At 60.6% G+C, this 57,671-nt stretch carries 51 protein-coding genes, 5 tRNA genes and 2 pseudogenes (2 of these 58 running past the window's edge); 29 read left to right on the top strand and 29 right to left on the bottom strand.

Annotation, left to right across the window (positions count from 1 at the left end; all coding sequences use genetic code 11):
* A protein-coding gene (locus HU218_RS07885; protein ID WP_174874395.1) for a gamma-glutamyl-gamma-aminobutyrate hydrolase family protein crosses the window boundary here: on the top strand, positions 1-63 show its final stretch. Its footprint begins 642 nt before the window's first position; 63 of the gene's 705 nt are visible here — the last part of the coding sequence; its start codon lies off the left edge, out of view; it ends in the stop codon at positions 61-63.
* Between the two features lie 223 nt (positions 64-286).
* The gene (eat, locus tag HU218_RS07890) at positions 287-1,717 is read left to right on the top strand and encodes an ethanolamine permease (RefSeq protein WP_174874396.1); all 1,431 of its coding nucleotides are present in this window, start codon (positions 287-289) and stop codon (positions 1,715-1,717) included.
* A gap of 78 nt (positions 1,718-1,795) precedes the next feature.
* On the opposite strand, the gene hslO is transcribed toward eat, so the two are convergent.
* Positions 1,796-2,674, bottom strand: a complete 879-nt coding sequence (gene hslO / locus HU218_RS07895; RefSeq protein WP_174874397.1) for an Hsp33 family molecular chaperone HslO — start codon at positions 2,672-2,674, stop codon at positions 1,796-1,798.
* The gene (locus HU218_RS07900) at positions 2,671-3,255 is read right to left on the bottom strand and encodes an Ntn hydrolase family protein (RefSeq protein ID WP_174874398.1); all 585 of its coding nucleotides are present in this window, start codon (positions 3,253-3,255) and stop codon (positions 2,671-2,673) included. Before HU218_RS07900 ends, hslO begins: the two co-directional genes overlap by 4 nt.
* Before the next feature lie 163 nt (positions 3,256-3,418).
* Here HU218_RS07900 and HU218_RS07905 point away from each other — a divergent pair, with 163 nt between their 5' ends.
* The 3 genes from HU218_RS07905 to HU218_RS07915 all read left to right on the top strand — a co-directional run bounded on the left by HU218_RS07905 (position 3,419) and on the right by HU218_RS07915 (position 6,772).
* On the top strand, positions 3,419-4,279 hold the full coding sequence (locus HU218_RS07905) for a class II glutamine amidotransferase (RefSeq protein WP_174874399.1): 861 nt from the start codon (positions 3,419-3,421) through the stop codon (positions 4,277-4,279).
* Between the two features lie 79 nt (positions 4,280-4,358).
* A complete protein-coding gene (locus tag HU218_RS07910; protein WP_174874400.1) occupies positions 4,359-6,167 on the top strand; it encodes a putative nucleotidyltransferase substrate binding domain-containing protein in 1,809 nt (602 codons plus the stop codon).
* 8 nt (positions 6,168-6,175) lie between these two features.
* Positions 6,176-6,772 (top strand): 3'-5' exonuclease, encoded by a 597-nt coding sequence (locus HU218_RS07915; RefSeq protein ID WP_246210836.1) that lies wholly within the window; start codon positions 6,176-6,178, stop codon positions 6,770-6,772.
* Positions 6,773-6,904: 132 nt separating this feature from the next.
* On the opposite strand, the gene HU218_RS07920 is transcribed toward HU218_RS07915, so the two are convergent.
* The 4 genes from HU218_RS07920 to radC all read right to left on the bottom strand — a co-directional run bounded on the left by HU218_RS07920 (position 6,905) and on the right by radC (position 9,429).
* A complete protein-coding gene (locus HU218_RS07920; protein ID WP_174874402.1) occupies positions 6,905-7,279 on the bottom strand; it encodes a Gfo/Idh/MocA family oxidoreductase in 375 nt (124 codons plus the stop codon).
* 83 nt (positions 7,280-7,362) lie between these two features.
* A complete protein-coding gene (gene rbsK, locus HU218_RS07925) occupies positions 7,363-8,253 on the bottom strand; it encodes a ribokinase (RefSeq protein ID WP_174874403.1) in 891 nt (296 codons plus the stop codon).
* 135 nt (positions 8,254-8,388) lie between these two features.
* Positions 8,389-8,640 carry a hypothetical protein gene (locus tag HU218_RS07930; RefSeq protein WP_174874404.1) on the bottom strand — a complete coding sequence of 84 codons (252 nt, stop codon included), beginning with the start codon at positions 8,638-8,640 and terminating at the stop codon, positions 8,389-8,391.
* 114 nt (positions 8,641-8,754) lie between these two features.
* Positions 8,755-9,429, bottom strand: a complete 675-nt coding sequence (gene radC, locus HU218_RS07935) for a RadC family protein (protein ID WP_174874405.1) — start codon at positions 9,427-9,429, stop codon at positions 8,755-8,757.
* Positions 9,430-9,577: 148 nt separating this feature from the next.
* Here radC and coaBC point away from each other — a divergent pair, with 148 nt between their 5' ends.
* The 3 genes from coaBC to HU218_RS07950 are packed head-to-tail and all read left to right on the top strand — an operon-like array spanning position 9,578 to position 12,239.
* Positions 9,578-10,765, top strand: a complete 1,188-nt coding sequence (gene coaBC, locus HU218_RS07940; protein WP_174874406.1) for a bifunctional phosphopantothenoylcysteine decarboxylase/phosphopantothenate--cysteine ligase CoaBC — start codon at positions 9,578-9,580, stop codon at positions 10,763-10,765.
* A gap of 10 nt (positions 10,766-10,775) precedes the next feature.
* Entirely contained in the window at positions 10,776-11,228 is a 453-nt protein-coding gene (gene dut, locus HU218_RS07945) for a dUTP diphosphatase (RefSeq protein ID WP_174874407.1), read from the top strand.
* Positions 11,229-11,255: 27 nt separating this feature from the next.
* The gene (locus HU218_RS07950) at positions 11,256-12,239 is read left to right on the top strand and encodes a GGDEF domain-containing protein (RefSeq protein WP_174874408.1); all 984 of its coding nucleotides are present in this window, start codon (positions 11,256-11,258) and stop codon (positions 12,237-12,239) included.
* Between the two features lie 64 nt (positions 12,240-12,303).
* Here HU218_RS07950 and HU218_RS07955 read toward each other — a convergent pair whose 3' ends face one another.
* The 6 genes from HU218_RS07955 to HU218_RS07980 all read right to left on the bottom strand — a co-directional run bounded on the left by HU218_RS07955 (position 12,304) and on the right by HU218_RS07980 (position 18,617).
* Positions 12,304-13,131 carry an ABC transporter permease gene (locus HU218_RS07955; protein WP_174874409.1) on the bottom strand — a complete coding sequence of 276 codons (828 nt, stop codon included), beginning with the start codon at positions 13,129-13,131 and terminating at the stop codon, positions 12,304-12,306.
* A gap of 3 nt (positions 13,132-13,134) precedes the next feature.
* On the bottom strand, positions 13,135-14,397 hold the full coding sequence (locus HU218_RS07960; RefSeq protein ID WP_174874410.1) for an ABC transporter permease: 1,263 nt from the start codon (positions 14,395-14,397) through the stop codon (positions 13,135-13,137).
* A 164-nt stretch (positions 14,398-14,561) separates the two neighbouring features.
* Positions 14,562-15,599, bottom strand: a complete 1,038-nt coding sequence (locus HU218_RS07965) for an ABC transporter substrate-binding protein (protein WP_174874411.1) — start codon at positions 15,597-15,599, stop codon at positions 14,562-14,564.
* A 163-nt stretch (positions 15,600-15,762) separates the two neighbouring features.
* Positions 15,763-16,878, bottom strand: a complete 1,116-nt coding sequence (locus HU218_RS07970; RefSeq protein ID WP_174874412.1) for an ABC transporter ATP-binding protein — start codon at positions 16,876-16,878, stop codon at positions 15,763-15,765.
* Positions 16,879-17,555: 677 nt separating this feature from the next.
* On the bottom strand, positions 17,556-17,768 hold the full coding sequence (locus HU218_RS07975; RefSeq protein ID WP_174874413.1) for a hypothetical protein: 213 nt from the start codon (positions 17,766-17,768) through the stop codon (positions 17,556-17,558).
* 93 nt (positions 17,769-17,861) lie between these two features.
* Positions 17,862-18,617: a C40 family peptidase gene (locus tag HU218_RS07980; RefSeq protein WP_174874414.1), complete on the bottom strand. Its 756-nt coding sequence runs from the start codon at positions 18,615-18,617 to the stop codon at positions 17,862-17,864.
* 271 nt (positions 18,618-18,888) lie between these two features.
* Here HU218_RS07980 and HU218_RS07985 point away from each other — a divergent pair, with 271 nt between their 5' ends.
* The 3 genes from HU218_RS07985 to HU218_RS07995 all read left to right on the top strand — a co-directional run bounded on the left by HU218_RS07985 (position 18,889) and on the right by HU218_RS07995 (position 22,241).
* On the top strand, positions 18,889-20,547 hold the full coding sequence (locus HU218_RS07985; RefSeq protein ID WP_246210844.1) for an ABC1 kinase family protein: 1,659 nt from the start codon (positions 18,889-18,891) through the stop codon (positions 20,545-20,547).
* A gap of 125 nt (positions 20,548-20,672) precedes the next feature.
* Positions 20,673-21,695, top strand: a complete 1,023-nt coding sequence (locus tag HU218_RS07990) for a hypothetical protein (RefSeq protein ID WP_174874416.1) — start codon at positions 20,673-20,675, stop codon at positions 21,693-21,695.
* A 198-nt stretch (positions 21,696-21,893) separates the two neighbouring features.
* Complete coding sequence (locus HU218_RS07995) at positions 21,894-22,241, top strand: DUF2325 domain-containing protein (protein WP_174874417.1); 348 nt, start codon at positions 21,894-21,896, stop codon at positions 22,239-22,241.
* Between the two features lie 69 nt (positions 22,242-22,310).
* Here the strand turns inward: HU218_RS07995 and HU218_RS08000 are convergent, their stop codons facing one another.
* Genes HU218_RS08000 through hpnC form a run of 8 tightly spaced genes read right to left on the bottom strand, consistent with a single transcriptional unit; the run spans position 22,311 to position 28,745 of the window.
* Positions 22,311-22,484 carry a zf-HC2 domain-containing protein gene (locus HU218_RS08000; RefSeq protein WP_217450752.1) on the bottom strand — a complete coding sequence of 58 codons (174 nt, stop codon included), beginning with the start codon at positions 22,482-22,484 and terminating at the stop codon, positions 22,311-22,313.
* Positions 22,481-23,038 (bottom strand): sigma-70 family RNA polymerase sigma factor, encoded by a 558-nt coding sequence (locus HU218_RS08005; protein WP_174874418.1) that lies wholly within the window; start codon positions 23,036-23,038, stop codon positions 22,481-22,483. The genes HU218_RS08000 and HU218_RS08005 overlap by 4 nt, the downstream gene beginning before the upstream one ends.
* Before the next feature lie 8 nt (positions 23,039-23,046).
* Positions 23,047-24,411 carry a DNA repair protein RadA gene (gene radA, locus HU218_RS08010; protein ID WP_174874419.1) on the bottom strand — a complete coding sequence of 455 codons (1,365 nt, stop codon included), beginning with the start codon at positions 24,409-24,411 and terminating at the stop codon, positions 23,047-23,049.
* A 5-nt stretch (positions 24,412-24,416) separates the two neighbouring features.
* Positions 24,417-25,019, bottom strand: coding sequence for a hypothetical protein (locus HU218_RS08015; RefSeq protein WP_174874420.1), 603 nt, complete (start codon positions 25,017-25,019; stop codon positions 24,417-24,419).
* Between the two features lie 27 nt (positions 25,020-25,046).
* On the bottom strand, positions 25,047-25,799 hold the full coding sequence (locus HU218_RS08020; protein WP_174874421.1) for an SDR family oxidoreductase: 753 nt from the start codon (positions 25,797-25,799) through the stop codon (positions 25,047-25,049).
* Complete coding sequence (gene hpnE / locus HU218_RS08025) at positions 25,796-27,070, bottom strand: hydroxysqualene dehydroxylase HpnE (RefSeq protein WP_174874422.1); 1,275 nt, start codon at positions 27,068-27,070, stop codon at positions 25,796-25,798. Before hpnE ends, HU218_RS08020 begins: the two co-directional genes overlap by 4 nt.
* Entirely contained in the window at positions 27,067-27,912 is an 846-nt protein-coding gene (hpnD, locus tag HU218_RS08030) for a presqualene diphosphate synthase HpnD (RefSeq protein WP_174874423.1), read from the bottom strand. Before hpnD ends, hpnE begins: the two co-directional genes overlap by 4 nt.
* Positions 27,909-28,745, bottom strand: a complete 837-nt coding sequence (hpnC, locus tag HU218_RS08035) for a squalene synthase HpnC (protein ID WP_174874424.1) — start codon at positions 28,743-28,745, stop codon at positions 27,909-27,911. Before hpnC ends, hpnD begins: the two co-directional genes overlap by 4 nt.
* 142 nt (positions 28,746-28,887) lie before the next feature.
* On the opposite strand from hpnC, the gene HU218_RS08040 reads away from it, so the two are divergent.
* Both HU218_RS08040 and HU218_RS08045 read left to right on the top strand, forming a co-directional pair.
* Positions 28,888-28,963: transfer RNA gene (locus HU218_RS08040), tRNA-Ala, on the top strand.
* A 37-nt stretch (positions 28,964-29,000) separates the two neighbouring features.
* Positions 29,001-29,076 (top strand) — tRNA-Glu (locus HU218_RS08045).
* A gap of 522 nt (positions 29,077-29,598) precedes the next feature.
* Here the strand turns inward: HU218_RS08045 and HU218_RS17175 are convergent.
* From HU218_RS17175 to HU218_RS08065, 3 genes and pseudogenes are all read right to left on the bottom strand, one after another.
* A pseudogene (locus HU218_RS17175) lies at positions 29,599-30,657 on the bottom strand (recombinase family protein); the annotation flags it as partial.
* A 102-nt stretch (positions 30,658-30,759) separates the two neighbouring features.
* Complete coding sequence (locus HU218_RS08060) at positions 30,760-30,912, bottom strand: hypothetical protein (RefSeq protein ID WP_174874425.1); 153 nt, start codon at positions 30,910-30,912, stop codon at positions 30,760-30,762.
* Positions 30,909-32,018 carry a phage/plasmid replication domain-containing protein gene (locus HU218_RS08065; protein WP_174874426.1) on the bottom strand — a complete coding sequence of 370 codons (1,110 nt, stop codon included), beginning with the start codon at positions 32,016-32,018 and terminating at the stop codon, positions 30,909-30,911. The genes HU218_RS08060 and HU218_RS08065 overlap by 4 nt, the downstream gene beginning before the upstream one ends.
* Before the next feature lie 493 nt (positions 32,019-32,511).
* On the opposite strand from HU218_RS08065, the gene HU218_RS08070 reads away from it, so the two are divergent.
* The 14 genes and pseudogenes from HU218_RS08070 to HU218_RS08135 all read left to right on the top strand — a co-directional run bounded on the left by HU218_RS08070 (position 32,512) and on the right by HU218_RS08135 (position 49,625).
* Positions 32,512-34,032: an AAA family ATPase gene (locus HU218_RS08070; RefSeq protein ID WP_174874427.1), complete on the top strand. Its 1,521-nt coding sequence runs from the start codon at positions 32,512-32,514 to the stop codon at positions 34,030-34,032.
* A complete protein-coding gene (locus HU218_RS08075) occupies positions 34,010-35,134 on the top strand; it encodes a hypothetical protein (RefSeq protein WP_174874428.1) in 1,125 nt (374 codons plus the stop codon). The genes HU218_RS08070 and HU218_RS08075 overlap by 23 nt, the downstream gene beginning before the upstream one ends.
* Before the next feature lie 726 nt (positions 35,135-35,860).
* Positions 35,861-38,983, top strand: coding sequence for a transglycosylase domain-containing protein (locus tag HU218_RS08080; RefSeq protein ID WP_174874429.1), 3,123 nt, complete (start codon positions 35,861-35,863; stop codon positions 38,981-38,983).
* A gap of 298 nt (positions 38,984-39,281) precedes the next feature.
* The gene (locus HU218_RS08085) at positions 39,282-40,766 is read left to right on the top strand and encodes an RNB domain-containing ribonuclease (RefSeq protein WP_174874430.1); all 1,485 of its coding nucleotides are present in this window, start codon (positions 39,282-39,284) and stop codon (positions 40,764-40,766) included.
* A 152-nt stretch (positions 40,767-40,918) separates the two neighbouring features.
* Positions 40,919-41,311 (top strand): annotated as a pseudogene (locus HU218_RS17180) (PAS domain-containing protein); the annotation flags it as partial.
* A 142-nt stretch (positions 41,312-41,453) separates the two neighbouring features.
* On the top strand, positions 41,454-41,873 hold the full coding sequence (locus HU218_RS08095) for a GGDEF domain-containing protein (RefSeq protein WP_246210852.1): 420 nt from the start codon (positions 41,454-41,456) through the stop codon (positions 41,871-41,873).
* A 45-nt stretch (positions 41,874-41,918) separates the two neighbouring features.
* Positions 41,919-42,278, top strand: coding sequence for a DUF1840 domain-containing protein (locus HU218_RS08100; protein WP_174874432.1), 360 nt, complete (start codon positions 41,919-41,921; stop codon positions 42,276-42,278).
* Positions 42,279-42,484: 206 nt separating this feature from the next.
* Positions 42,485-43,825, top strand: a complete 1,341-nt coding sequence (locus tag HU218_RS08105; protein WP_174874433.1) for a purine-cytosine permease family protein — start codon at positions 42,485-42,487, stop codon at positions 43,823-43,825.
* A gap of 209 nt (positions 43,826-44,034) precedes the next feature.
* Positions 44,035-45,819: a caprolactamase subunit beta gene (gene capB / locus HU218_RS08110; protein ID WP_174874434.1), complete on the top strand. Its 1,785-nt coding sequence runs from the start codon at positions 44,035-44,037 to the stop codon at positions 45,817-45,819.
* Positions 45,816-47,900 (top strand): caprolactamase subunit alpha, encoded by a 2,085-nt coding sequence (gene capA, locus HU218_RS08115; protein WP_174874435.1) that lies wholly within the window; start codon positions 45,816-45,818, stop codon positions 47,898-47,900. Before capB ends, capA begins: the two co-directional genes overlap by 4 nt.
* A 384-nt stretch (positions 47,901-48,284) precedes the next feature.
* On the top strand, positions 48,285-49,241 hold the full coding sequence (locus HU218_RS08120; protein ID WP_174874436.1) for an AraC-like ligand-binding domain-containing protein: 957 nt from the start codon (positions 48,285-48,287) through the stop codon (positions 49,239-49,241).
* A gap of 150 nt (positions 49,242-49,391) precedes the next feature.
* Positions 49,392-49,467, top strand: a tRNA-Ala gene (locus tag HU218_RS08125).
* Positions 49,468-49,469: 2 nt separating this feature from the next.
* Positions 49,470-49,545, top strand: a tRNA-Glu gene (locus HU218_RS08130).
* A gap of 4 nt (positions 49,546-49,549) precedes the next feature.
* Positions 49,550-49,625, top strand: a tRNA-Ala gene (locus HU218_RS08135).
* A gap of 81 nt (positions 49,626-49,706) precedes the next feature.
* Here the strand turns inward: HU218_RS08135 and HU218_RS08140 are convergent.
* The 6 genes from HU218_RS08140 to HU218_RS08165 all read right to left on the bottom strand — a co-directional run bounded on the left by HU218_RS08140 (position 49,707) and on the right by HU218_RS08165 (position 55,726).
* On the bottom strand, positions 49,707-50,228 hold the full coding sequence (locus tag HU218_RS08140; protein ID WP_174874437.1) for a hypothetical protein: 522 nt from the start codon (positions 50,226-50,228) through the stop codon (positions 49,707-49,709).
* 33 nt (positions 50,229-50,261) lie between these two features.
* The gene (ribA, locus tag HU218_RS08145) at positions 50,262-50,867 is read right to left on the bottom strand and encodes a GTP cyclohydrolase II (protein WP_174874438.1); all 606 of its coding nucleotides are present in this window, start codon (positions 50,865-50,867) and stop codon (positions 50,262-50,264) included.
* An 83-nt stretch (positions 50,868-50,950) separates the two neighbouring features.
* The gene (locus tag HU218_RS08150) at positions 50,951-51,658 is read right to left on the bottom strand and encodes a GAF domain-containing protein (RefSeq protein WP_174874439.1); all 708 of its coding nucleotides are present in this window, start codon (positions 51,656-51,658) and stop codon (positions 50,951-50,953) included.
* A 206-nt stretch (positions 51,659-51,864) separates the two neighbouring features.
* Positions 51,865-53,067, bottom strand: a complete 1,203-nt coding sequence (locus HU218_RS08155; protein ID WP_174874440.1) for a GGDEF domain-containing protein — start codon at positions 53,065-53,067, stop codon at positions 51,865-51,867.
* Positions 53,068-53,218: 151 nt separating this feature from the next.
* Complete coding sequence (alr, locus tag HU218_RS08160) at positions 53,219-54,286, bottom strand: alanine racemase (RefSeq protein ID WP_174874441.1); 1,068 nt, start codon at positions 54,284-54,286, stop codon at positions 53,219-53,221.
* Between the two features lie 132 nt (positions 54,287-54,418).
* Positions 54,419-55,726, bottom strand: a complete 1,308-nt coding sequence (locus HU218_RS08165) for a D-amino acid dehydrogenase (RefSeq protein ID WP_174874442.1) — start codon at positions 55,724-55,726, stop codon at positions 54,419-54,421.
* Between the two features lie 169 nt (positions 55,727-55,895).
* Between HU218_RS08165 and HU218_RS08170 the strand changes: the two genes are divergently transcribed.
* Both HU218_RS08170 and HU218_RS08175 read left to right on the top strand, forming a co-directional pair.
* Entirely contained in the window at positions 55,896-56,393 is a 498-nt protein-coding gene (locus HU218_RS08170; RefSeq protein WP_217450754.1) for a winged helix-turn-helix transcriptional regulator, read from the top strand.
* A gap of 173 nt (positions 56,394-56,566) precedes the next feature.
* A protein-coding gene (locus HU218_RS08175; RefSeq protein ID WP_174874443.1) for an ammonium transporter crosses the window boundary here: on the top strand, positions 56,567-57,671 show its 5' portion. It continues 95 nt past the right edge of the window; 1,105 of the gene's 1,200 nt are visible here — the first part of the coding sequence; its start codon is at positions 56,567-56,569; its stop codon lies beyond the right edge, outside the window.

A 57,671-nucleotide genomic window follows, 5' to 3' on the forward strand; every position in this document is an offset into this window, starting at 1 on the left:
GACGATAGCCGCCAGCAGGCATTGTTCGACCACCTGGTGCGACTGGCCAGCAAGTCGGCCTGACCCCCTTCCCGCATCCCGGCTCCCCGCCTGAGCGTGCTCCCCGCACCGCAGGCGCGGCCCCCGGCTTGCCTGAAGGACAGCATCACCGCAGCAACGTTTTTTCGCGACGGCCGTGCGGGACAGTCACGACCGCCGTACCACGCCTGAGCGCAACCGGCACAGACCGGACGGGCAAAGCGGCGCAAGCCACCATGCAAGACGATTGGGATCAAAGGAGAAATTCATGGAGAAGCAAAAGGTCGTGCGAGAGCTGAAACCCAGCCTCAAGACCATTCATCTGTGGGGTATCGCTGTTGGTCTGGTGATCTCCGGGGAGTACTTTGGCTGGAGCTACGGCTGGGCCAGTGCCGGCACGCTGGGGTTTCTGGTGACCTCATTGCTGATCGCGGCGATGTACACCACTTTCATCTTCAGCTACACCGAGCTGACCACCTCGATTCCGCACGCCGGCGGCCCGTTCGCCTATGCGCGGCGTGCCTTCGGCCCCACCGGCGGCTTCATTGCCGGCGCCGCCACGCTGATCGAGTTCGTATTCGCGCCGCCGGCCATCGCGCTGGCCATCGGTGCCTACCTGGGGGTGCAGTTCCCGGGGCTGGATCCGAAAATCGCGGCGGTGGGCGCCTATCTGGTGTTCATGACGCTGAACATCCTCGGCGTGCAGCTGGCGGCCAACTTCGAGCTGTTCGTCACCGTGCTGGCCATCGGCGAGCTGCTGGTGTTCATGGGCGTGGTTACCCCCGGCTTCTCGCTGGCCAACTTCAGCGCCAACGGCTGGGCCGGCGGCAGCGAGCTGAACCACACCGCGGTGCTGGGCATTCTGGCCGCCATTCCGTTCGCCATCTGGTTCTTCCTGGCGATTGAAGGCGCCGCCATGGCGGCGGAGGAAGCGGAAGACCCGCGCCGCACCATCCCGAAAGCCTATATCGGCGGCATTCTCACCCTGGTGGTGCTGGCCATCGGCGTGATGCTGTTCGCCGGCGGCGTGGGCGACTGGCGCAAGCTGGCCAATATCAACGACCCGCTGCCGCAGGCGATGAAGGCGGTGGTAGGCAACAACAGCACCTGGATGCACATGCTGGTGTGGATCGGCCTGTTCGGCCTGATCGCCAGCTTCCACGGCATCATCATGGGCTACTCGCGGCAGATTTTCGCGCTGTCTCGTGCCGGCTACATGCCCAGCGTGTTCGCCCGCGTACACCCGCGTTTCAAGACCCCGCACCTGGCCATTCTGCTGGGCGGCGTCATCGGCATCATTGCCATCTTCAGCGATGAATGGATCAGCTTTGGCGGCCAGACGCTGACCGCCAACATCATCACCATGTCGGTGTTCGGCGCGCTGGTGATGTACATCATGTCGATGTTGAGCCTGTTCCGCCTGCGTCGTTGCGAAACCCGACTGGAGCGCCCGTTCCGCGCGCCGTTCTACCCGCTGTTCCCGGCCATTGCGCTGGGTATCGCCGTGCTGTCGCTGCTGACCATGGCCTGGCTCAACCAGCTGGTGTTTGCCGTATTTGTTGCCGCGATGGCCGCCGGTTACCTGTACTTCCTGGCGACCAAGCACCTGCGTGACGCGGCACCGGAAGACGACATGCTGGAGAGCCGCCCCGAAACCGGCGCCGCTCTGCGTGCATCGATGGCTCCGGGCCGGGACTGAGCCAACGTTTAGCCATACCAAACAACAAGGGCCGCGCAAGCGGCCCTTGTTGTTGGCGGCCATGCCGCCGCAGCCCGCTTAGTGACGCTGCTGTTCGCCGCGTACCGCCTCGATGACATCCATGCCGAACAGGGTATTCACCTCGTCCTCGTCAAACACGTAACGTTGGCCGCAGTATTCGCAGCCCACTTCGATGGAGCCCTGCTCCAGCACCACCTCGGCCACTTCCTGCCCCCCCAGCAGCTTGAGCATGTCGCCGACACGCTCTTCGCTGCAGTTGCAGGCGAAGCTCACGTCTTCCGGCTCGAACACGCGCACCTGCTCTTCGTGGTACAGGCGATGCAGGATGTCGTGGGCATCCAGGGTCAGCAGTTCTTCGTCGGTCAGCGTGGCCGCCAGCACGGTCAGGTGCTGCCAGGCTTCCGGATCACCGTGGCCATCCGGCAGGCGCTGCAGCAACAGGCCGGCAGCGGTGTCGTCGTTGCAGGCCAGCAGCAAGCGGCTGTCCAGCTGCTCGGAGCGCTGCAGATAGTTCTGGATCATGGCGGCAATACTGTCGCCTTCCAGCGCCACGATGCCCTGCCACGGCTCGCCGTCCTTCGGCTCCAGCGTCAGCACGCAGGTGCCACCCTCGCCCAGCAGCTCGGTCAGCGGCGCATCGTGGATGTGGGCATCGTAACGGGCCGTGGCGCGCACGGTACGCTCGTTGGTGCACTCGGCCACCGCCAGGCGCAGCGAACCCTTGCCGTGCAGCTGCATGATCAGCGTGCCGTCGAACTTGAGGTTGGCCGCCAACAGCGCGCTGGCCGCCAGCATCTGGCCCAGCACCTTGCGGATCGCCGGCGGGTAATCGTGACGGGCCAGCACCTGCTGCCAGGCGCCGTCCATGCGCACCAGCGCACCGCGTACCGGTGCGCCGTCGAACAGGAAGCGTTGCAGATTATCGTGTTGGCTCATGAATGCTTGTCCTTCTCGGTAGGTATGGAATAAAGCGTCAACGGCAGCGAGGAGCTGGCGTCGAACTCGCAGGCGGCCGTTACCGCCCGCTCGGCAATTTCCGCTGCCGTCAGCGGGCTGTCATACAGCACCTGCATCGCGCCCATGGCGAACTTGCGCCCGGAGCCGATCGCCCAGTAGCGGGCAAACTGGTACACCTCGCGCATCGGGAACACCCCGAAGATGCCGTGGGCGTTGGCCACCAGCACCATCATCTGGCTGGACTCGTACGGGTCTTCCTCGTCCTCTTCCGGCCGCAGGAAGAAATGGTCCTTCAGCTTGGGATGAATCTTGCGGAAGGTCTCGAACAGGCCGGCACGGCTGGTCAGATCCCGCGATTTCATCCCCTTCAACGCCGACTGCAAAACCAGATCGTGCGCTGCCGAACCGGCAATCGCCAGATAGCTGTCGCCGATGCGGAAAATCTTGTCGTGGAACACATCGTAGCCAGCCAGCAGCTTGTGCTCGTCGCTGAACGTGGTCTGGGTATCGGCCGCGATGGCGACCTGACCGTCCTTGCAGACAACGACAATGGTAGTCATGACAGGCTCCGGTTGGGCGGGCAAACGCCATAGATAGGGGCGGTGCCGCAAACTGCAAGTACGCAGACCGTCATTATCGCCCGCAGTCGCCTTGCGGCCAACCTTGGCTAAGCGCGAGCTTCGTGAAAAAATGAAACACTTATCTGCATCACGGACACTCACCATGTGCCAGCTGCTGGGCATGAACTGCAATACGCCCACCGACATCCTGTTTTCCTTCGAGGGCTTTCATCGCCGTGGCGGCCTCACCGACCACCATGCCGACGGCTGGGGCATCGCCTTTTTCGAAGGCCGTGGCGTACGGCTGTTTCTGGATGACAAACCGGCTGCCGACTCGCCGGTCGCCAGTCTGGTACGGCAGTATTCGATCAAGTCGGAAAACGTGATTGCCCACATCCGCAAGGCGACCCAGGGTGAAGTCAACCTCGCCAACTGCCACCCGTTCCAGCGCGAGCTGTGGGGGCAGTACTGGCTGTTCGCCCACAACGGCAACCTGCTGGACTTCCATCCGCAGCTGGGCAGCCACTATCAGCCGGTAGGCTGCACCGACTCCGAGCGCGCCTTCTGCTACCTGCTGGAGAGCCTGCGCAGTCGCTGGAACCAGCCGCCGGCACGCGAGGCGCTGTTTGCGGCGGTAGAAACGTTGGCCGCAGAGTTGCGCAGCCATGGCGTCTGCAATTTCATGCTGTCCAATGGCGAGTGGCTGTTCGTGCACTGTTCCACCAAGCTGCACTACATCGTGCGCCAGGCACCGTTCCCGACGGCCCATCTGGTCGACGACGACGTCACCGTGGATTTCTCCACCGTCACCACGCCGCAGGACCGCGTCGCCATCATCGCCACCGTGCCGCTCACCGACAACGAGCACTGGACGCCGCTGCAGGATGGCGAGCTGGTGCTGTTCGCCGCTGGCGAGCCGCAACTGCGCAGCATCACCAGCCCGCCGACGCGCAGCGATGCCGCCGGTTGTGGCAGCAGCTGCGGTGCGGATGCCGCAGCGAAAGCTGATCCAGCGCAAAACTGAGCGTATCCGCCAGCGTCGACATGGCGGTGGCGGCAGGCAGCCGTTTATGCTGCAAGGGTGTCCCGTACGGAGTGCCCGCATGTCCCGTTTCGACTTCTCCCACCCGCCGTTTACCCACCTGAGCAATGCCGAGCAGCAAACGCTGGAAAACGCTGCCGACATCGTGTTCTTCGACGAGGACGAGGTAATCCTGTCGCCGGGCACACCGGTAGATGCGCTGTACGTGGTGATCAAAGGCGTGGTGCGCGAAATGGCAGACGATGAGGTAATCGCCGTCTACCGCCAGCGCGACACTTTTGACGCCCGCTCGATGGTGGCCGGCCACACCAGCACCCGCTTCGTGGTACACGAGGAAGCACTGGTGTTCGCGCTGCCGCGCGATACCGTGCTGGCACTGACCGACAGCAACCCGGGTTTCGGCGCCTTCTTCTTTGCCAGCATCTCGCAGAAATTCGGCGCCATGGCACGCGAATCCGGCAACCGCGAACTGCAGACCCTGCTGACCGCCACGGTGCGCGATGCCTGCTCGCGACTGCCGGTATTCGCCGAGGGCCGCGACACTATTCTGGACGCGGCTCGGCTGATGAAGCAGCGCAAGAGCAAGTCGATTCTGGTACGCCACGGCGAACGGCTCGGCATGTTCACCACCACCGATTTCCGCGACATCATTCTTGCCGACACCCCCTCCAGCACGCCGCTGCATCAGGTCTGCCACTTCGACCTGATCACCGTCGACAGCGACGACTTCCTGTTCAACGCGCTGCTGACCATGACCCAGCGCAATATCCGCCGGCTGGTGGTAATGGAGCGCGGCGAGCCGGTGGGTATTCTGGCGCAGGTGGACATCCTGTCCTACTTCTCCAACCACTCGCACCTGATCGCACAGCGGCTGGATCGCGCCGAATCGCTGGACGAGTTGGCCGCCATCGCTGAACAGATCACCCGGCTGGTCAGCATCCTGTCCAGCCACGGCGTCAAGGCGCCGCAGCTGGGGCGGCTGGTGCAGGCGCTGAATGCGCGGCTGTTCGAGCGCGCCTGGCAGCTGATCGCACCGGCCGAACTGGTGGCCAACAGCTGCCTGCTGGTAATGGGCTCGGAAGGTCGCGGCGAGCAGATCCTGAAAACCGACCAGGACAACGCACTGCTGATCCGCGACGGTTTCGAGCATCCGGCGATACAGGGTGCCTGCCAGACCTTCAGCGATACCCTGACTCGCTTTGGCTACCCGCCCTGCCCCGGCGGCATCATGGTGCGCAATCCGCAGTGGCGCCAACACGAGCAGGGCATGCGCGACCAGCTGTATCGCTGGGTGATGGCGCCGGATGGCGATGCGCTGATGAACCTGGCCATTTTCATCGATGCCGAAGCGGTGGCCGGCGACCACAGCCTGTTGACGCAATGCCGGCAGTACCTGGACAGCCTGCTGTCGGACGACGAGAGCTTCTACGCCCGCTTCGCCCGCGCCATCGAGCAGTTCGATACCCCGCTGGGTTTCTTCGCCCAGTTACTGACCAAGGAAAAAAACGGTGCCGCCACGCTGGACATCAAGAAAGGCGGCATTTTCCCCATCGTGCATGGCATCCGCGCGCTGGCGCTGCGCCACGGCATTCCGGCCTGCAATACCTTCGAACGGCTGCAGTTGTTGGCCGAGCGCGGCCTGCTGGAGCGCGAGCTGGCCAATGACGTCGGCGAGGCGCTGTCCTTCCTGCTGGGGCTGCGCCTGAGCCAGGGCCTGGCCGAACTGGCCGATGGCCGCAGCGCCAGCAACCTGATCCGCCCGGAACAGCTGTCGACACTGGAGCGCGACCTGCTGAAAGATGCGCTGGCGCTGGTAAAACGCTTCAAGGGCCACCTGCGCCACGTGTTCCGCCTGGGAGCCATCGCATGATTCCGGCCATGAAACGGCAGCTGGCTCGCTGGCGCCTGAAGAACCCGGCGTTTGCGTACCTCCTGGAGCACGACGACAGCGAGCTGGTAAGCGTGGACTGTGAAACCACCAGCCTGAACGTAAAAGAAGCGGAGCTGCTGTCCATCGGCGCGGTAAAAATCCGCGGCCAACGCATCCTCAGCAGCGAATCGTTCTACGTGCTGGTAAAGCCGGAGCGCCGCCCGGAAGCCGACAGCGTGAAGATTCACGGCCTGCGCCCGCGCGATGTCAGCGACGGGCTGTCGCCGCAAGAAGCGGTGGCACAGTTGCTGGCCTTTATCGGTGGGCGGCCGCTGGTCGGCTACTACCTGGAATACGATGTGGCGGTGCTGAACAAATATGTCCGCGAGCTGGCCGGCATCGGCCTTCCCAACCGCCAGATCGAGATTTCCGGCCGCTTTTACGACTACAAACTGCGCCAGCAGCCGGACAGCAATGTGGACTTGCGCATGGCAACCCTGAACGAGGAGCTAGGGATTCCCGCCCTGCCACGCCATGATGCGCTGAACGATGCCATTACCGCCGGCATGATGTATCTGGCACTGAAAAAGCGCGGCTTCGGCTAGCACCGCCTGCAGGCTTGCCGTTGCGGCCAACGTTGGCCGCAACCACCACCAGTACATCCATGAAAAAAGGAGGGCCGCAGCCCTCCTTCAACATTGCCGGCCAGTCGCGTAACCGGCAATGGCTCTAACCATTCAGTAATCCAGCGAATCGTGACGGGTCTGCACCAGCTTGCCGGCCGACAGCGACATCAGCAGCAGCGCGATACGCTCGTGCATGATCACGGTGTGGTTGTTACCGGCAAATTGCATGAAGCGGCGCAGATCCTCGCGCACTTTGCGCGAACCGGTCAGGTCGATAATGATATCCACCCGCTCGCCCTGCTCGGCCAGCTCGATGAAATTATCGGTTACCGGAATGCCGTACTCCTTAACCAGTGCCACCCCTGGCAACGCAAGGTTTAGCTCGGCCACCCCCACCAATTCGACAAAATCCGAAGTCAGCAGCTGCTTCAACAGCGGCGTTGCCGTTTCACCAGCGCCCACCATTGCTACGCGAATTTTTTCCATCTCGACCCCTACCCGTGCTCATGCACAAAGCATTTGGAAGTCGGCATTCTAACTAGCGTGCCATGCGGCCAACTTGCGCCAGATCAATTGGCATCGGTCATAAATGTCCGCAGCTCGTCAAGGTGCGGCATGCCGCCCTGCGCGCCCAGCCGCGTCACCGACAAGGCGCCGGCCGCCGCGGCATGCCGCATCGCCGCCTCCACGCCAAGCGGCAGAAACGCGGCCAAGGCACCGTTGAAGGTGTCGCCGGCACCGGTACTATCCACCGCCTCAACCTTGAAACCCGGTTGGTGCTGCAAGCTGCCATCGGCACGGCAATACCAGGCGCCATGTTTACCGTGGGTCATCACGATCTTGCCCGGCAACTGTGGCAGCAAGCTATGCATATCCTCGCCCGGCCGGCCCAGCACCACGGCCAGCTCGTGCTCGTTCGGCGTCAGCAACGCCACCTGTTGCAGCATAGCGGCCGGCAGAGCCTGGGCCGGGGCCGGATTGAGGATGACCGGCACCTTGTGGCGGGCGGCGACTTCCAGCACTGTCGCCACCGTCGGCAGCGGAATCTCCAGCTGGGTGAGAATCACGTCGGCCGTAGCCAGCTCCGCTTCGGCGGCGACAATGTCGGCCGGCAATAGTGCATGGTTGGCCCCCGGCACCACCACGATGCTGTTTTCACCGCCACTGACGGTAATCAGCGCCACGCCGGTGGCGACATCGGCACGGCCAACGTGGCGGGTATCGACGCCTTCGTCCTGCAGGCCAGCCAGTAATTGGTCGCCGAATGCGTCGCGGCCAACCTTGCCCACCATGCCGACGGTGGCACCCAGCCGGCTGGCGGCCACGGCCTGATTGGCCCCCTTGCCACCGGCGACGGTCAGGAAGCGCTCGCCGCTGAGGGTCTCGCCCGGCGCCGGAAAGCGGCTGGCCACCACGACCAGATCCATGTTGATGCTGCCCACCACCACAACTTTGGTCATTGCTCGTTGCTCCACGGAGATCATGCGCTAAAAAAAGGGGCAGCGATTATCCGGCGCTGCCGGCAATTACTCAAGCTGGCCCCCAGACAGCAGAAAGCCGCCTTGCGGCGGCCTGTTGCCCGTTATCGAAACGGGTCAATGTAGTGCTTGCCGGGTTAGAAAGCGCAGATAACCCACACTTTCCAGCCAGTAGGCACCATCAGCCAACGGTGTGGCATCCTCCAGATCGGCGACGGTCAGCACCAGTTCGGCGCCGTCCAGCTGTGCCTCCACAGCCACATCGTCGTCTTCGGCGTAGTCCTCGGAGGCGAACATGTATTCCGGCTTGATCAGCTGGTTGTTGATCTGGATGTAATCGGACTGGTTCAGCAACTGCAGGATGTTCATGATGCGCCCCTCCAATTGCGGCCAGCCGGCTGGCCGCGGGTCAGTTTCACCCTGTCTGTGCCGGCCGGCTGCCGGCACATCTTACCTGTTCACCACCCGTTAACCCTCTGCATGCTAGACCCAGCCCCTCTCGGCCAGAGATTCGGCACGTGTGCCGGTGACAACAAAATGATCCAGTAACTTAATATCGACCAGTCCCAATGCCTGCTTTAACGTGGCAGTCAGCGCCCGGTCGGCGGCCGAAGGCTCGGCCAAACCTGAGGGGTGATTGTGCGCCACGATCACGGCACTGGCATTGTGCTGCAAGGCCCTGCGCACCACCTCGCGCGGGTAGACCCGTGTTTCGGTCAAAGTGCCACGTGATACTTCTTCGACTGCCAGCACCCGGTTTTGTGCCGTCAGGAACAGTACCACGAATACCTCCACATCATGACTGCCGATCGCCAGCCGCAGGTATTGCCGTACCGCATCCGGGCTATCCAGCACATCGCCCAACTGCATATCCTCTGCCAGCAGTCGACGTGCCAGCTCTTTCACCGCGGCAAACTGCGCATACTTGGCCGGCCCCATGCCGGTACAGCGGCCGATGTCTTCTTCTCCCGCTGCCAGCAATTTGCTCAGGCTGCCAAAGCGCTGCAGTAATTGCCGCGCCATGTCCACTGCCGACAAGCCACGCACTCCGGTGCGCAGGAAGATGGCGAGCAACTCGGCATCCGACAGTATCTGTGGTCCGCGCTGCAGCAGTTTTTCCCGCGGACGCTCGGCCGCCGGCCAGTGGGAGATGGACATCGCAGACTCCTGAATTTGGCTATAGCATGGTTTTTATCAGAATATTAATGACAAATCACTATTATCTAATCCAGAGCTTAGCCACCGTAATGGGAGTGCTTCCGCTACAATTGCAGACGTGAGAAAAACACAGCTTTTCGAGACAGGCATGGCGCAAAAAAACATTCTTCTGGGCATTACCGGCGGCGTGGCAGCCTACAAGGCAGCCGAGCTGACCCGTCTGCTGGTGAAAGCAGGTCACCACGTAGAAGTGGTGATGAGCGAAAGCGCTACCCGTTTTGTTACTCCGCTGAGCTTCCAGGCATTGTCCGGTCACGCGGTGTACCACGACGTGTGGGACAGCCGCCCTGACAACGCCATGGCGCACATCGAAATGTCGCGCCGTGCCGATGCCTTCGTAATCGTACCGGCCACGGCCGACTGCATCTTCAAGCTGGCGCATGGCGCCTGTGACGACCTGATTTCCACCATGGCGGCGGCACGCACCTGCCCGCTGATCGTGGTGCCGGCAATGAACCGCCAGATGTGGGACAACCCGCCCAACCAACGCAACATCGCGCAATTGCACGCCGATGGCGTGACGGTGTGGGGGCCGGCGCACGGCGTGCAGGCCTGTGGTGAAACCGGCCCCGGCCGCATGCTGGAGCCGGAAGAAGTATTCGAGCTGCTGCAGGGCTTCTTCGATGCCAAGCTATTGGCCGGCAAGAAAGTACTGCTGACCGCCGGCCCGACATTCGAGCCGATCGACGCGGTGCGCGGCATCACCAACATCAGCTCCGGCAAGATGGGCTACGCTCTGGCACGCGCCTGCCGCGATGCCGGCGCCGAAGTCACCCTGGTGTCCGGCCCGACCGCCCTCGCCGCCCCGGTAGACGTCCGGCTACTGCCGGTACAAAGCGCGCAGGAAATGTACCAGGCGGTCTTGTCGGAGGTTGGCCGCAGCGATGTGTTTATCAGTGTGGCAGCGGTGGCCGATTACCGCGTGAAGAACCGCAGCGAGCACAAGCTGAAAAAAGGCGATGCCGTACCGGTTATCGAACTGGAAGAAAACCCGGACATTCTGGCCACAGTCGCCGGCCTGCCGGCGGCTCCGTTCTGCGTCGGCTTTGCGGCAGAAAGCCAGAACCTGCTGGACTTTGCCGAACAGAAGCGCAAACGCAAGAAAGTCCCGCTGCTGGTTGCCAATCTGGCCCAGCAAGCGATGGGTGCCGACCGCAATGAAGTGATTCTGCTGGACGATGATGGCCAGCACCCGTTGCCAGCCATGCCCAAAGACGACGTTGGCCGCGCCATCGTCGCCCATCTGGCCAAGCACCTGAACAACCGCCAACCCTGATTTTTAACTGATGAAACCTGTACTCGACGTCAAGATTCTCGATTCCCGCCTGCACGACTGTCTGCCGGCCTACGCCACCAGCGGCTCTGCCGGTCTCGACCTGCGCGCCGCCATCGATAACGAGATGGTGATTGAACCCGGCCAGACGGTGCTGGTACCGACCGGTATGGCCATCCATCTGGCCGACCCGACGCTGGCGGCCATGATCCTGCCGCGCTCTGGCCTCGGCCACAAACACGGTATCGTACTGGGCAATCTGGTGGGGCTGATCGACTCCGACTACCAGGGCCAGCTGATGGTCTCGGTGTGGAACCGCGGCGATACCGCGTTCAAACTCGCGCCGCTGGAGCGCATCGCGCAGATGATCATCGTGCCGGTGGTACAGGTTGCCCTGAACATTGTCGAAGACTTCGATGCCTCTGAGCGTGGCGTTGGCGGCTTTGGCAGCACCGGCCGCGGTTAAGCCCCACACTCCACTTGGTAAGGTGATATGAGCAGCAGCGAGGCCTCCATCAGCATTGCCCATCTGGTGCAACAGCTGGCCAAAATGAGTGCCCAGCGGGAGCAAAACGAGCTGGAGCACAGCCTGCTGGAGCTGATCAGCGTGCTGCTGCCTGATCACCGCATCCGGTTTTACAGCCTGCGCGGCAACGATCAGGAGCTGCAAGTCCACCTGCTGCACCGGCTGGACAAAGTCGATGGCTATCGCAAGGCCAGCACCGGCTGGCAGCCGCCGGATGAGCTTATGCGCCAGGCCATTCTGCGCAGCGATGACGACCCTACCCCGTGGCACCTGGACGGCCAGACCTGGCAGGTTATCCGCCAGCGCAACCGCCGCATGGCTCTGCTGCTACTGGAAGGGCAACCGCTGGACGAGCAGGAACAGGGGTTTCTGGCGGCTATCGTACTGATCCACGAGAACTACCTGCGTCTGCTGTACGACGCCGAGCGCGACATGCTGACCGGTCTCTTGAACCGGCGCACCTTTGATAACCGGCTCTACGAATTACTGTCCATGCCGGACTCCGGCTACTCGCTGGCCCTGATGGATATTGACCACTTCAAACAGATCAATGACCGCTACGGCCATATCGTCGGCGATGAAGTGTTGCTACGCATCTCCCAACTGATGACCAGCACGCTGGGACAGAAAGCCCGGCTGTACCGCTACGGTGGCGAGGAATTTGCCGCCATCATCTCGCCGCGTACCAGCGATGTCGGTGAACTGCTGGAGCTGCTCAAGCAGACGATCGCCGAGACTGTTTTTCCGCAGGTAGGCCAGGTAACCCTCAGCATCGGCCATGTCCGCATCGAGCGGCAACCCTTGCCCGCCAACGTCGTGGAACAGGCAGACAAGGCGCTGTATTTCGCCAAGGAGCATGGCCGTAACCTGGTTGCCGATTACGCCTCGTTGCAACAACAAGGGCTGGCCAAACCCGATAGTTGGCCGCAAGGCGATATCGAACTGTTCTGAGCACACCACTGGCTACACACAAAAAAAGCCCCGCTTGCGCGGGGCTTTTTACTGCGGCGGAATGTCATTCCGCCAGACTGGTGCGCATGCGCTCTGCGCGGCCACGCAACCACTCCAGCGACAGCAGCAGGGCGATGGAGAACAGGATCAGCACCGTGGCAGCAGCAGCGATGGCCGGGCTGATGTTTTCCTTGATGCCGCTGAACATCTGGCGCGGCAGCGTGGTCTGTTCCGGACCGGCCAGGAACAGCGTCACCACCACTTCGTCAAACGAGGTGGCAAAAGCAAACAGCGCACCGGAAATCACGCCCGGCGCGATCAGCGGCAGCACTACCCGACGATAGGTGGTAATGGCGTTGCCACCCAGGCTGGCACTGGCGCGGATCAGGTTGTTGTTGAACCCGCGCAGCGTTGCCGACACGGTAATCACCACAAACGGCACGCCCAAGGCGGTGTGCACCAGAATCAGCGCCGGATAGCTGTTGGACAGGCCCAGCGGGGCGAAGAACAGATAGGCACCGACACCGACGATCACCACCGGCACCACCATCGGCGAAATCAGCACCGTCATCAGCAACGACTTGCCCGGAAAGTCAGACGAAGTCAGCCCGACGGCGGCCAACGTGCCCAGCGAGGTTGCCAGCAGCGTTGCCGCCGGCGCCACGATGAAGCTGTTCTTCAACGAATGCAGCCACACGCCGTTGCCGAAAAACTCCTGGTACCAGCGCAGCGAGAAGGAGTGGATCGGATACAGCAGGAAGCTATCGGACGAGAACGACAGCGGCACAATCACCAGCAGCGGCGACACCAGGAAAATCAGGATCAGCACACACAGGGTACGGAAGGTCCAGAACCAGATGCGTTCGATCGGGGAAGCATAATTCGGCAGCATGATTTACCCCAGACTCAGACGGTTGGCACCCACCAGCTTGCTGTACACCGCGTACAGCGTCATGGTGGCAATAAGCAGCAGGCTACCCAGCGCTGCGGCCATACCCCAGTTGATGGTGACGTTGGTATAGAACGCCACGTAGTAGCTCACCATCTGCTCTTCCGGGCTACCCAGCAGTGCCGGGGTGATGTAGTAGCCGATACACATGATGAATACCAGCAAGGCACCGGCAGCCACGCCCGCCACAGTCTGCGGGAAGTAGATTTTCCAGAAGGCGGCAAACGGATGGTCACCCAGCGAGATGGCGGCACGCATATAGGTCTGCGGAATGCTCTTCATCACGCTATAGGCCGGCAGAATCACGAACGGCAGCAGGATGTGCACCATGGCGATGTATACACCGACGCGGTTGAACGCCAGCTGCAACGGCTCGTGGATCAACCCCAGATTCATCAGCGCGCTGTTGATCAGGCCTTCGCGCTGCAGCAGCACGATCCACGACGCCACGCGCACCAGTACCGAGGTCCAGAACGGCAGCAACACCAGAATCATCAGCAGGTTGCTCTTGCGAGCCGGCAGGTTAGCCAGCCAGTAAGCCAGCGGGTAACCCAGCAGCAGACAGAACACGGTCACCCACAGGCTGATCCACAGCGTACGGCCGAAGATATTCAGGAAGGCGCGCTCTTCTACGGGCGCCAGTTCCGGCGTACCGGCCTTGGTCTCGCGCAAATCGAGCGAGCTGTACAGATAGAACGGTGTCCACGACTTGGCATTCTTGGCAATCACATGCCAGTGATCCGGGTCGCCCCAGCGCTCGTCGATCTGGATGAAGCGGTCACGTACCGATTCACCTGCGGCCAACTCCAGCGGCATTTTGCGCGCGGTTTTTTGCAGCAGGGAACGGAAGCCGGTGATATCCATGTTCAGCCGCTTGGCGACTTCGAAAATGGTCTTGTTTTCCTTGGCCACCAGCAGGTCTTGCGACATGGCGCGGAACACATCCTCGGATGGCAGCGCGCGACGATCCCAGCCGGCAATTGCCTTGGTGGTTTGTGGCAGGTAGGAAACGACTTCCGGATTGTCCACACTGCGCTTGAGCAGGGTAGCAATCGGAATCACAAAGGTCAGCAGCAGGAAAATTGCCAGCGGGGCAATCAGTGCCACCGCCTTCAATTGCTTGTTACGGCGCTCGCGCGCCAGCTTCAGCTTGAGCGGCTCGCCATCGGCAGCCGTCAGCGGCGCATTGACGGAAAGGGATTCGGACATAGTGGGCATCACTTCCGGAGAGTCCCGCCACCGCAGTGGCGGAACGAATCAGCAAAGATCTCTGGTCTGGCGGGGACACCAGACCGGACAGATAGCGGCGAGCAGGGGCCAGCCACACCGGCGTGCGGCCGGCGGTCCCTGCTCTGCTAACTGCCTGACAACGCTTAGCGGGCAGCCCAGGCGTTGAAGCGCTCTTCCAGACTTTCGCCGTTATCCACCCAGAAGTTCACGTCCAGCGGAACGGCGTTCTTCAGGTTGGCAGGCCAGGTCGGCAGGTTGGCCGCAGACTTCGGATCAACTTTCTGCACTGCCTTCAGGTTGGTCGGACCGTAGGCGATCTTGTTGGAATACACCGCCTGGTTTTCCGGCTTGCTGGCGTGCTTGATGAAATCCATGGCTTCCTTCAGCTTCGGGGAGCCTTTCGGCACCGCCCAGGAATCCACGTCATACACGCTGCCGGCCCATACCACTTTCAGGTTCTTGCCTTCCTTCTGCGCGGTGTCGATACGGCCGTTGTAAGCCGAGCTCATCACTACGTCGCCGGAGGCCAGGAATTGCGGCGGCTGCGCACCGGCTTCCCACCACTGGATGTTCGGCTTCAGCTGATCCAGTTTCTTGAAGGCGCGATCCACACCGGCCTTGGTAGCCAGCACCTTGTACACGTCAGCCGGCTTTACACCGTCTGCCATCAGCGCGAATTCCAGGGTGTACTTGGCACCCTTGCGCAGGCCACGCTTGCCCGGGAATTTCTTCACATCCCAGAAGTCAGCCCAGCTCTTCGGGGCTTCCTTGAGCTTGTCGGCGTTGTAGGCCAGCGCGGTGGACCAAACGAAGATACCTACGCCACACTCGGAAACCGCCGGCTTCACGAAATCGGCCTTGTTGCCGACCTGTGCCCAGTTGATCTTCTCGAACATGCCTTCTTCACAACCACGCAGCAGTTCCGGAGACTCAACCTCGACAACGTCCCAGGTCACTTTCTTGGTGTCTACCATGGCCTTGATCTTGGCCATCTCACCGTTGTAATCACCCGCAGTAATCTTGTTACCAGTCGCTTTCTCGAAGGTCTGGTAGTACGCAGCAGTCTGCGCATCCTTGTTGGCACCGCCAAAGGAAATCACAGTAAGGTCCTTCGCCATGGCCGGCGCAGCAAATGCGACAGCAACGGACAGCACGGCAAGGCGGGGGGCAAATTTGGTCATGGATAACTCCTCGAAGTTTGCACGTTTGCAGACAACAGTTAGCGACCCGTTTTAACAGGCCTTGTTTTGGTACTGGGTTGGGTACTACGGGTGGTTCATCCGTCAGACACAGCGATCAGCACGCCAGCACACAAGCCCGAGGCATGTGCGCCGGCACGCCGGATCAATGTGCGATAACAGCCGAATCCAGGGCGCGAATGTCTTGCGACATCCAGCCCACATTGAGGGTGTCACCCACCTGCCAGCGGCTGTCCAGCTCGCCTACCGGCACTTTCACCATGAAGCCGCTTTGTCCGGCAACATCCAGACGCAGGCGGACATGGTCACCAAAGTAGATGAACTCGGCCAGACGTGCCGGCAAGCGGTTCTCGCAAGACTCGGCAAACTGGTTCAGGCGTACACGCTCCGGACGAATCGACATGGAAGTCGGCTCACCGGCGCGATCGACACAAATAGCGGAAGCCCGCACGGTATCGCCGGAAGCCAGGCGCACTACCGCGCTGCCCTGCTCCACTGCCACGACTTCGCCATGCAGCGTGTTGTTTTCGCCAATGAAGTTGGCGACAAAGGAATTGACCGGCTTCTCGTACAGCACGTTGGCCGCATCGATCTGCTGGATGATGCCGTCCTTGAATACCGCAACGCGGTCGGACATGGTCAGCGCTTCACTCTGGTCGTGGGTCACATACACCACGGTAATACCCAGCGTGTCGTGAATATGTTTGATTTCCAGCTGCATGTGTTCGCGCAGCTGCTTGTCCAGTGCACCCAGCGGCTCGTCCATCAGCACCAGCTGCGGTTCGAACACCAGCGCGCGTGCCAGCGCCACGCGCTGCTGCTGACCACCGGACATCTGGCCCGGATAGCGATTGGCAAGATTACCCAGCTGCACCATGTCCAGTGCCTTTTTGACACGGGCGGCAACATCGCTCTTGCTCATCTTGCGGATGGTCAGCGGGTAGGCCAGGTTTTCAGCTACGGTCATGTGGGGGAACAGCGCGTAGTTCTGGAACACCATGCCGATGTTGCGTTTGTGCGGGGGCACGTTATTCAGCAACTGGCCGCCAAGACGGATTTCACCGTGGGTGGGGGTTTCAAAGCCGGCCAGCATCATCAGGCAGGTGGTTTTGCCGGAACCGGACGGCCCCAGCATGGTAAGGAATTCGCCACGGCGAATGTCCAGGTCCAGGCTCTTAACAATCAGAGATTCGCCGTCGTAGCTTTTCTGCACGCCACGAAAGCTGACTAAGACATCCGATGCCGGTTGTTGCTCGCTCATCCTGCTTTCTCCACTTGTTCCGCTTGGCGGAATCTTGTTTCAGTTTTATTAGGCTAATCGCCATCGGCGGGGATGTAAAGCATGCAAGTGCTTACTTGATGCAGCGGCCAACCTGTCCCGCAGCACAGCCGTTGATTAATTTAACCACACCGTTTAAGAAAACAAGCAGGCGCCCTGCACAAATTTGCGAGAAACCTTTTGCGGATTGCGCTTCAAACTTTGACAGCCCTGCAGCGGTGCATGTTATTTACATTTGTTAGCATTATTCACCAAGCACTGCCGGGCTTTTTGCAATGAAATGCACCACTAGCGGGCATTAAATGCACCAGCCAATGAAACAACTGTTTTGTTGTCGGCATACAACAAAACAGTCAGTTCCCTGTCGCAGAACAATCCTGCAGAGCGTATCGCCAGCGAGCTACGCCTTGTCTGACACATGAAACCACAGCCAAACCGGCTGGCAAATACACGCGACGCCCCCCCCCTCGCGACCATCACTTCGCAAGCGCTTACCACCCCCTTCCTCGATCGGTACTGGCGAAAAAAAAAAGCCGACCCGCAAGGGTCGGCTTAAGGGAGTACACCGACAACAGGGAGATAAAGGAGATAAAACCGTTGCGCCGCCGGGCACGCAGATAGCGCAGACCGATGAAGGCCTCGTAGTTAAGGGACATGGATCAGCCTTGGTAGGGGTTTTCCAGCCGCTGCATCAGCGCCACCAGAAAGCCGCGCACCTGCTGCTCGTCGCAGCCCATCAGGATGGCATCCTCGAACGCGTCTTGCGCCATCTGCGCCAGTTCTTCCATGTTTTCGGTCATGACCTTCACCTTCTCGGTGCAGGACACCACGCTGCCATCGGGGGCGTGCCAGATCGGCAAATCCAGATTCATGCTTCACCTTGCAAATGTCGATGCCCGCGACAGCGGGCATCCGGTCTGGTTCTTGCCCCGGAGCCAAAGCCCGGAGCGGTCAAATCGTTAATTTCAGTGTTTTTTCACTGGCCGTTTTTTCTTGCTGGCCGGTGCCGTACTCTTGCCGCGCGTTTTCTTGCTGGCGGCCTCGCTCTTGCTGCTTTTGGCCTTGCCCTTGGTTTTGGCGCTGGTTTTGACGGTGCCCTTGGCACTGCGCTTGGCAACCGCGCCGGCCGTCTTGGCCGCCACGGCGGTGTCCGGCCGCTTAGCCGTGGTGACCGCGGCATCATCAGCAGCGGCAAGCTGGGTACCCCGCGCCACGCGGCGCGCGCCATTGTAACGGCTAACCCAGTAGCTCTGGCTCATGTTGCCCACTTCCACACTCTTGCCGGTGCGCGGCGAATGGATGAACTTGTTGTTCCCCAGGAAAATACCCACGTGCGAGTAACGGAAGCCTCGGGTATTGAAGAAGACCAGATCGCCCGGCTTGAGTTCATCGCGTGAAACCTCGCGGCCAACCTGTGCCATCTCGGCAGCAGTGCGCGGCAGATTCACATGCAGCGATTTCTTGAATACGTACTGGATGAAACCGGAGCAATCCAGCCCGGTTTCCGGATTGCTGCCGCCAAAGCGGTAGGCCACACCCAGCAGGCTCATGGCCTGCAGCAGCAAATCACCGGCGGCCTCTTCGCCCGGGCTGGCAAAACGGGCAATCGGATCGGCGCTTTCATCGGCCGTGCGGCTATCTGCGCTCTTATCCGGTGCCGCATTGGCCAGCGCCATGCAGGCAGCCAGCACACAGGCCAGCAAGTATTGATGAAATTTCATAGCTTAATAGGGACAAGCTTCCGCGCCGCCGGTTCTATGAGTGCCGGCATTCCTGCGCCCGGAAGGCTGATTCTGAACAAAACGACCTGCACGATACCATCTAGCGCCGTGGCAACCAAGCCGCAATCGCAGTAGCACAGGCCTCGCAGCGGCAGCGCTATTGTGGAGCGGTACTGAATCTTCGATACTTGTTTGCCATTTTTTGCCACCTCCGCGCCAGCTGGCGCCTGCCCTGATCGGTTCTGCCATGCTCAGAGAAACGCTGATTGCCATGCGTGACTTGCCCCGTCTGAAAGAAATCAGCGGCATCCTTTTCCGTCACGGCCTCGGCGAATTCGCGCAGCGGCTGCGGCTGCCGCGTGCGGTGGAGAAAGCCGGCCAGTGGCTGAACATCCCGTTTCCCGACCCGGCCAACGCCATCCCGACGCCCATCCGCCTGCGCAAGGCCTTCGAGGAACTGGGACCAACCTTCATCAAGCTGGGGCAGATTCTCTCCACCCGTGTCGACATGTTTGCGCCGGAGTGGATTACCGAATTCGAAAAGCTGCAGAACACCGTGCCGCCGATCCCGGATGCGCAGCTGGCCGCCACACTGAAACAGGCGCTGGGCGCCGCGCCAACGGACATCTTTGCCGAGTTCGACCATACCCCGATCGGCTCGGCATCCATCGCCCAGGTACACCGTGCGGTGCTGAAGGATGGCACCGTGGTGGCGGTAAAACTGCGCCGGCCGGGCATCGTGGAGAAAGTGGAAGCCGACCTGCGCATTCTCGAACATCTGGCCAACCTGATCGAACTGGAGTTTCCGGATGCACGCCGCTTCCAGCCGTCGGAAATCGTGGTGCAGTTTGCGCGCTCGCTGCGCCGCGAGCTGGACCTGGCGGTCGAGGCCCGCAATATGGAGCGCTTCGCCAAGGACTTTGCCGGCGACCCGCACGTACGGGTGCCGCGCGTGCACTGGGAGTACACCAAACCGGCGGTCAACGTGCAGGACTTTGTCGACGGCCTGCCGGCCACGCCGGTCGAGGCGCTGCCCGCTGCCGGCCTCAACCCGCCATTACTGGCCAAGCGCGGCGCCGATGCGGTGCTGAAGATGATCCTGCTCAACGGCTTCTTTCATGCCGACCCGCACCCGGGCAATGTGTTTTTCCTGCCGGAGGACATCATCGCCTTCATCGACTTCGGCATGGTTGGCCGCCTGTCGCACAAACGGCGCGACGAAATTGTCGACCTGCTGGCGGCACTGTCGGAACGCGACGAGCGCGGCATGATGAACGTGCTGCTGGAGTGGACCGGCAGCACACCGGTGGACGAGGAGCAGTTTGCCGAGGACATCGGCGAGATGCTGTTCCAGTACGACCATGTGCCGCTGAAAAACCTCAATATGTCACAGCTGATCAACGACATCATGGCGCTGATCCGCGACCACGGCATCGTGTTGCCACCGGACATGGCGATGCTGTTCAAGGCGCTGCTGACCCTGGAAGGGCTGGGCCGCCAGCTGGACCCGGACTTCCAGCTGGTAGAACACCTGGCGCCGTTCGTGCGCCAGCTGATCCTGGCGCGCTACGATCCGCGCAACTTCCTGATGCGCAGCAAGCAGACCCTGCGCGAAGGCTTCGCCATGATCAGCGACCTGCCGCGCGACATCATCCGCATCGGCAAGGACATCCGTCACGGCAAGTTCCGTATCAATCTCGACCTCAAGCGACTGGAGCAGTTCGGCCACCAGCTGGACAAGAGCGTCAACCGCCTGACCATGGGCATCGTTACCGGCTGCCTGATCATCGGCTCCTCGATCGTGATGACGGTAAAGGGCGGCCCGACGCTGTTCGGGCTGCCATTCTTCGGCTTTCTCGGCTTCATGGTGGCGTTCTTCAACAGCATGTGGCTAATCTGGTCGATCTGGCGCGCCGGCAAAAATCTATGACACCTGCGATTAGCCGGGCAGCCTGCCCCGCCATCCGGATATTTGATAGCAAGCAACGGAAACAGCACTAAGTCTTTGCTGTAAATGGCCGATATATCCGGCATCGCCGGAGCAGGAGTCGCGCCATGAAGATCGATGCCATGTCACTGGCACTGGATAGCCGCCACCAGTTGCAGCAGACCCAAAGCGAGACGCAGAAATTGCAGATCTGGCGACAGCCAGCACCTGCGGCCAACCCTGTGGCCGCGCCAGACGACAGCGTATCGATCAGCGCCGCCGGCAAGACCGCCAGCCAGGATGACAGCAGCCTGCAGGATGGGCTCTCGCCGGTGATGGCGATGGTGCGCAGCCTGCTGGAAAAAACCTTCGGCATCCGCATCCGCCTGCAAGACGTCCAGGCACACCCCGCCAACAGCAGTGACAGCAACGTTGCGGCCAACGTTGCCGCACCGGATAGCAACACTACCTCCCCTCCTCCTACCCCGTCATGGGGAATGCGCCTGCAGCGCGAATTCCACTACCAGGAGCAGGAGTCACTACAGTTTTCCGCCAGCGGCAATATCACCACCAGCGACGGGCGGCAGCTTAGCTTCCAGCTGGACATCCAGCTGCAGCGCAGCCTGGAGCTCCACAGCAATGAAACCCTCAACTTTGGTGCCGCCGCCAAGGACCCGTTAATGCTGACACTGGGTAGCGATGCCGGTGTGCTTTCCGGCGCCAGCGTGGCGTTCGATCTGGAGGGCAACGGCACTATGGATGCCCTGCCGATGGTTGCCAATGGTGGCTGGCTGGTACTGGATCGCAACGGCGACGGCAAGGTCAACGACCGCAGCGAGCTGTTCGGGCCACAAAGCGGCAACGGTTTTGCCGAGCTGGCGCAACTGGATGCTGACGGCAACGGCGCCATCGACGAAGGCGACCCGCTGTTTGCCCGCCTGCAGCTCTGGCAGGGTCGACACGACGGCCAGGATCAGCTGGTATCGCTGCTGGATCAGGGCATCGGCGCCCTACTGCTGCCCAATGTGGCGGCGGATTACCGTTACAGCGATGCCCAGGGCAATACCCAGGCACAGATGCGCAAGGCCGGGGTATATCTCAACGAGGACGGTAGCGCCGGACTGGTTTCCCAGCTCGATCTCACGGCCTGAAGCAAGACGGCCGGCGGGAGACGCGTCGCCAAGCCGGCAGGCACAGCAAATCCCTGCGGCGGGCTGCAGCACGAGCCGTTGCCAAGCCGGCATGGCTGTTGCGAATTTGCCAGTACTAAAACCGCAAATACGAATAATTCTTGATTAGATTTAGATCACTGGCTACCATGCCGTCATTGATCTCGTCAGGACAACACCATGAATGCAATGCTGGTCGGCGCCGATACCCTGGGCAACATCCCGGGCGTGCTCGATTCTTTCGGCATCAACATCCACAAGCACCTGAGTGGCCGCAACAGCTCGCACCAGCGCAAGCTGGATCGCCTGCCGGCCGGCACCGAGCTGTTGATCCTGTTCACCGACTTTCTGGGCCACAACGTGATGAAGCACTTCCGCGAGCTGGCCAACGAGGAAAAGGTCAAGTTCATCGCCTGCCGCCGCTCGGTGTGTTCGCTGAAACAGTCGCTGGAGTGCGTGGGCTTCAGTGAGCGTTGTGCCAGCTGTCCCAACGCCTGCGCCGCGCGGCAGGGCAAACGCAAGCACTAGCCCGCCGCAAACAGCAAGGGCAAGCCGCATGGCTTGCCCCTGGTTCTGGCGATGCGGCCAACCTTGCCGCTATCGTTCCCGCCCCTGGCGGATGCCCTGACGCAACTGCTGCATCTGCTGGCGGAAATTCCGGCAATTGCGGCACAACAGCAGATGCATCGACAGTTGCAGTTGCTCGGCCCGGCTCAGCGGCCGGTCCATGGCTTCGGAAATCAGGCGGCTAGCCTGCCGGCAATCCATCATGTGGCCTCCCGCTGGAACCAGCGTATTTCCAGGCATTCGCGCAGACTCAGCCGCGCCCGGTACAGCATCACTGAACAATTGGTCGCCGTAATGTCCAGATTCTGACAAATCTCGGCGATATCCATATCCATCACCTCGCGCATGGCAAACACCATGGCGGTGCGCTTGGGCATCACCTGTGCGCATTGCTGGTAGACCTGCCAGAACTGCTGCGCCAGCAGACTTTCTTCCGGGGCGCCCCACGCCCGTACCGCATGCGCCCAGTGGCCGCTACCGTCGAACACGGCATCCAGATCGGCCAGGTCCAGGTCCTCGCCCAGGTCAATGGTGCTCTCGCGCGATTGCCGGCGCACCACATCGATCAGTTTGAATCGCAATATCGAGGTCAGCCAGGTGCGCAAGCTGGCGCCACCGGCAAAACGTTCGCGGCCCTGCAATGCGGCCAACAGCGTGTCCTGTACCGCGTCTTCGGCAGCGGCCGCATCCTGCAACTGGCTGCGGGCGTAGCGCAACAGATAGGGACGCTCGGCTTCGATTTCGTGATCAGAGGGCATCGGCTCTCCTAGCGGCGAATGCAGTAATCAACTGCTTCGGACAAACGATCGACACCGATAATCTCCAAACCGTCGATAGGCTGGCGCGGCGCGTTGGCACTGGGCACGATGGCACGGGTAAAGCCCAGCTTGGCAGCCTCTTTCAGCCGCTCCTGGCCGCGCGCCACCGGGCGCACCTCGCCGGACAGCCCCACCTCGCCGAACACCACCAGTTTTTCCGGCAGCGGCTTGTTGCGCTGCGAGGACACCATCGACAGGATCACCGCCAGATCGGCGGCCGGCTCCATGATTTTCACCCCGCCCACCGCATTCAGGAACACATCCTGGTCGAAACAGGCCACGCTGGCATGGCGATGCAGCACCGCCAGCAGCATCGCCAGCCGGTTCTGCTCCAGGCCGACGGTCAGCCGCTTGGGCTGGAAGCCGTGCGCGTCGTCCACCAGCGCCTGGATTTCCACCAGCAGCGGGCGACTGCCCTCCTGCGTCACCAGCACGCAGGAGCCGGAGACATCATCGCGATAGCTGGACAGAAAAATCGCCGACGGGTTGGACACCCCGCGCAGGCCGCGGTCGGTCATCGCGAACACGCCCAGTTCGTTGGCCGCACCAAAGCGGTTCTTGATAGCGCGGATCATGCGGTGACTGGAATGGCTGTCGCCCTCGAAATACAGCACCGTGTCCACGATGTGCTCCAGCACGCGCGGGCCGGCGATCGAACCTTCCTTGGTGACATGCCCCACCAGAATGATGGTGATGCCGCTTTGCTTGGCGATGCGGGTCAGCTGCGCCGCACACTCGCGCACCTGCGACACAGAGCCGGGGGCCGAAGTCACCTGGTCGGAATACAGCGTCTGGATGGAGTCGATCACCGCTACGTCCGGCTTTTCCTGCTGCAAGGTGGCGATAATGGCTTCCAGCCGGATTTCGGACAGCAGCCGCACGCGGGCGGCATCCACCGCCAGCCGCGAGGCGCGCAGCGCAATCTGCTGCGGCGATTCCTCGCCGGATACGTACAGTACCTTGCGATTGCCACCCATAGTCGCCAGCGCCTGCAGTAACAAAGTGGATTTGCCGATGCCCGGGTCGCCGCCCAACAGCACCACCGCGCCGCGCACGATGCCGCCACCAAGCACACGGTCCAGCTCATCGATACCGCTGGACTCGCGCGGCACTTCGGTCGCCTGCACCTCGGCCAGCACCTGTACCGGCTGCGTCTGCGCCGTCCAGCTTTGATAACGCGGGTTGGCCGCTGCCGGCGCGGCGACGGTTTCGCTCAGGCTGTTCCAGGCTCCGCAATGCGGGCACTGGCCCTGCCATTTGGGCGAACTGCCGCCGCATTCGCCGCACTGGTAAATCGTTTTTTGTTTTGCCATGAAAATCAGTGTGCCGCGGCAGGATGTTCCTGCGGGGCTTTGGCAGCAGACTGGCTGCTGTTGAGATCGCTGAGGATGTTAAGCAGACGGTTGTCGCGCGTGGCCTGTTCGTCCTTGCGGGGAACAGGTTTGGGTTTCTCGTTGCCGCGCACGGTGGACAGGATTGAATCGATCAGCGGGTCATTCTTGGCCATTGCCTCCGCCTCGGCATTGGTCAACGGCTTGCGCGCTGGCGGCGCCGCACGCGCCACAGCCGCAGGCGGCGGGACTGCGGCCTGCGGTGGCGGCACTACGGCGTAACTACTTTTTTTTTGAGCCGTAGCATCCGCATGCCCATTGGCGGCGGGAGCCGGCGCCGAAGCGACCGGCGGTGGCTGCTCAGCCGGCGGCACCATGGTCTCCAGCTTGTTCTTGGCCATGTAATCCTGCATCTCGCGCCAACCGGCAAAAATCTGCGCCTTGTCGGCATCCGGATTCCGGCTGTAGCACTCCTCCAGCGAGCGACCGGTCTGGCGGCACGAGGCCCCGATCGCTTTGTTGGATTCAGCTGCCAGACCACTGACGTTCATGACCCAGTTACACCCGGTCAGTAACAGCAGCGCCGGCAACAGCAGATATGCCCGCATCGTTTGTCCCTATTTCTTGTTGCGCAGATCCAGCTCGATAACTTCACCGCTGCGACCGCTACTGGCCGCGCCAAGCCAGTACAACATGTGCGGCATCAGGTCCACCAGATTGCCGCGCTCGCTCTTGTCTTCACCCGGATGGGTACGGGTGCGGAATGGTGAATTGACCGCGCCCGGCACCAACAGGTTCACCCGCAGGTTGGGATACATGTCCCACTCCGATGCGGCCACCTGCATCAGATAATTCAGGCCGGCCTTGGAAGCACCAAACGCCCCCCAGAACGGGCCGGCTTTCTGGCCATGGGTTTCGCCCACGAACACCACGCTGGCGTCTTCCGCCGCCTTCAGCAGCGGCAGACAGGCGCGGGTCAAGGCAAACGGCGCTACCGTATTGATACGGTACTGGTTCATCCATTCGTCGATGCGCTGGTCGGTCAGCGGCGACAGCGCAAAGAAGTGCTGGGCGCAATGCACAATGCCATCCAGACGCCCCACCGCATGCTTGATCTGGTAAGCCAGCGTATTGAACGCGTCGTCGGTGGCTTCCAGCAAATCCAGCGGAATAGCTACCGGCTCCGGCGAGCCCTGCGCCACGATGTCGTCGTACACCTTCTCCAGTCCGCGCACGCTACGCGCCAGCAGCACCACGGTTGCGCCATGCTTTGCCGCGGCAAGAGCCGTCTCGCGGCCAACCCCTTGCGTGGCGCCGGTCACCAGAATCACGCGGCCGGCCAGATAATTATCGTCAAAAGTTTGCATCATGTTCTTGTTGTCCAGTCCTGCATAAGGGCACCGGCGGCGGCAATGCCGCTGCGTACCGCTCCTTCGAGGGTAGCCGGGTAGTCGGCACACAGCCAGTCACCCGCCAGATAGCCCGATTTTACGGGAAGTCGCACATCGGGGCGCGGCAACGCAACGTTGGCCGCAAAGGTAGCGCGGCGCTCGGTAATCACGCGCCCGCCGAGCAATGAAGGCAAGTCAGGCACCGCACGGCGCAGTTCCTGCTCGACCTGCGCCAGCAATGCATCGTGTGTCAGGTTGTCATGCGCCCCTTCGGCACTGATTACTACCGACACCAGCCCGGCCTCCCCGCTCAATGCCTCGCGATCAAACCACCATTGCCCCAGCCCTTGCGCCTGCCCGGTCATCACCGCCGGCAAAGTCACCCTGCCGGCGAACTGCAGGTATACGGTGGTTATCGGCTGGTATTGCCATGCCTTGAGCAAGTTTGTCAGTGCCGGGGCATTCACCAGGCGTAAAGCATGGTACGGCGCGGTGGCGACAATGATGGCATCGAAGCTTTCACCGTCCACCATCTGCGCCGTAAGATCCAGTGCCGTGACGCGCTTACCCAGCCGGATATCGCCGCCGTGTGCGGCCAACCACTGCACGGCCGGCGCGGCAAACAAGGCGCCCAGATCGACACGCGGCAGCAGCAGCCGGCTATCCTCGCCACGTGACGAGCCGAGGCTGTCGCGCAGCACATTGGCCAGCAATTGCATGGAAGCTTGCGCCGGCGGGGTATTGAGCGTGGCCAGAATCAGCGGCGACCAGAAACACTGCAACAGCCGCTCGCTCTGGCCATGCTGTTGCAGCCAACGTTGCGCGGCAACATCCTGCCCGATTTGCCAGCGCCGCACCCTGAGCCAGGTCAACAGCCGCAACATGGCCAGCTTGTCGCGCCAGCGCAGCCCGTTAGCCACCAGCAGCCCGGCCAGCAGATGCCACGGCGCCGGCCAGTCCGGGCATCGCATGGAAATACCGTCAATTTGCTGCCAGGCCAGCGGCTGTGCGGCCAACGTCTGCTGCGGATCGACCCCCACTTTGCGCATCAGCCGCAGACATTCGCGATACGCGCCGATCAGGATGTGCTGGCCGTTATCCAGCCGCATGCCATCCAGCTCCACGCTACGGGCGCGACCACCGGGCACGCGACCGGCTTCAAACACCACAACGTTGGCCGCATCGGCCAGCTCGATCGCGGCGGCGAGGCCGGCCCAGCCGGCACCAATGATAGCAACGCGCGGTTTCACGGCTTGTAGCCGAAGTTCCAGGTCTTCCATGCCAGCCAGATCTTACGCCCCGGCGACAGCGACAGCCGCTGGTTCAGCACCTTGCCCGGGCCATCCAGCGCGATTTCGTCCAGTGTGGCGCGGTAGATCGCTGCCATCACCAGGCCGATGCGCTGCGCCTTGCGATCCGCCGCCGGCAGCAGCTGCCAGGCCTTGCGATAATGCTCATGCGCGCGTGCGATCTGAAACTGCATCAGCTCGGCAAACTGCGGGCTTTCCTTATAGGCAAAGATATCCGCCGCCGGCACGCCAAAGCGCTGCAGGTCTTCTACCGGCAGGTACAGCCGGCCGCGGCGCGCATCCTCGCCCACATCGCGAATGATGTTAGTGAGCTGGAATGCCAGCCCCAGCTCGTGGGCGTACTTCAGCGTGGCGCGGTCGCTATAGCCGAAAATCTGTGCCGACAACTGCCCCACCACCCCGGCAACGCGGTGACAGTACAGCTGCAGATCGGCAAAGCGGTTGTAACGCGGCACATCCAGATCCATCTGCATGCCGTCGATGATCTCGGCCAACCACTCCTGCGGCAGATCGAACGCAGCCACATGCGGCTGCAGCGCGCGCATTACCGGGTGAGTCGGCTGGCCTTCGTACAAAGCGGCCAGCTCGCTGCGCCACCATGCCAGCGTGGTACGCGCCACGTTGTCATCGTGAATCTCGTCCACCACGTCATCCACCTCGCGGCAGAAGGCATACAGCGCCACCATGGCATCGCGCTTGTCCCTGGGCAGGTAGCGGAAGCTGGCGTAAAAGCTGGAACCGCTCTTGGCGGCCTTGTCTTCACAATATTGCTGCGGGGTCACGCCCGTCTCCCTTTTCTGGCATACGGCGCCCACAGCGCCTTGCCGATAATCACCGGCCAGTCTTTCCAGCCCAATACCGGGCGATGGTTGAACACATCACCGCGGGCATCGTGAATTTTTTTCAGAATGCGCTCGCCGCCCAGCACGATCATGCGCAGCTCGAAACCAAATCGCCCCTTCAGCTTGAGGGCCAATGGCGAGCCGGCCTGCAACATCGCCAGTGCGCGTTTGACTTCCTTGTCCATCAGCATCGGCCACACGCCACCGGCATCGCTGCGCGCAATCTGCTCTTCACTGATGCGCAGTTTTGCCAGATCATCCTGCGGGATGTACACCCGCCCCTTCTGCCAGTCGATCGCCACATCCTGCCAGAAGTTGATCAGCTGCAACGCCGTGCAGATGCCATCGCTCATAGCCAAGCTGCGGCTGTCGTGCTCGCCGTACAGCGCCAGCATCAGCCGCCCCACCGGGTTGGCCGAACGGCGGCAGTAATCCACCAGTTCGGCAAAATTTTGATAGCGGGTCTTTTCCACGTCCTGGCTGAAGGCCGACAGCAGATCATAGAACGGCTGCAGCGGCAGTTTTCTTTCGGAGATCACCCGAGCCAGCGCCTGCATCAACGGCTGCTCTGGCATGGCACCGGCCGCGATACGATCCAGCTCCACACGTAGCGCCTGCAATGCGGCCAACCTTTCCACCGCCGGCGCATCGCCCTCATCGGCGATATCGTCGGCATGGCGGGCAAAGTGATAGATCACATGCACCGCCTTGCGCATCCGGCGCGGCAGGGCCAGCGAACCTACCGGGAAATTTTCGTAGTGATCGACCGCCATCGGCGCCCATCCATCTGCATTGGCAAACGCGCATTATATGCGAAGCCAACAGGACGCCTCCCATTGCTTGCAAAATTAATGCTTGACGTCAGCCACCCTGCCAACTAAACTGCGCTCCGCGTTGAACAACGCAGCCTCTTGTGGGGGTATAGCTCAGCTGGGAGAGCGCTTGCATGGCATGCAAGAGGTCAGCGGTTCGATCCCGCTTACCTCCACCACGAATACAAAAAATCCGACTTCGGTCGGATTTTTTTCGTCCCCATCGTCTAGAGGCCTAGGACACCGCCCTTTCACGGCGATAACCGGGGTTCGACTCCCCGTGGGGACGCCATATGCGTATGAAGGAAGGCACCGATTCGGTGCCTTTTTTCATTTCCAGCACCGTCTGCGCCAGTTCGGCATAATCCCCGCTCATCACAGCCTCTCCCATTGCCGTGATTCGTATGTCACGTAGCAGCACCCGCAGATACTGCTTGGCAAACACCTTGTCCACCAGTAGTCGATCACGCAGCACCTGACAGAACAAGCCAATCTGTTGCTGGGTGATCTTCTCGACAGGAGCAATCTGTACTCGCTTTATGCCCGCCAGCTCGACCAGCTGCGCCTCGCGCTCCGCCTTCAGTCTGTCCAGCCGTGAACGAATCGACTGGTCTGCCACTGGCAGCGCGCCAGTCTCGATTGCATCCAGCAATCGTGCCTGCCGTGCCTCGATGTCAGCCAGCGTGCGCTGAACCTGAGTGTAGCGATCCTGCTGTCCTGACTTGCGCAGGCTAAGTTGCTGCCGCCATTCCTCTAGTAAGCCGCTGATCCGTTCCGGTATTAGCCACTGTTCGGCAAAGAAATGCAGTACGGCATTGTCAAGCTTGTCCATTGGCAGGCATTTGCTTGGACAGATGTCATTCTGCTTGTTATGCCGGTTGTTGCACTTGTAGTAGCGGTAGCGGCCGCTCTTGCCGGTAACTATCGTCATCGCCGCTCCGCAATGTCCACACCGCAGCAAGCCCGTTAACAAGGTTTCGCTGCTGACGAGGCGGGGAGCCACCTTCGACGGCGCACGAGCGCTGCGCAGCGCTCGCACGTCGTCAAAGGTAGCGCGATCTATGATCGGTTCTACTTCCTGCTTTACCCACTGCTCTGGCGGGTTCTTTTTGCGACTCTTGGCGGGGGTTACGTTGAAGTAGCGCTCGCCCACATACAACGGCTTAGACAAAATGGTATGCACCTGCTGGATACGCCACGGCCTGCCACGCATCAATAGACCCCGTTCCATCAAGTGAGCCGCAATCTCCTTGAGGCCCATCGGTCTGCCTTGATAGCCATGTAAGTACAGGTCGTAGATTTGGCGCACCAACGCCGCCTCTGGTTCGTAAACGGCTAGACGCTTCTTGTGCCTGCCACGTGAAGTGGTGGCTTCCGCCTCCACCGTGCAATAGCCGAACGGTGGCAGGGAGCCGTTGTTGAATCCCTGCCGTGCGTTCTCTTTCATTGCGCGGGAGGTGTGCTTACCGTTCTCCTTGCTCTGGTACTCGTCAAACACACTGAAAATCTTGCGTGCCATTTCGCCGGCAGGGTCGTCACCTGTCATCTGGGTGATGGAAATCAGCTTCACCCCGAACTTGGCCAGCTTGCGCTCGTACAACCCCATGCTCACCGAGTCGCGGAAGAAGCGCGACAGGCTATGCACCACGATGGCCTCAAACGGAGGCGGCGACCGCAACGCCTCTTGCATCATCTCTTGCAGCACGGGACGACGGTCATCGGTAGCAGACGCGCCCGGCTCGACATACTCGTGACTAATGACATACCCCTGCCGTTCGCACCATTCACGCATCTGGCGCAGTTGGTCGGGTATCGATAAATCGTTGTCTGCCTGACGGACAGTGGAAACACGGGCATACAGGGCAACAGCCATGGCATCCTCACAATAGCGATACACCGCCAGCGCGCCTTGCCAAGCTGGCCCACGCGGCGCAAGCGCTCGCGTTGGCCAGCCGGCAAGGCTAGGCGGCTGGGTTTAGTCCTTGTCGATGCTTTGCAGCAGGGACGGCAGCAAGTCCGGCAGATATAGCGTCCATTGCCTTAGCTCGGCCTGACGCAACTCCGGACTGGTCTCATGCCCGTAGAAAGCCAGCTCGTACGGCAACTGATTTTGGCGAGGGGTTTTCATAAGCCTAGCCTCATTTCCGTTACCCGTTTTTCCACATCGCTGCGCCAGGTCGCTGCGTCATGCACCCGTTGCAGCAGGCGGTCTATCTTGCCCACTGCTTCATCCAGAGCCATGAACTCTCGCCCGCTGCGCAGGCACTCGATGGCCGCCACCCGCTTGGCGTAGCCGTACAGGCTGACGCCGATGCGCATTAACCGCTCATCCAGCACCATCTTCGGGTCAATCTCACGGTAGACTCCTTGCCCATCCAGCAGCTCAATCTGCTGCAACAAGTCCAGCCACAGCGGATGCAGCGGCCAGCGTGAACGATTGCTATCGCCAGAAGGCACGCGCAGGCTGTCATGTTCGTTCGCCAGATAGCGCAGGCAGTCTGCCTGTCGCTCGAACAGGTCATCCATGGTGCGGATGCCAAAGCGCTTGAGAATGGCTTTGCGTACCTGCCATTCGATACGCCACACGCCTTGCTCCACACCCCACAGCGGAAGGAACCATACCTTGTCACTCTGCTGGGCAATCTCAGCCACCTTGTCGTACACCCGCAGCATCACATCACCCTTACCGAAGGCAAAGGTCTGCTCCTGCCCGTTCTCGCGGTACTGGCTATCCTTGCCCGCCAAGCTGACAAAGCTCTGCAAGTCGAAGTCCCGCTTAGGTAGGAAGTAATCAAAGGTGAAATCTACCCGCGACAGCGACGGCGGTTTGACACTGGCTAGCCCCACCCCATCCGCCCATTGCAGGAAGCGCTGGTGCAAGGCCATGGCACCGTGCTGCCACAGCGCCTGACTGCGGTAGGTGACAAAGAACGACGGGTTGTTGAACTCGCCGAACTCCACCTTGAAGTCCGCATTCTCCATCACCAGCGGATAGCCGGAGCCGCTGCCGTACGGCTTGAGCGACCACGGCATGCCGCCAACAATCAGCACGCAGGCATCCCGCTGCTTGGCTTGGCGCAAGCGTTCTTTCTCAATGCTCAGGAAGGTGAAGTCGAGTGTGCAGTGTGCCGCACGATGCAGGTAGTAGGCGCACTGCACAGTGTCATGGCCGGCAAGCAGAAAGCGTGTTTCGCACGCCAACTGCTCCTGCTCGATATGCGTAGTCAGAGACATGATGGCTCCATTCAGGTTCGGGAATGGAGCCATAGCATCAGCCGAAGGCTGAACAACTCCAAACCCTTGTTAGCAAAGGGGAAGTTGTCATGTCGGCTGGTAAGTGAATAGCGGTTTTAAGTAATGCCGGGGACTCGTCAGAGGTCTTTTGCCTACGCGGTTCGCGTTCAGGTCTTCAGCCTTCGCTCTCTTTAGCGATCAGGACTTCATGCCTCGCCACTTCGGTTCGATTGATCACCAACTATGGGTAGTGGTATTGCCGTTGACATAGAACAGCATAGCCGCCACTATCGATAAGAACAAGGGCATTTTGCGGGACGTAGCCGTAGCCCCCCGTGTTACCAAGCTGGGAGGCGGAATTTGTAAAGCACACATGTTTACCAAAGCTATAGCAAATAAAAAAATCCTGCCAATCTATTTATCAAAACAAACAGCAGCTTTTAATATTTTAAAGTAAGCTAATTAGCAATAGCAACACACTAAAGGAATAACTATGGATTCTTTCGAAATATCAAATTTAAAAAGCTTTAAAAACACTGGCAAGATAAAAATAAAACCGATCACAATATTTGTCGGAGAGAATAGCTCAGGCAAAAGCAGCATACTACGATCAATACCGCTATTCAAACAGAGCATGGAAGAAAAGACGCTTGGGAGTATATTGTGGTCAGGTAAATATGTGGACTTTGGAACATTTACCGAATCGCTAAACATGCTCGCCCACAAAGAAGATAGCGTAGACAACAAAGAAATTTCATTTAAGTTTGACTACAAAACCACCTCAATACAAAGACGGAGAAGTCAAAAAGAAAGCAAAGAGGTAATACCTGTAAGCTTAACGATCAGTGTAAGCGAAGAGGAATATGATAGCAAAAGCTACACCCTACTCACAATAAAAATTCACAACAATGTCATTAGCATTAAAACAAGGCCTAATTCAAAGCCTGAAGAAATCATAATAAATTCACATAATTTCACAAAAGAAATCCTCGAAAATTATGTGTTTTTCAAAGATTTTTCTGTTATTCCATCCGCACGTAGATACTATCAAATGGAGCGGGAGAATAGAAATGTTGTAGCATCAATGCTAATGTCGAAAATTAAAGAAATAACGCATCACCGAACATCAGAGAAAACAATAGAAAATATAGCGCAATATTTTAAATATGATTCCGATCATGTGCTATTACGACAGCTAAAGAGCTCATATTTAACTGGAGTACATGGCGCACATGTTACAAGCACATGGAACCCTGAAACCGAAAGATTTAAAGCAATTAAGAATCTAGTAATTGCAAACAATCTTGCAGACATTCTCGATTCAGTTTCACACTATTTTGTAATGTTTTTCCATGAATCCCGTTACATAACTCCACTGCGAGCAGCTGCAGATCGTTATTATCGAATAAAAAACATTTCTATTGACCAACTAGATCCGAACGGTAGCAATTTGGCGATGTACTTGAACGCCATGAGACCAACCGACATTGAAGAGCTAAACCATTGGCTGAAAAGGGAATTAAAGTTCAAAATAAAAATAGAGTCGACAAGAGGACATGCTTCGATTTTTATCGTAGATGAAAATGAATCAATCACAAATATTGCTGACAATGGTTTTGGTTTTTCACAAATATTGCCAATATTAATACAAGTTTGGCACGTAACCAATAGTAAGAACAAAAGAACGGCATGGATGAACATTCCAACATCAATAGTAATTGAACAACCCGAGTTACACCTTCATCCTAAGATGCAATCTAAGGTGGGAGAGGCGCTTTGCAAAACAATAGAAATTGCTAAGAACTCCGGAATTGACTTGCGCTTACTTATTGAGACTCATAGTGAACAAATAATTAACTCGATTGGTCGAAGTATTGAAAACAAAACAATAACAAAAGATGATGCCGGCATTTATTTGGTGGAAAAAAAGAACTTCGCTTCAATTAGAGAAGCTCACTACGATGAAGGCGGGTTTTTGAACAATTGGCCGTATGGCTTTTTTGATGGAGAGTGATGTGCTATTTCACATATCCAAATCCATCGCAGAAAACATTGCAAATAATGTTAACTACGTAGAGTCAATTGATTTTGTACACAGCTTGATTGAAGCCAGAAAAAAAGGATTAATCTTAGTTTCTGCCCATGAGATGACGCTAGATATTATTTTCCACCACTTGGCTGCCCAAGGAAACAATAGGGCTGCAGAAATAATTAGAAAAATAAAAATTAAACAGCGTCAAAAAAAATCACTTCTAAAATCGTTAACAAAAATCATTTATGTTACGGGGAAAACCACAAAACCTAGAAAACTAGGAAATTTACTTGTGGTAAGTTGCAACTCAATAAACAAATCAAACTTCCTTTATCCTCCATATTTACTGGCGGAAAATCTGTCTGACTGCGAGTTTTACTCGACGGTAATAGCGGATAATTTTTTTGATGATCAATGTTTTGACTTGTCTAGATTAAAAACTCATAAGTCAAGATATACTGGCGGCGGTGGCAATACGATATCAAATCAGTACGATTATTACAAAAATCAAGGACTTGACCTCTGCCTTTGTATTGCAGATTCGGATAGAAAATTCCCGCAAGATGGACTAGGCGACACTGCCAAATTCATAGTGGATTCAGATGCAAAAAATCCCAGTAATTATTGCGAGGCAATTATAATAAACACATACTCCATTGAGAACATTCTTCCAATTAAAATAACAGAAATGGAATACATAAAAGACAAAGGGAAAGATCAAATAGAAGAGTTCAGTAAAATAAAAAAAATATATGATGATGTCAGCTGGAAATTCTTGCCTTTAAAAAAGGGAGTGGCTGGGGCAGATTTAAAATCTCAAACACCCTATTCCAATTACTGGAATGGTGTGTTAGAAAAATTAAAAATAAGCACAAACTGCTGCTCTCAGGATAAATCAAACTGCAACTGCAAAATTGTACCAAGCCTTAGCAGCAAGCTGCTTGCTTCATTATTATCCAATAATACAATTGACTGGAGAGAGGCGCTATCCAACGAGGAAAATGAACACATGAGAGACACCTACAGAAAAATCGTATTGAATGTAAAATCCTGGTTATGCACCGGCGAAGTAATGCGTTCCTAGAGGTGTAATTTATTACTCCATAAATGCACACGGCTCTCTTTTGTAATTACTTGGCAAGTGGAGGATTTACTCCACTTGCCGTCAAATTCAATATCTACAGGTGCATTGGGGCGACAAATATGCCACTTAATTTTTTTGTCATTCTGGTAATTAATTGGCATTAATGATGCCTCGCCTTGGATGAAGTTCGTGATCAATTAATCCACGCAGAATGCGGAGGCAAAAAATTTTCACGTGGAGATTTTAGTGCTTCGACTGGAAGATAAAAAGTTACCACGCATAACTTGTTTATAACATTAAGAAAATAATAGGATTACAGCTAAGTGTAGTCCCTACCAGAGCGCTTACTCTTTTGACTGGAACATAAAAAATAGCGTTGAGTTCCAGTTACCTGCTTCATCCCCCTTGGCACGCCAACACAAACAAAAAAGCCACCCTCCGGTGGCTTTTTTGTTTCCCACGTCCACGACCACAAGCAGCACACCGCAGAAAGCAGAGCGTCATGACGACGACTATGCTTCATACAGAGTCCCGCTCACCACCCTGCCGGCAGTTGCCATCGGTGCTTTACTGAACCCAGCCGGCATGCGATAACAAGGCACGCGGATCGCAGGTCACTCCTAGCGGCCACAGCACAAGCCTGGGTGAGCATGGCGTTAGCACCCCGAGTGTTTGAGTTGATTACCCATCCGTTTCTTATCCAAATCTCACTGGTGAAAAATCGCCATGGATAACTCCGAAGTCAACCTCAAACTGAGCCACAGCAAGCCTCACAGCCTCGTTCGCCGGTCGTTATTCCTGCTGGCGTTACTACTGGTCGGGCTGGCGGTTTATCTGATAGTGGAAGAACTGCAAACATCGCGACTGCAGGCCCAGTACTTTTCCCGGATCGCCCATGACGCCAGGTTCGAACTCAAGCCAGGCAGCAGCAAATCCATCCGCTACCCCACCGCCAACGGCCCCTACGATCTGCGGCTAGGTTACGCTGGCATGCCAACCTTTCTGCAGCGGCTGAACACACGCGGCTATACCGTCACCGCCCAGGCAGAACAGTCAGCTGGCATGACGGCATTGGCAGACCACGGCCTGACCGCACCACTACTACCGCTGGGTCTGTACCTACCCTATCGCGAGAAGGATCAGGCGGGGCTGACGCTGTACGACAGCTTTAACCAGCCTATCTACCAGGCACATTATCCGCAGCGCGTGTATCCGGATTTCGATGCCTTGCCGCCACTGCTGGTCAGCGGGCTGTTGTACATCGAAAACCACACCCTGCTGGACCAGGAAAATCCGCTGCGCAATCCGGCGGTGGAATGGTCACGCTTTACCAAGGCACTGTTCGACAAAGGCGTACACCTGCTTGATTCCGGTTATCGCCCGGCCGGGGCCAGCACCCTGGCAACACAGATCGAGAAATACCGCCATTCCCCCGAAGGACGCACCGCCTCGGACCAGGAAAAACTTCGCCAGATGCTTTCCGCCTCGGTTCGCGCCTATATGCACGGCGAGGACACCACCCAGGCCCGGCGACAACTGGTGCTGGCCTACCTCAATACCGTGCCGTTGGCCGCACGCTCGGGCTATGGCGAGATATCCGGCATCGGCGATGGCATGTGGGCGTGGTATGGCCGCAGCTTCGAGCAGGTAAACCGGGCACTGGCCGGCAATTCCACCACGCTGGCCAGCGAGCGCGCCACGGTCTTCAAGGAGGCGCTCAGTCTGATGATCTCGCAGCGCAGCCCGTCTACCCTGCTTAACGGCGACATGAAAGTGCTGGAAGGAATGACCGATGCCTACCTGCGGCTGATGGCCAAGGACAAGGCAATCACCCCCGAGCTGCGCGATGCCGCACTGAAGGTCTCGCTGCGACAGCAACGGGAGCTGGCGCGCCCCGCCAGTGCCCCGCCCATCAAGCAGAAAGGTGCCAATGCAGTTCGCATCAAGCTGGCCAACCTGCTTGGCGTGCCGCGCATGTACGACCTGGACCACCTCGACCTGAGCGCCAGCAGCACGCTGGACTTCCAGCTGCAGCAGGACATCACCGCCGAGCTGATCAAACTGCGCGATCCGGAATACGCCAAGGCGGCCAACCTGCTTGACCAGCACCTGCTGCAGCAAGGCTCGCCGCAAGGCGTGACCTACAGCTTTACCCTGATCGAGCGCACAGCCGACGGCAACAAGGTGCGGGTGCAGGCAGACAACTTTGACCAGCCATTCGACATCAACGAAGGCGCCAAGCTGGACCTCGGTTCCACTGCCAAGCTGCGCACACTGGTGACTTACCTCGGCGTAATCAACGAACTGCACCAGCGCTACGGCGCGATGGACAGCCAGCAGCTGGCCGCCATCAAGCTCAGCGGCAAGGAACCGCTGCTGCAGCGCTGGGCCATCGACTACCTGCGCCAGACGCCGGACCACGATCTGACCGCCATGCTGGAGGCCTCTCTGCTGCGCACCTACTCCGCCAGCCCGGCCGAAAACTTCTTTACCGGTGGCGGGATGCACACCTTCAACAACTTCGACAAGAATGACGACAGCAAGATACTGACCGTGCGCGAGGCCACCCGCCGCTCCGTCAACCTGGTCTACATCCGGTTGATGCGCGACATCGTCCGCTACTACATGGCACCGGCCAACGCGACCGTCGATGATGCCGCCGCGCGCAAAGACTATCTGCAACGCTTTGCCGACCGCGAAGGCCGCACCTTCCTCGCCGGCTTCTACAACAAATACCGTCACAAGACACTGGCCGAAATCGACACCCTGCTGGTCGAACGCGCCCGCCAGAGCCCCAAAAAGCTGGCGGTGATCTTCCGCAGCCTCCAGCCGGAAGCCGATATGGCGCAATTCAGCGCCTTCCTGTCCCAGCATCTGACCGCTGCGCAAAAGCCGGATCAGAAAACCCTCGCCAAGCTGTATGACGAGTTTGCCCCCGGCCGCTTCAACCTGGCCGACCGCGGTTATCTGGCCAATGTGCACCCGCTGGAGCTGTGGCTGGCAAGCTATCTGCATCGCCACCCCAATGCCGGCTGGTCCGAACTGGTCAGCGCCAGCACCCAGCAACGGCAAGAGGTATACCAGTGGTTACTGGAGGGTAAAAACAAGGCCGGACAAGCCACCCGCATCAGCGAGATAAAAGAGATCGATGCCTTCAAGCAGATCCACAAGACCTGGCAGCAGCTTGGCTACCCGTTCGATTCGCTGGTGCCGTCCTATGCCACCGCCCTTGGCGCCTCTGCCGACCGGCCGGCATCGCTGGCCGAGCTGATGGGCATCCTGTCCAACGATGGCGTGCGGTTGCCAGTCGGCTATCTCGACACCATCCACTTTGCGGCCAACACCCCGTACGAAACCAAGCTGGCAAAAACTGCGGCCAACGGCAACCGGGTGCTGCCGCCAGAGATTCCGCAGGTCGTGCGCAAAGTATTGTCCGAGGTGGTGGACCAGGGTACCGCGCGCCGCGTCTCCGGCGCCTTCGATCTGGCGGATGGCACCCACATCCTGGTTGGCGGCAAGACCGGCACCGGCGACAACCGTTTCAAGGTGTTTGCCAAGGGCGGCGTGCTGACTTCGGAGCGGGTAGTCAGCCGCTCCGGCGCGTTTGTGTTCTATATCGGCGATCGCTACTTCGGCACCTTGGTCGCCTATGTCGCCGGCCCGCAAGCCGCCGATTACCAGTTCACCAGCGCACTACCGGTGCAAATCCTGAAGGTGCTGGCCCCCACGCTGAAGAAGCGGCTGACACTGCGTAACAGCCCGGCAGCGGAGCAGACACCACAGCCGGTCGCCAGCAGCCAGAACGACCGGCGCCCGTTCCGGCAACTGCCGGGTTTTGCCATCAACTGAGCGCCGTGCCGGCGCGGCCAACCAGCCTCCGGCGGCCCGGCAATCCTCCGTGAGCACCCGGGATACTGCCCCCCTGTGCGGCCGGCAGGTTGGCCGCACAGTCGCTGCCGCCACACCGCTAATGGCAACACAGAGTCAGCCCTGCCTCCCGTGCCGGAAAAGCCGGAGCAGCCAGCCGCGCCACACTATAGTGAGGAAATAGCGGCCTGCCCGGCTTGCGCTCTCCCAGATGTGCGGCCGCCGCTGTCGGCGCCATGACTGCCGGCAAGCTTGCCTCACCCACACCCTGGACCAGCCCATGCGCAACGCGCTTGCCAATCACCGCGTCAACCTGGCCACCATCGCCAGCTGGGCCATGTTCAGCCGCGGGCTGGCGCCGGAGTTTCCGCCTGCCGTCAACAAACAGCTCAACCAGATCAAAGGCCCGGCCCGTGCCGACGACAGCAGCATTCGCGACCTTAGCGGGCTGATGTGGTGCTCCATCGACAACGACGACTCGCGTGATCTTGACCAGCTCACGGCGATCGAGTGCCTGGCCCACGGCGCCAGGCGGGTGTTTGTCGCGGTAGCGGATGTCGATGCCCTGGTACCCAAGGGCACCGCCATTGACGAGCATGCCCGCCTTAACACCACCACGGTCTACACCTCGGCGCGCATCTTTCCGATGCTGCCGGAGCGGCTGTCTACCGACCTGACCTCGCTCAACGTCAATGAAAACCGGCTGGCTCTGGTCAATGAAATGGCATTTTCCGGCGATGGCATCCTGGCACACGCCACGCTTTACCGCGCCATCGTCAGAAACAAGGCACAGCTGGCGTATGACGCGGTATCGGCCTGGATTGAAGGTGACGGCGAACTGCCGGAAGCCGCCCGCGGCATCGCCGGCCTGCCGGCCTCCTTGCGCATGCAGGATGAGCTGGCGCAGAAGCTGCGCGTGTTGCGCCGGGCGCAAGGCTCGCTGGAGTTCGAGACATTTCAGCCCAAAGCCCTGTTCCAGGGCGACCGCATCACCGAGATCCGCCAGCAGCAGCAAAACCGTGCCCGCCAGCTGATCGAAGAACTGATGATCGCCACCAATGGCTGTACCGCGCGTTTTCTGGCCGAACAAGGCAGCGCCTCGCTGCGCCGGGTGGTGCGCTCTCCCGAGCGCTGGCAGCGCATCGTGGAAGTCGCCCACGACTATGACGTAACCCTGCCCAAACAACCGGACGGCCCCGCACTGGAAGCTTTTCTAGCCCGCCAGCACAAGGCTGACCCGCTGCACTTTCCCGATTTGTCGCTGGTAATCGTCAAACTGATGGGGGCTGGCGAATATGTTGTCGAGCGCCCCCATACCCTGGCTATCGGCCACTTTGGCCTGGCTGTGCAGGACTACATGCACTCCACCGCGCCCAACCGCCGCTACCCGGACCTGATCACCCTGCGCCTGATCAAGGCCGCGCTGGCCGGCCACCCGCCTCCTTACAGCAACGAGGAACTGGAAGAGCTGGCCAGCCACTGCACCGCCCAGGAAGATGCCGCCAAGAAAGTGGAGCGCCAGCTGCGGAAATCCGAGGCCGCACTGCTGTTGCACTCCCGTATCGGGCAGAAATTCGATGGAGTCGTTACCGGGCTGGGCGACAGCGGCAGCTGGGTTCGTATTTTCGATCCGCCCGTCGAGGGACGCCTGCGGGGCACCCTGCCAGCACTAAAAGTGGGCCAGCTACTGCGGGTACAACTGGTAGCCACCTCGGTAGAACGCGGCTTCATCGACTTCGAGTTACCGCATCAGGCTGCGCGCTAGCCGATATTGCCCGCCACCGGCAGCACCCTATCGTCTACAACGGATTAACAGCGGCACTTTCGCCGCCAGCCAGCAACATGGTGGCCGGCGCCGCACCACAGGCGCCGCCGCCGAGCAATACGCCACTAGTTTGGCATCAACAGGTAACTGTGATGCCCACCATTGCCAACACCTCCGCAGCAAGCACCGCCCCCACCGGCCCCGGCTTTCCCGTAGGCTGGTCGGTAGAGTCACGCTTGCGGCTGGCAGACTCGCTATTCAATAACGACAGCATCGCCATCTGCGTCACCGATACCGCGGAACGCATCGTCGACGTCAATCCGGCACTGTGCCAGCTCACCGGCTTCAAGCGCCAGGAACTGCTGGGCAAGACGCCACGGGTCTTCAGTTCGCACTTTCACGACAAACTGTTTTTCGAACAGATCAAACAGGCACTCGCCACCAGCGGGCAGTGGCGTGGCGAGATATGGAACCGCCACCGCAATGGCGGGCTTTACGCCGTCCGGCTGGATATTGCCGCCGTGTACGACCAGCAACAGGACATTACCCACTATGTCGGGGTGATGCTGGATATCACCCAGCGCAAGCTGCAGATGCAGGCACTGGAGAAAAGCGCCCACTTTGACACCCTGACCGGTCTGCCCAACCGCCAGCTGTTCAGCGACCGCCTGCATCAGGCCATGGCGCATGGCAGACCGCAGCGGCACCATGCTCGCCATCGGCTTCCTCGACCTGGACGGTTTCAAGGAAATCAACGACCAGTATGGCCACCAGGCGGGCGATACCGTGCTGCAGGAGGTGGCCCGCCGCATGCAAGCCTCGATCCGCAGCGGCGATACCGCCGCCCGCTTTGGCGGTGACGAGTTCGCTGTCCTGCTGTGGGGCTTGCAGCAGCAAACCGAGTGCCACCATCTGCTGGAGCGCATGTTGCAGGCCGTGCGCCAGCCGATCCCGCTGGAGCAGGACAGCGTGCAGCCGGCCGTCAGCATCGGCGTCGCGCTGTATCCGCTGGACGCCGCTGAGCCGGATGTCCTGCTGGCGCTGGCCGATACCGCGATGTACCAATCCAAAACCACGGGCGGCAACCGCATCAGCTACCACTCTTAGCCATTGCCGGCGATCGGTACCCATCCCTACCCCCGGGAGCACTTCATGATCTTTACTTTTCACTCGCAGGCGGCAGGCAACCTGCTGATGTTCCGTAGCGACGCCGAAAATGTGCTGGCCTTGCTGGGCAAGGATGCCAAGCAGAGCAAAGGCGTGATTGCAGTGGCAGAAATGCCGGACGCCATCGTGACACTGCAACAAGCCATCCAGCACAGCCAGGCCCTGGCAGCAATACCGGAACCGGAACCCAAGCCGGAACAAAGCGCAGAACAGCAGCACAACAAGGACAATAGCGACGCCAAACCGGCAGAGACACCGGTCGCGTTTTATCAGCGCGCCCAGCCGTTGCTGGAAATGCTCAAACTCTCGCTGCGCGAAAACAAAGCCATCACCTGGGGGGTATGAAGCGGCACGGGTTGGCCGCAACGTGCTATTGCCAGCGCCCATCCTCCCTGCCCCCCGCAACGGCCGGTGCGGCCAACCTGTAGCCGGTATTGCGCCGGCTGCAGTCACAGTCCAGAAACCCTGCGCTGGTGTGCTATCAGCCCTCCCTCCCCCTTTCTACGATGGTGACAGCCTGACGGCTGACAACCATAAAAGGGAGAGACATCGTGGCAAGCATCATCAATGAAAGCGGGGCGCACAGCGACCCGGACTTTACCCGCGGGCCGGTTCCGGCCGCAGCCCGCATGGGACGGCTGGGCCTGAGCATGGCCTGGTGGTCGGTGTGCAGCGCCATGTTCTGGCTGGTGGTTTCCGCCACCCTGGCACTGAACTACGGCACGGTGAACACGCTGATCGGGCTGGCGCTGTCGGCGGTGTGCTATAGCGCGATCAATGCGGTAATCAGCCGCTACGCCATCAAGAGCGGGCTGTCGGTGGCGCTGTTCTCGCGCACGCTGTTCGGCCAGTCCGGTTCGGCGCTGGCCACGCTGATCTTCTTTGCCACCGCCATCTACTACGCGGTGTTCGAAGGCTCGGTGATTGCGGTGGCGATCCAGAACTATTTCCCCTCACTCAGCATCGAGCAGGCCTACCTGCTGGTGGTGGTGTACAGCGTGCCGCTGGTGTTCGGCTCGGTGCAGCGCTGGCTGGACAAGCTCAACGGCGTGCTGCTGCCGTTCTATCTACTGGGCTTGGCCGCAGCGGTGATTCTTACCATCAGCGAGTTCGGTTACAGCGCTGCCTGGCTGCAACTGGCGCCGGCCGGCGGCGCCCCGGCCGACGGCTGGGGGCACTGCTTCAGCTACTTCATGGGGGTGTGGATCCTGATGATGTACACCTGGGACTACGCCCGCTTCGGCCGCGAGGAAGACAGCGACTACCACGCCCGGCTCAACTTCGGGCTGCCGTTCTACCTGTTTACCTTCCTGCTCAACGGCATGGCCGGCATCTTCCTGGCCAGCAGCATCCCGACCAGCGGCGGGGTGAGCGAGGTGTCGGTGGTGCTGGCACTGCTCAAGCTGATGGGCTTTGCCGGCCTGGCCTTCGTGTGGGTCAGCCAGACGCGCATCAACACCGCCAACTTCTACCTGGCGACGATAAACATGCAGAGCTTCTTCGACCGCGCTTTTGGCATCCGCCTGCCCAAGGTGGCCTGGGGCGTGGTGGTGGGCGGCATCGTCTACCTGCTGATGCTGGGCAATGTGTTCAGCGTGATCCTGCAGGCGCTGGCCTACCAGGGCATTTTCGTGGTGGCCTGGGTGGGCATTGCCCTGGCGCACATCCTGCTGGGGCTGGGCGCCAGCGTGGATGACGGCACGCCGGCCATTCGCCGCGAGGGTATTACCAGCTGGTTCGTGGCTACCGGTGTCGGCATTGCGCTGATGGAAGTCGGCGGCACGCTGGCCGGCTTCTCCGCCCCGGCGACCTTTGTGGTGTCCTTCCTGCTGTATCGCTATCTGCAACGCGCGGCCGCCAGCCGCGAAACCGTGCTAGATCGCGCGCAATAAGCTTCGTTCGCTCCTCGTTAGCCCCGCCCAGTGCGGGGCGTTTTTTTTTTTGCCGCAACTCATGCACGCACAGACCAAGCATCCTGCGCTGTGGTGCAAGAGCCGTGTGCGGCAAGGGCATAAGGTACAGACACAAGGCCGGCAATCCCCCGCCGGACCAAGCCCCTTGCGGCCAACCTTGCTGGCCGCAGGACAAACGGAGACGCACCATGACGCAAGCCCCTCACCACGCCGGCCGGGTAGACCCGATCACCCTGGCCGTGATACGCGGCGCGCTGGAAACCACGCAGCGGGAAATGACGCTGACGCTGGAAAAAACCGGCCGCTCCAGCGTATTCAACCTGGCGCACGACTACAGCAATGCGCTGTTCGACCACCTGCCGGAGATGATCCTGCAGGGCCAGGACATACCCATCCACCTGGGTTCGCTGATTCCGGCGATGAAAGCCGTGGCCGGTTTCTTTGGCGACGACATCCACGAAGGTGACGTGATCTACCACAACGACCCGGCCTACCAGGGCAGCCACATCCTGGACTGCTGCATGTACAAGCCGGTGTTCTATAACGGCGAGCTGGTGTTCTGGACAGTGTGCAAGGGCCACCTCACCGACATCGGCGGCCCGGTGCCAGCCGGCTACAACCCGGCGGCCAAGGAAATCTACGCCGAGGGCCTGCGCATTCCGCCGGTGAAGCTGTGGGAGCAGGGCCGCCGCCGTGACGACGTGGTGAACCTGCTGCTGTCGAACATGCGCGCCCGCCGTGACCAGGAAGGCGACCTGAACGCCCAGTTCGGCGCCTGCCGCGTGGGCGAGCGCAACCTGATCGCGTTGCTGGACAAATACGGCGTTGACACCGTGCGCGCGGCCATTGCCGAGCTGAAGGACATGGCCGACCGCCACATGCGCTCGCTGGTCCGCTCGATTCCCGACGGGGTGTATCACGGCGAGGCGGTGCTGGAAGACGCCGGTCACGGCCTGGGCGCACTCACCATCCGCACCACCGCCACGGTGAAGGATGACACCGTGCACATCCGCGTCGACAGCCCGCCGCAGGTGCCCTACTTCATCAACTCCTACGCCGGCAACTCCATGTCCGGCATCTACCTGGGGCTGATGATGTTTGCCCAGGTGCCGCCACCGTACAACGAAGGCCTGTACCGCTGCGTCAGCGTGGACCTGGGGCCCAAGGGCACGCTGTGCAATGCGGTAGAACCGGCGCCGCACGTTAACTGCACCACCACGCCGATGGAAACGCTCACCGACGCGGTGCGCATGGCGTTCGAGGCCGCCGCGCCGGAGCGCGTCACCGCCTCCTGGGGCCACGCCAGCGGCATCAATATCGCCGGCATCAACCCGGCCACCGGCGAGCAATACGTGACCATGGTGCTGGCGTCCATCATTTCCGGCGCCGGCGCCACCCGCTACATGGACGGCTGGCACGCCTGCGGCCCGCTGTGCTGCTTCGGCGCGCTCAGCTCCGGTGACATCGAACTGCTGGAATACGCCTACCCCATCATCATCCACCGCTACGGCCTGCAGGAAGACAGCGGCGGCGCCGGGCGCTACCGCGGCGGCAGCGGCACGGTGTGGGAGGTGGAACCGATTGACCACGAGATGACCATCATCGCCTTCGGCGAAGGCCGCCAGATCGGCACCATGGGCGCCGCCGGCGCGGTGGACGCACTGCCGGAACGCAAGCTGGGCCGGCTGGAAATCGACAAGCCGGGCGAGCACATCGTGCACCGCCAGAACGTGATCACCACCATCCAGCCGGGCGAGCGCGCCCGCAATGTGAACCCGGGCGGCGGCGGCTACGGCCTGCCGTGGCAGCGCCCGGCCGAGGAAGTGCTGCGCGACGTGTGTAACGGCCTGGTGTCCATCGACGCCGCCGCCACCGAATACGGCGTGATTCTCGACAGCTGCGGCCAACATGTGGATGCCGCCGCCACCGCCGCTGCCCGTCAGCGCATGAACCAACAGGGAGTACAGGCATGAAACAGCGATTCCGACTGGGCGTAGACGCCGGCGGCACCTTCACCGACTTCGTACTGGCAGAAAAAGACGGCCCGCTGCGCCTGTTCAAGAGCCCGTCCACCCCGGACGACGGCACCCGCGCCATTGCCGCCGGCCTGCAGCAGATGGCCGAGGCGCTGGATATGTCCGCCAGCCAGATCGTGCAGAACTGTGACCTGTGCATCAACGGCACTACCGTGGCGCTGAACGCGCTGATCGAGCTCAAGGGCGTGAAAGTGGGCCTGCTGTGCACCGCCGGCCACGAGGACAGCATCGAGATCCGCCTTGGCCACAAGGAAGAAGGCTACCGCTACGACGCCAGCTACCCGCCGGCACCGCAGCTGGTGCCGCGCCAGCTGCGCCGCGCGGTGCGTGGCCGCGTGCTGTCCGATGGCAGCGTGCATGAGCCGCTAAACGAAGACGACATCCTGGCTGCCATCGAGGTGTTCCGCGCCGAGCAGGTGCAGAGCGTGGCGATCAGCTTCGTGTGGTCGGTACGCAACCCGGCGCACGAGCGCCGCGCCCGCGAGCTGGTGGAGCAGCACCTGCCCGGCGTGTTCGTGTGCTGCGGCAGCGAGGTCTACCCGCAGGTGCGCGAATACACCCGCACCTCCACCACGGTGGTAAACGCCTACCTCAGCCCGGTAATGGGCCGTTATGTGCAGCGCATCGACCAGTTCTTTGCCGAACACGGCGCCCGCGCCCCGGTGCGCTACTACCAGAGCAACGGCGGCCTGGCACTGGGCACGGTGATGCGCGAACGCGCGGTGAACGCCATCAACTCCGGCCCGGCCTCGGCGCCGCAGGCCGGGCTGTACATCGCCAAACCGTTCGGCATCGACAACGTGATCACCGTGGACATGGGTGGCACCTCGTTTGACATCACCCTGGCCAAGGGTGGCCAGACGCAGCTGAACCGCAACTTCGACTTCCTGCGCCACCGCATCGGCGTGCCGATGATCCACGTGGAAACGCTGGGGGCCGGCGGCGGCTCCATCGCCCACATCAACACCTTCGGCATGCTGGAAGTGGGCCCGCACAGTGCCGGCGCCACCCCGGGCCCGGCCTGCTACGGCAAGGGCGGCGAGCAGGCCACCGTGACCGACGGCAACCTGGCGCTGGGCTATCTGCGGCCAAACGCGGTGCTGGGCGGCACCATCCGCCTGGACCAGGATAAGGCACGCAACGTAATTGCGGCCAACGTGGCCGAGCCGCTGGGCATCAGCGTGGAAAAAGCCGCATTCGGCATCAACACGCTGGTGAACATGAACATGGCCAACGGTATCCGCCGCATCTCCATCGAACAGGGCTACGACCCGCGCGACTTCGCGCTGATCTGCGCCGGTGGCGCCACCGGCATGCACATCACCGCGCTGGCCGAGGAACTGGGGGTGGAAACCGTGCTGGTGCCCAAATCCGCCTCCTGCCTGTGCGCCTTCGGCCAGGTGATCTCCGACGTGAAGTACAACTTCCTGGCCAGCGCACCGATGCGCCTGCACCGCGAGGCGGACCTGGCCGAGCTGAACCGGCTGTTCGCCGACATGGAACAGCGCGGCCGCCAGCTGCTGCTGGACGACGGCTTCGATGCCGCCGACATCCGCGTGCACCGCAGCGTGGAAATGCGCTACATGGGGCAGATTCACGAATGCACGGTGGACATTGCCGGCGGCGAGCTCACCGCCGCCAGCGTGGACGCCATCCTGGCGGCGTTCCATGCCCGCCATGAGGCGCTGTTCACCTACAGCGAGCCGCACAACCCGGTAGAGCTGGTGAACCTGGAATGCACCCTCACCGGTCTGGTGGACAAGCCGGCGCTGCCCAGCCTGGCACAGGACGCCGACAGCATTCGCGACGCGCATGACGGCTTCCGCCCGATGCTGTTCGACGACAGCGGCCGCTGGGTGGAAACCCCGGTGTACCGTGGCGAGCAACTGCTGGCCGGCAGCCGCATCGTCGGCCCCGCCGCCATCGAGGAACCCACCACCACTGTGGTGATTCGTCCCGGCTGGCAGGCGGAATTGCACACTTCCGGCACATATAAACTGACGCGCTGGGCCGAATAGCCGATGATTTAAGAGCCTGTTCAACGTCTTTTCGCGGTTGCGGCCGGATTCTGCCGGATGCAGCGCCAGGAGAAGCTCCCGCCGCAGTGTCATTCACTGCCAGGGAGATTCGACGCCGTGATGCGCCGACAGAACCCGGCCCCGCAGGGCTGGCCCGGCAAACGGCCATCTGCGGCGTTGGCCGGTTTGGCCTTAGAACGACTAAGGCCGGCACCGTCCGCCTGGCATCTGACCATTTGCCGGGCCAGCGCAGTCGCGAAAAGACGTTGAGCAGGCTCTAAGCAGCAAGACCGCAGCCGGCCCCGTGCCGGCTGCCGCGCTGCCGAACCCGTTGCCATGACGACGGGCGGAGCGATCCGCAGCGCGATACCAGAGGAGACAAGCATGAAGCAGCATTACAGCACCGCCGGTTCAGGCCCGATCGAGCGCATGCGCAGCTGGCAGGACGTGATCCGCAGCACCTATTTCGACCTGCAGCTGGATTTTCGCGATGCGGCCAACTTCGAAGCCTGCCTCACCCGCTGGAGCCTGGGCGAGCTGTCGCTGTCGCGCCTCAGTTCCAGCCCGCTGCGCTACCGCCGCAGCAGCGGCGAAAGTGCCGACAGCCGCGACGAGCAGTTCCTGGTGTCGCTGCCACGGCAAAGCGATATCCGCTTCAGCCAGATGGGGCGCGATGCGCACTGCGCCCCCGGCCAGTTCCTGCTGGAACGCAGCCTGGACCCGTACGAATTCAGCCACAGCCGCGACAACAATCTGTGGGTGCTGAAGATACCCGGCACGCTGCTACGCCATCGCCTGCGCAATCCGGAGCGCTTCTGCGCGCTGACTTTCGACGGCAGCAGCGGCATCGGCGCGCTGTTCACCGGCTATGTCAACGCGGTGGGCAGCCAGCTGGAACAGGGCCAGGAAGTGCTGCACCCGCTGGTGGGCCAGCAGTTGCTGGAGCTGTTCGTCGCCTGTACCGAAAACAGCCCGGCAGTGCTGGATTCAGCAGGCTCCGGCGTGCGAGCCGCCCACCTGCAGCGCATCGAACAGCATGTGCGCCGCAACCTGGCCGATACCAGCCTGGACCCGGAACAGATTGCCCGTGCCTGCCGCATTTCCACCCGCTACCTGCACGACCTGTTTCGCGACACCGGCCAGACTTTCAGCCACTGGCTGCGCGAACAACGGCTGGAAGGCGCGCGCCAGGCACTGGTACGCCAGCCGCGTTTGAGTCTGGCTCAAATCGCCTATCAGTGGGGATTTACCGACCAGTCGCATTTTTGCCGGGTTTTCAAACAGCGCTACGGCATTACGCCGCGCTCGGCACGCGAGCAGCAGTTGCAGCTCCATCACTAAAAAATCATTGCAATCAGCACCTTGCAAACCAAAGCTTGCAAAGCCACAGAAAAATGCAAAAAGATTGCAGAAAAACGCTTGACGACAATTATCGCTCACGTTAAAGTGCGCACCTCTTCGCGATGCAGCGATGCAAAACGAAGAACCTGTGGGGGTATAGCTCAGCTGGGAGAGCGCTTGCATGGCATGCAAGAGGTCAGCGGTTCGATCCCGCTTACCTCCACCACAGTCCCCATCGTCTAGAGGCCTAGGACACCGCCCTTTCACGGCGATAACCGGGGTTCGACTCCCCGTGGGGACGCCAATCTGGGGGTATAGCTCAGCTGGGAGAGCGCTTGCATGGCATGCAAGAGGTCAGCGGTTCGATCCCGCTTACCTCCACCAGATAAAGAAAAAACCGGTCTTCGTGACCGGTTTTTTCATTTCTGCCCTGCTCCACCGATTTTCGTCACCCCACGCCACATCTCAGGCTGACAGGCTGCGCTCGCTTTCTTCCAGGCTAGCGGCCAACTGCTGCCAGTCATCCGGCTCGGCACTGTGCTGCAACACCCGCAACAGGAAGTGGCAACTGGCAAACAACGGCCGCAATCGCCCCCGTGCCTCATCCTGTTGCTGCGGTAACTGCTGCCGTAGCCGCGGCCACAGCATGACCAGTCGCGCCAGCACTGCCGCCACCTGCTCCAGCTCGGCAAACAGGCCATGTGCCGGACGTCCGCCGGCGAGCAACGCCCGCTCCTTCAGATCATCGATTCGCTCTTGCAGCAGCCGCAGCAGTGCCGCGAGCTGGGCCTGCAACTGCTCCGGCATAGCATCGCGCGCCGGCTGCCCATCCGGATCCAGCACCAGGGCATGCTGCGCCAGCAGGCTGGCATGGAAGTCACTCCCCCGCTCGGCCAGCGGCTGCGGCAACGCATGGCGGGGTAATGGCGGATGCGGCAGATGCTCGCTGACGACACCAGACGGAGTTACCGGATCAATACGCGCCATCTTCTCTCCCGCCCTGCCGCCACAGCGGCCAGACTAGAAACCGAACAAATGCCCCAGCTTGGCCTGCTTGGTATTCAGGTAGTGATCGTTGTACTCATTGCGGCCAACCTGCAGCGGCACACGCTCCACTACATTGATGCCGGCCTGCTGCAAGGTTGCCACCTTGCGCGGATTGTTAGTCATGATGCGCACGGCCGGCACATCCAGCAGCGACAACATTTCACGGGCAATGCGGAAGTCGCGCATGTCGGCAGGGAAGCCCAGCTGCTCGTTGGCCTCCACCGTATCGGCACCACCATCCTGCAGCTTGTAGGCGCGAATCTTGTTCAACAGCCCAATGCCGCGCCCTTCCTGGCGCAGATACAGCAAAACACCCCGACCTTCCTTGGCGATGGCGTCCAGCGCCGCTTCCAGCTGGAAGCCGCAATCGCAACGCAGCGAAAACAGCGCGTCGCCGGTGAGGCACTCGGAATGCACCCGTGCCAGCGGCGCCTCGCCTTGCAGCTCGCCCAGGGTCAGCGCCACATGCTCGCGGCCGCCCTCTTCCTCGAATCCGTGCATGTCGAACACGCCGAACGGGGTCGGCAGCCGGCAGCTGGCCACCAGCGTAACGCGCGGCGCCTTATCGGTTTGACTCAAAATGAACTCCGGTTATCCATGACAGCAGCGGCATGGTAACGACCGCGACTGCACCTACAAAGCGCAATGTTTTGCAGGCTTTATCAAAAATTTTCAACAGGGGTCGCAGCCAACGCTGCAAAGGGTTGCGCCAATGCCAGCGCCAGAGCGGCCAATACTGCCTGCCGCTGTTCATCAAAAAATCCGGCGCTGCCATCTTCGGCATCCAGGATGCCCAGCACCGTGCCGTCAGCATCCAGCACCGGCAGACACACCTCGCTCTGCACCTTGGGGTCACACTCGTAATAGGCGCCACCAGCCTGCTGCCAAGCGCGCACGTCGGCAATGACCGCACCCTTGCCACTCAGGCCAACCCGACTGTTGTTGCTGAACAGGGCAAAATCATCAGTCAGCGGGAATTCGGCACGACTGGACAAGCCGCGATACGCCAGTTTCACCAGCCGCGGCAGGCCGTCACGCTCGAAACGGCAGTACACCCCGAGCCAGTCGGCCGGCACCAGCCGCAGGGTTGCCTGCACCAGGGCATCCAGCGCACGCAACTGCTCTTCCGCAGCACTACTGCGACCACCCAGCCACGGCGAGATGTCGTATGGCTCGGCCTCCAGCTCGTCTACCAGCGAACAGCTGCCACCCTCTCCCAGTTTGGGCACCCGGTAACGGTAAAGTTCATCCGCTCCGCGAGGTTCCACCGCCTGCGTCAGCGCTTGCTGCAGCGCGGCAACGCCTTGTTGCACCACGGGTAACGACAGCGCCAGTCCGGCGTGCTGAAGATAGGATGCGGCATACTGCATGGTTGGCCACTCCGGCTAAGTAATTTAGTCGGGTATTATCGCCCTTTTTCGCCCCCGAACTCCAGCCATATACCCGACGCCGGCCGGAAAAACCATCGCACCCCAGCCGCCCCGGCACAAAAGACTGCGGCCAACCTGCCGCAGAAACGGAAGGTTGGCCGCAGTCCAGTCAAGCCGCCATGACCTCAACGGCTTGCCATCGAAGATCAGGCCACCGCCGGCGCCGGCGAGGACACCAGCCAGCAGTGCTGCTCCATATTGCGGGTGACCAGCCGGTTGCGGCCATTCTGCTTGGCCTGATACATCCGGCTATCGGCCAGCTCCAGCAGTTGGCGCCAGTCATTCACGCCATCTTCCTGCCACTCGGCCACCCCGATGCTGGCCGTCAGCGGCTCGCCATCCGGGCGCAAGCCCAAGCCACCCTGGCGCAGCCGCCCCAGCGCATGCACCGCCTGGCTGGCGGTAGTGTTGGGCAACAGCAGCAGGAATTCTTCGCCGCCCCAGCGCACCAGCACATCGCCCTTGCGCAATTGTTCCACCACCAGTTCGGCCAGCGTTTGCAATGCGCAGTCACCGGCATGGTGGCCAAAGCGGTCATTGATGCTCTTGAAGTGATCGATATCGATGAAGGCCACGCTGAGCGGACTCTGGCAGCGCATCGCCAGCGTCGCCTGCAATTCCAGCACCTCTTCGCCACTGCGGCGCGAGAAGGCACCAGTCAGCGGGTCACGTACCGCCTGCTGCACCAGCGCAATCATGAACGCCAGCTGGCTGATACAGGCCAGCGCCGCCACGCCGGCAATCAGCACCTGCAACCAGAAACTCCCCCAGAACGACGGCCAGTCCACCGAGGTCCATTCCAGCATGCCGCCCAGAATGTGGGCCGCCAGCGCCGGCAGCGCAAAACCGATACATTCGGCCAGCGTCAGCGGAAATATCGCCAGGCCGGCCAGCAGCACGAATGGCAGGAAGGCATAGCCGGTGCCGATGGCTGCCGAAATCCCCTGCAGATGATGGTTGAGCAGCAGCAGGTGCGATACCACATAGAACACCGACGGAATGGCAAACAGGCAGGCCATGCCCCCCCATGCCTGCAGCAGGGTACTGCCGGCACGGTAATGCCGGTGCAAGGCCATGAACGCCAGCGATGCCAGCAGTCGCGCCACCGCCAGCTGCCAGCTCAGCGCCAGCGGCAGCACCAGCAAGTCGACGACAATCCACAGCGGCGTCAGGATGGCAAACAGACAGGCAACCAGCCGCACCCGATTGACGATAATGCGGGCACGCCTGCCGTTCATCAGCGGCATGTGGCCATACGGCGACAGCAGCCAGCGCGCCTCGCTGTGATTCACCTCTCCGGGCAACAGGCCTACCAGCCTGAGCCACAACTGCCTGGACAAACCACCCATCAGTCATCCCTCCTAGGACAAGCCAAGCATTATCAGTAGCTCCCCGCTCCCGATGTTTGCCCGAAGTCAACTAGCAGCCATTACAGGCAAAACAAAACCGGCGACACCACAAGTGCCGCCGGCCACACATAAAACGCCCGTTTTAAAACGCTTAACTATAGATAAAGTGCGCGCGTTTCACATTGCACAGCACTTCATAGCTGATGGTGCCGGCCTTGGCCGCCACCTCGCCGACACTGATGCTGTCGCCCCACAGCTCCACCTCGCTACCGATACCGGCCTGCGGCAAATCGGTGAGGTCCACCGTCATCATGTCCATCGACACCCGGCCGATCACCTGGCTACGGACGCCGTCGATCAGCACCGGACTGCCGGTAGACGCCAGTCGCGGATAACCGTCGGCGTAGCCACAGGCCATCAGACCGACACGGGTTGGCCGCGAAGTAATAAAGGTCGCGCCATAGCCCACCGGCTCGCCGGCAGCAAGCTCGCGCACCCCGAAAATACGGGTAGTCAGACGCATTACCGGCTTGAGGCCGGCAGCGGCGGCATCGTCATCCGGCAGCGGCGAGGAGCCGTACAGCATGATGCCTGGACGCCCCCAATCGCGGTGTGCGCCCTTGTGGATCATGATTCCGGCAGAGTTGGCCACACTCACATCGCCAGCCAGCCCGGCGGTCGCGGCATCGAATGCGGCAATCTGCGCAGCGGTGGCATCGCAACCCGGTTCGTCGGCGCGGGCGAAGTGGGTCATCTTGACGATGCCATCCACCTTGCCGCTCTGCAGCAGGCGCTGGTAGGCGGCGGCATAGTCGGCGGGGAAGAAGCCGGCGCGATGCATGCCGGAATCCATCTTCAGCCATACACGGTACGGCTTGTCGGCAGGAGCGGCCAACAGCATTTCCAGTTGCTCGCGATTCTGCACCACCAGCCACAGATCATGCGCCTGCACCTCGGCCAGCTCGGCAGCCTCGAACACCCCTTCCAGCAACAGGATCGGGCCCCGGATACCGGCCGCGCGCAGTTGCAGCGCTTCTTCCAGACAGGCAACAGCAAAACCGTCGGCAATATCGGCCACTGTCTGGGCGCAGCGTACCGCGCCGTGGCCATAGGCATTGGCCTTCACCACGGCCAGCGCGCGGCCACCGTGACGCTGGCGCGCCTGCAGGTAGTTGTGACGAAAATGATCAAGTCGGACGTTGGCAATCAGGGGACGCATCGTTTCGTTCTCGGGAAATAGGCCGCTACCGGCCATAAAAAAACCTGCCACGTACTACGGTGGCGGCAACGCCGGAACAACACCGGCATTGCCACATCAGACCGCGATACGGGGCAGGAATTCAGGCGCGAATCAGGCCTTGGCCAGCGTCGGCTGGAACATCGGCACGACCAGGGTCTGGCCGCTCTTGGCATAACGCTGCATGGACAGGCCATCAATGCTGATTTCCGGCTGTGCACCGACAATCTGGTCGGCCAGTACTTTGCCGGAGCCGGCACACATGGTCCAGCCCAGCGTGCCGTGGCCGGTATTCAGCGACAGGTTGCCAAAACGGGTGCCACCGATGATAGGCGTGCCATCCGGCGTCATCGGGCGCAGGCCAGTCCAGAACTCGGCACGGGACACGTCGCCCCCCTCCGGATAAAGATCGGTCACCACCATTTCCAGCGTGGCGCGGCGTTTCGGATTCAGGCTCAGGTCGAAGCCGGCCAGCTCGGCCATGCCGCCAACACGGATGCGATCATCGAAACGGGTAATGGCGATCTTGTAGGTCTCGTCCAGCACAGTGGATACCGGCGCGCCAGCAGCATTGGTGATCGGCACGGTCAGCGAGTAACCCTTGACCGGATAAACCGGAATATCGATACCCAGGGTTTTCACCATCTCGCGCGAATAGCTGCCGGTTGCCACTACGTAGTGGTCGGCGGTCAGCAATTCGCCTTCCACGCGCACGCCAGTCACCTTGTCGCCGTAAGTCTGGATACCGTCGATGCTCTTGCCCCACAGGAACTTGACGCCGTTGGCCGCACACATTTCGGCCAGACGGGTGGTGAACAGCTGGCAGTCACCGGTATCGTCGTTAGGCAGACGCAGACCGCCCTTGAGCTTGTGCTTGGTCTTGGCCAGCGCCGGTTCGATACGGGCACAGCCATCGGCGTCCAGTACCTGGTACTCCACGCCGCATTCCTTCAGCACTTCGATGTCCTTGCCCATCGCGTCAACTTGCTGCTGGCTGCGGAACAGCTGCAGCGTGCCGCCGTTGCGGCCTTCGAAGTTGATGCCGGTCTCGGCCTTCAGCTCGCGGATCTTGTCGCGGCTGTATTCGGCCAGACGCATCATGCGTCCCTTGTTGACGTTGTAAGCCTGGTAGTTGCAGTTGGCGAACATGCGCGCCATCCATTCCCACTGGTAGGTACTGCCATCAACACGGATCGCCAGCGGAGCATGCTTCTGAAACAGCCACTTCAGTGCCTTCATCGGGATACCCGGCGCAGCCCACGGTGCGGCATAGCCCGGAGAGATCTGGCCGGCATTGCCGAAGCTGGTTTCCAGCGCCGGACCCGGCTGACGCTCGATCACGGTAACGTCCACCCCGGCCTTGGCCAGGTACCAAGCAGTGGAAATACCCACTACACCACCACCCAATACGATGACTTTCATGTGCTCCTCCAGATCCCTGCATGACGGTTTGAATCCGTCTGTTTGCTATACATTCGACCACCTGGACACCGTCCAGTGAATTTCCGTAGTATATTGATTGAATGACAGTTTTTTTCACTTAGTTTAAATATTGACTAAGTGTATTTTCTCGAAAAATTGGTGGTTAACAGTGAAATCTCCAAACAAAAATATTGCACCGCAGCGCCAGCTGGATCGTATCGATCTGAAAATCCTGCACCACCTGCAAGCCAATGCCCGCATCTCGATGACCGAGCTGGCCGAAACGGTAGGCCTGTCCACCACGCCATGCACCGAGCGGGTGCGTCGCCTGGAGCGCGACGGCGTGATCGAGGGCTACCATGCCCGTCTCAACCCGCAGGCACTGGGCGCCAGCCTGCTGGTATTTGTTGAGATCAAGTTGTCCGCCAAATCCGGCGACATCTTCGACGCCTTCCGCCGCGAGGTACAAAAGCTGCCGGACGTGCTGGAATGCCACCTGGTCTCCGGCGAATACGATTACCTGCTCAAGGTGCGACTGCCGGACATGTCCATGTACCGCAAAGTGCTGGGCGACATCCTGCTCAAATTGCCGCAAGCCAATGAGTCCCGCAGCTACGTGGTGATGGAGGAGGTCAAGGAAACCGCCCTGCTGCCGCTGGGCAACTGACCCGGCCGGCGCACCAAATCGGCGCAAACCATTGTTTGCGCACCGAATTAGCGCCTTGCCAGCACCATCGTCGTACGTCATTTGGCAAAAACACCTATTTGGTGCCTTGCTGGCGGGCTGGCACCGTTATTGCTCATGAATGCCCCAATAACTCGCATAACAGGGACAAACTCATGACCGCCATTACTCCTAATGACGTGCTGTTTCTATTACTAGGCGCAGTGATGATTCTGGCCATGCATGCCGGCTTTGCCTTTCTGGAGCTGGGCACGGTGCGCAAGAAGAATCAGGTCAATGCCCTGGTAAAAATCCTCACCGACTTTGCCGTTTCCGCCATCGCCTACTTCTTTGTCGGCTATAGCGTGGCCTATGGCGTAAATTTTTTTGGCGACGTGAATCACATCAGCCAGTACAACGGCTATGAACTGGTGAAATTCTTCTTCCTGCTGACCTTCGCCGCCGCCATTCCGGCCATCGTTTCCGGCGGCATTGCCGAACGCGCCAAGTTCCACCCGCAATCGGCGGCCACCTTCCTGCTGGTCGGGCTGGTCTATCCGTTTTTCGAAGGTATTGCCTGGAATGGCCACTTTGGCGTGCAGGACTGGCTTGCGGCCAACCTTGGCGCCCAGTTCCACGACTTTGCCGGCTCGGTGGTCGTCCATGCCGTCGGCGGCTGGATCGGCCTGGCTGCCGTGCTGCATCTGGGCGCCCGTCGCGGCCGTTACAACAAGGAAGGACGCATCGCCGCGCACCCGCCGTCCTCCATCCCCTTTCTGGCATTGGGAGCCTGGATTCTGATCGTCGGCTGGTTCGGTTTTAACGTGATGAGCGCGCAGAAAATCGCCGGCATCTCCGGCCTGGTCGCCATCAACTCGCTGATGGCGATGGTCGGCGGCACGCTGACGGCAATGTGGCTGGGCAAGAACGACCCGGGCTTCATCCACAACGGCCCGCTGGCCGGTCTGGTGGCGGTATGTGCCGGCTCCGACATCATGCATCCTATCGGTGCCCTGGTCGTGGGCGGGGTCGCCGGCGCCATGTTCGTGTGGCTGTTCACCCTGACGCAGAACCGCTGGAAAATCGACGACGTGCTGGGCGTATGGCCGCTGCATGGCCTGTGCGGTACCTGGGGCGGCATCGCGGCCGGCATCTTCGGCCAGCATGCACTGGGCGGGGCCGGTGGTGTCAGCCTGGCTTCCCAGTTGCTGGGCTCGCTGGGTGGCATTGCTGTCGGCTTCGGTGGCGGTTATCTGGTCTATGGCCTGCTGAAGAAAACCG

The organism is Vogesella oryzae (assembly GCF_902829295.1).
Lineage (GTDB): Bacteria > Pseudomonadota > Gammaproteobacteria > Burkholderiales > Chromobacteriaceae > Vogesella > Vogesella oryzae.

Coding starts and splice junctions, on each gene's coding strand:
- HU218_RS08000 (WP_217450752.1), bottom strand. CDS start 22,484: ATGATGGATTGCCGGCAGGCTAGCCGCCTGATTTCCGAAGCCATGGAC.
- HU218_RS08005 (WP_174874418.1), bottom strand. CDS start 23,038: ATGCCCTCTGATCACGAAATCGAAGCCGAGCGTCCCTATCTGTTGCGC.
- HU218_RS07905 (WP_174874399.1), top strand. CDS start 3,419: ATGTGCCAGCTGCTGGGCATGAACTGCAATACGCCCACCGACATCCTG.
- capB (WP_174874434.1), top strand. CDS start 44,035: ATGACGCAAGCCCCTCACCACGCCGGCCGGGTAGACCCGATCACCCTG.
- coaBC (WP_174874406.1), top strand. CDS start 9,578: ATGGCGCAAAAAAACATTCTTCTGGGCATTACCGGCGGCGTGGCAGCC.
- eat (WP_174874396.1), top strand. CDS start 287: ATGGAGAAGCAAAAGGTCGTGCGAGAGCTGAAACCCAGCCTCAAGACC.
- hslO (WP_174874397.1), bottom strand. CDS start 2,674: ATGAGCCAACACGATAATCTGCAACGCTTCCTGTTCGACGGCGCACCG.
- rbsK (WP_174874403.1), bottom strand. CDS start 8,253: ATGACCAAAGTTGTGGTGGTGGGCAGCATCAACATGGATCTGGTCGTG.
- HU218_RS07920 (WP_174874402.1), bottom strand. CDS start 7,279: ATGGAAAAAATTCGCGTAGCAATGGTGGGCGCTGGTGAAACGGCAACG.
- radA (WP_174874419.1), bottom strand. CDS start 24,411: ATGGCAAAACAAAAAACGATTTACCAGTGCGGCGAATGCGGCGGCAGT.
- HU218_RS08060 (WP_174874425.1), bottom strand. CDS start 30,912: ATGAAAACCCCTCGCCAAAATCAGTTGCCGTACGAGCTGGCTTTCTAC.
- radC (WP_174874405.1), bottom strand. CDS start 9,429: ATGTCCATCTCCCACTGGCCGGCGGCCGAGCGTCCGCGGGAAAAACTG.
- HU218_RS07975 (WP_174874413.1), bottom strand. CDS start 17,768: ATGAATCTGGATTTGCCGATCTGGCACGCCCCCGATGGCAGCGTGGTG.
- alr (WP_174874441.1), bottom strand. CDS start 54,286: ATGCGTCCCCTGATTGCCAACGTCCGACTTGATCATTTTCGTCACAAC.
- HU218_RS08100 (WP_174874432.1), top strand. CDS start 41,919: ATGATCTTTACTTTTCACTCGCAGGCGGCAGGCAACCTGCTGATGTTC.
- HU218_RS07955 (WP_174874409.1), bottom strand. CDS start 13,131: ATGCTGCCGAATTATGCTTCCCCGATCGAACGCATCTGGTTCTGGACC.
- HU218_RS07900 (WP_174874398.1), bottom strand. CDS start 3,255: ATGACTACCATTGTCGTTGTCTGCAAGGACGGTCAGGTCGCCATCGCG.
- HU218_RS08155 (WP_174874440.1), bottom strand. CDS start 53,067: ATGGGTGGTTTGTCCAGGCAGTTGTGGCTCAGGCTGGTAGGCCTGTTG.
- HU218_RS08020 (WP_174874421.1), bottom strand. CDS start 25,799: ATGATGCAAACTTTTGACGATAATTATCTGGCCGGCCGCGTGATTCTG.
- HU218_RS07965 (WP_174874411.1), bottom strand. CDS start 15,599: ATGACCAAATTTGCCCCCCGCCTTGCCGTGCTGTCCGTTGCTGTCGCA.
- HU218_RS08095 (WP_246210852.1), top strand. CDS start 41,454: ATGGCAGACCGCAGCGGCACCATGCTCGCCATCGGCTTCCTCGACCTG.
- hpnC (WP_174874424.1), bottom strand. CDS start 28,745: ATGGCGGTCGATCACTACGAAAATTTCCCGGTAGGTTCGCTGGCCCTG.
- HU218_RS08120 (WP_174874436.1), top strand. CDS start 48,285: ATGAAGCAGCATTACAGCACCGCCGGTTCAGGCCCGATCGAGCGCATG.
- HU218_RS07950 (WP_174874408.1), top strand. CDS start 11,256: ATGAGCAGCAGCGAGGCCTCCATCAGCATTGCCCATCTGGTGCAACAG.
- HU218_RS07910 (WP_174874400.1), top strand. CDS start 4,359: ATGTCCCGTTTCGACTTCTCCCACCCGCCGTTTACCCACCTGAGCAAT.
- HU218_RS07930 (WP_174874404.1), bottom strand. CDS start 8,640: ATGAACATCCTGCAGTTGCTGAACCAGTCCGATTACATCCAGATCAAC.
- HU218_RS07990 (WP_174874416.1), top strand. CDS start 20,673: ATGAAGATCGATGCCATGTCACTGGCACTGGATAGCCGCCACCAGTTG.
- HU218_RS07960 (WP_174874410.1), bottom strand. CDS start 14,397: ATGTCCGAATCCCTTTCCGTCAATGCGCCGCTGACGGCTGCCGATGGC.
- HU218_RS08070 (WP_174874427.1), top strand. CDS start 32,512: ATGGATTCTTTCGAAATATCAAATTTAAAAAGCTTTAAAAACACTGGC.
- HU218_RS08075 (WP_174874428.1), top strand. CDS start 34,010: ATGGCTTTTTTGATGGAGAGTGATGTGCTATTTCACATATCCAAATCC.
- HU218_RS08165 (WP_174874442.1), bottom strand. CDS start 55,726: ATGAAAGTCATCGTATTGGGTGGTGGTGTAGTGGGTATTTCCACTGCT.
- capA (WP_174874435.1), top strand. CDS start 45,816: ATGAAACAGCGATTCCGACTGGGCGTAGACGCCGGCGGCACCTTCACC.
- HU218_RS07980 (WP_174874414.1), bottom strand. CDS start 18,617: ATGAAATTTCATCAATACTTGCTGGCCTGTGTGCTGGCTGCCTGCATG.
- HU218_RS07970 (WP_174874412.1), bottom strand. CDS start 16,878: ATGAGCGAGCAACAACCGGCATCGGATGTCTTAGTCAGCTTTCGTGGC.
- HU218_RS08140 (WP_174874437.1), bottom strand. CDS start 50,228: ATGGCGCGTATTGATCCGGTAACTCCGTCTGGTGTCGTCAGCGAGCAT.
- HU218_RS08065 (WP_174874426.1), bottom strand. CDS start 32,018: ATGTCTCTGACTACGCATATCGAGCAGGAGCAGTTGGCGTGCGAAACA.
- dut (WP_174874407.1), top strand. CDS start 10,776: ATGAAACCTGTACTCGACGTCAAGATTCTCGATTCCCGCCTGCACGAC.
- HU218_RS07915 (WP_246210836.1), top strand. CDS start 6,176: ATGAAACGGCAGCTGGCTCGCTGGCGCCTGAAGAACCCGGCGTTTGCG.
- HU218_RS08085 (WP_174874430.1), top strand. CDS start 39,282: ATGCGCAACGCGCTTGCCAATCACCGCGTCAACCTGGCCACCATCGCC.
- HU218_RS07985 (WP_246210844.1), top strand. CDS start 18,889: ATGCGTGACTTGCCCCGTCTGAAAGAAATCAGCGGCATCCTTTTCCGT.
- HU218_RS07995 (WP_174874417.1), top strand. CDS start 21,894: ATGAATGCAATGCTGGTCGGCGCCGATACCCTGGGCAACATCCCGGGC.
- HU218_RS08150 (WP_174874439.1), bottom strand. CDS start 51,658: ATGCAGTATGCCGCATCCTATCTTCAGCACGCCGGACTGGCGCTGTCG.
- HU218_RS08080 (WP_174874429.1), top strand. CDS start 35,861: ATGGATAACTCCGAAGTCAACCTCAAACTGAGCCACAGCAAGCCTCAC.